Here is a 55,876-nt window from a genome sequence, read left to right as displayed (position 1 = left end):
GCAGGGCGGTACGACGTCCTACGTCCGGGGTGTCGGGGCCGTCGCGATGCTCGCCCTGGCCGCGGGGATCGCCTTCCCGGTCAGCGGGGTGCTGGCCGGCGCGGACGCCGAGCGTGCCGTGGCTCGCAACTGGGTCGAGCCGCCCTTCGACATCGGCCGCTACCCCTCGCCGCTCGCCGGCTTCCGCAGGTACGTCAACCCCAAGGGGCAGGCCAACGGCGCCAACGTCTACGACAAGACGCTGCTGGAGGTCGAGGGCGACCTCCCCGCCAACACCCGGGTCCGGTTCGCCACGATGGACCGCTACGACGGCATGGTGTGGGGCGCGAGCGACAACGCGCTGCCCGGACCCGCCGACGACTCGTTCCAGCGCGTCTCCTCCACCATCGACAACCCGGTGGCCGACCCGGCCGACGGTGGCCGCGCGACCGAGGTGACGATCACCCTCGGCGAGGGCTGGTCGGGCGTGTGGCTGCCGACCGTCGGCGCGCTCCAGTCGATGCGCTTCGAGACCGCCGACGCGCGCGCCAAGGCCGAGGTCTTCCGCTACAACCTGGCGACCTCGACCGCGGTGGTCCCGTCCGGCCTCCAGCCCGGCGACCGCTACACGTTCACCGAGATCCAGCCCGACGACGTGCTCACGCCGGAGACGGTGGGCTCGGACGAGCTCACCAGCCTCCCGCCGAGCGCGTCCTTCATCCAGGCTCCGACCGAGAAGTGGACCGAGGGCGCCGGGACCGACCCGATGGACCGCGTCCTCGCCGCGGCCGAGCACCTGCGGTCGCAGGGCAAGTACTCCGACGGCGTCGGACGCACCGAGAAGATCTACGTCGGCGGCCACAGCGTCTGGCGGCTGTCGGACGAGTTCGTCAACGCGCCGCAGATCGTCGGCAACGACGAGCAGTACGCCGCCACGATGGCGCTGATCGCCAACGACATCGGCGTCCCGGCGCGGGTGGTCCTCGGTGCCGTCGTGCCCGAGGGCGGCGTGGTGACGGGCAGCGACGTGTCGGCGTGGGTCGAGCTCCGCGCCGCCGACGGCTCGTGGCGCACGCTGCCGACCGAGGCGTTCATGTCGCTGACGCCGCCGGCCGAGCAGATCCCCGAGACCAACACCCCGATGTCCGGGACGGTGATCCCGCCGCCCAACCCGATCCCGCCGCCCTCCGACGCGGGTGAGCAGAGCGACGCCGACCTCAAGGAGCGCAAGGCCTCGAAGAAGGACGCCGCCGAGGACGAGGGCCTGGTCGCCGGGCTCCCGTCGTGGATCGGCGTGGTGCTGACCTACGTCGGTGGGCCGCTGCTCCTCCTCGCGCTGCTCCTCGGCGCGATCGTGGGGATCAAGGCGTGGCGCCGGCACCGGCGGCGCAGCGCGGACTCGGCGTCGGCCCGTTTCGTCGGCGCGTGGCGCGAGCTCGTCGACCACGCCCGCGACCTGGGGCAGGTGGTGCCCCTGGGGCCCACGGTCACCCGTCGCGAGCAGTCGGTGGGCATCGTGTCCGGTCAGGCCGGGGCACTGGCCCGGCGCGCCGACAGCTTCGTCTTCGGCCCGAGCGTGCCCGTCGAGTCCGCCGCGGCGACCTACTGGGAGTCCGTGGACGCCGAGCGCCGGGCGATGTCGCAGGAGGTGGGCACGTGGCAGCGGCTGCGGGCCGCCATCAGCCTGCGCTCGTTGCGTCGAGGCCGGTCCGCACCCGCGACCGACCCCGCCGGGGCGGACCACCGGGACGAGGCGTCGACGGGGGAGCCGGCGACCGGACGCCTGGCCCGGCTGCGCTCGCTCGCTGATTGGCGTTCTCGGCGCACGCCTGACTAAACTGGTGCGTCGGCCCAACGTGGGCTGCGTTTCGTGGTGCCTCGCGGCTGCCCGGAATCTCGTGCGATCGTCGCAGACGACCGCGCGTGTGTCCGGGAAGAGGCTCCCAGGAACCGCACACGAGGTCCACCGGCCACCTGCGGGTGCCGGGCGGTTCCCGGGCCACGGTAGACAACGAGACAACAGATTGTGGAGGACATGCCGAAGAAAGAAGGCGTGATCGAGATCGAGGGCACCGTCGTGGAGGCCCTTCCCAACGCCATGTTCCGCGTGGAGCTGGCCAACGGGCACAAGGTGCTCGCGCACATCAGCGGCAAGATGCGACAGCACTACATCCGGATCCTCCCCGAGGACCGGGTCGTGGTGGAGCTCTCGCCGTACGACCTCACCCGGGGTCGGATCGTCTACCGCTACAAGTAACCGAGCAGCCGAGTAGCAAGGAATCCGTTGACATGAAGGTCAACCCGAGCGTCAAGCCCATCTGTGACAAGTGCAAGGTCATCCGCCGTCACGGCCGGGTCATGGTCATCTGCGAGAACCCCCGCCACAAGCAGCGGCAGGGCTGAGGGTGAGTGATCTCGCTCCGGCTCCGCCGGACGAGATCACGAGTCGCGCAGCCGCTTGCGGCTAGCGAGCCTGAACCTCAGCAGGGACCAAGCAACAGCAACTCAATACAACGTGATCGCTAGGTCCGCGCAAGCGGGCTGAACCACCTCCGGAGCACCGGCCGGAGCCTGAATGAGGACGGTTGGATCGACGAAGTCGAGACAACCACCACAAAGAGCGCACAGCGAGCTTGCTCGCAAGCGGCACTCATGGGACGCGACACGACCTGAAACCGATGCGAGAACAGACAAGGAAACCGCCACATGGCACGCCTCGTTGGTGTTGACCTCCCGCGCGACAAGCGCATCGAGATCGCACTCACCTACATCTACGGCATCGGCCGTACCCGCGCCCAGCAGCTCCTGGCCGCCACCGGCGTCGACCCGAACGCTCGGGTCCACACGCTCGGTGACGAGGAGCTGGTCAAGCTTCGTGACGAGATCGAAGCCAACTTCAAGATCGAGGGTGACCTCCGACGCGAGGTCCAGGCGGACATCCGCCGCAAGATCGAGATCGGCAGCTACCAGGGTCGCCGCCACCGCATGGGCCTCCCGGTCCGCGGTCAGCGCACCAAGACCAACGCGCGCACCCGCAAGGGTCCGAAGCGCACGGTTGCCGGCAAGAAGAAGGCGAAGTGATCGGCGCCCTGCGCTGATCACCCTCGTCCCACACGCTTCCAGACCAGACCTCATCAGGAGTTAGTGAATGCCTCCCAAGAGCCGCGCGACCAAGGTCCGCCGCAAGGAGAAGAAGAACATCGCTCAGGGCGAAGCCCACATCAAGAGCACGTTCAACAACACCATCGTCACGATCACCGACCCGACCGGTGCGGTGATCTCGTGGGCCTCTGCCGGCACCGTCGGCTTCAAGGGCTCGCGCAAGTCCACCCCCTTCGCCGCCCAGATGGCTGCCGAGGCCGCTGGCCGTCGCGCCATGGACCACGGCATGAAGAAGATCGACGTCTTCGTCAAGGGTCCGGGCTCGGGTCGTGAGACCGCCATCCGTTCGCTGGGTGCCATCGGCCTCGAGGTCGGCACCATCCAGGACGTCACGCCCACCCCTCACAACGGATGCCGGCCGCCCAAGCGCCGTCGCGTCTGACCCGAGACTGAGAAAGAGAGACTGAAACATGGCCCGCTACACCGGTCCCATGACCCGCAAGTCGCGCCGTCTCGGTGTCGACCTCGTCGGCGGCGACGCTGCCTTCGAGAAGCGTCCCTACGCCCCCGGCCAGCACGGCCGCGGTCGCATCAAGGAGTCCGAGTACCTGCTGCAGCTCCGTGAGAAGCAGAAGGCTCGTTTCACCTACGGCGTGATGGAGAAGCAGTTCGTCCGCTACTACAAGGAGGCCAGCCGCCGCCAGGGCAAGACCGGCGACAACCTCCTGCAGCTCCTCGAGTGCCGCCTCGACAACGTGGTCTACCGCGCCGGCTTCGCCCGTACGCGCCGCCAGGCCCGCCAGCTCGTCGTGCACGGCCACTTCCTGGTCAACGGCAAGAAGGTCGACATCCCGTCCTTCCAGGTCACCGACCACGACATCATCGACGTGCGCGAGAAGTCGCTCGAGCTCACGCCGTTGATCGTCGCCCGCGAGACCCACGGCGAGCGCGTCACCCCCGCGTGGATGGAGGTCATCCCGTCGCGGATGCGCGTCCTGATCCACCAGGTCCCGGTCCGCGCGCAGATCGACGTGCCGGTCCAGGAGCAGCTCATCGTGGAGTACTACTCCAAGAAGTGAACCACCGTCGGTGGCCGCCTCCGGGCGGCCGCCGACGCCCCTCTTCCAGCTCGTCATTTCCGCCAACCTCATGTTCGGATCCCTCAAATAGCGGTCGGATCCGGAAAGGAAGAACTCCGTGCTCATTGCTCAGCGCCCGACCCTCACGGAAGAGACCGTCGACGAGTTCCGCTCGCGGTTCGTCATCGAGCCCCTCGAGCCCGGCTTCGGCTACACGCTCGGCAACTCGCTGCGTCGTACGCTCCTCAGCTCGATCCCGGGTGCGTCGGTCACCAGCATCAAGGTCGACTCCGTCCTCCACGAGTTCTCGACCATCGAGGGCGTCACCGAGGACATGACCGAGATCATCCTCAACCTCAAGGGCATCGTCGTCTCCTCGGAGCACGACGAGCCCGTCGTGATGTACCTCCGCAAGTCCGGTGCCGGTGACGTCACCGCCGCCGACATCACGCCGCCCGCCGGCGTGGAGGTCCACAACCCCGAGCTCAAGATCGCCACGCTGTCCGACAAGGGCAAGCTGGAGATGGAGCTCGTCGTCGAGCGTGGCCGCGGCTACGTCTCGTCGGTCCAGAACAAGGGCGCGGACAACGAGATCGGCCGCATGCCGGTCGACTCGATCTACAGCCCGGTCATGAAGGTGACCTACAAGGTCGAGGCCACCCGAGTCGAGCAGCGCACCGACTTCGACAAGCTCGTCATCGACGTCGAGACCAAGCAGTCGATCCGTCCCCGCGACGCGATCGCCTCGGCCGGCAAGACGCTCGTCGAGCTGTTCGGCCTGGCCCGTGAGCTCAACGTCGAGGCCGAGGGCATCGACATCGGCCCGTCGCCCGTCGACGAGCAGCTCGCTGCCGACCTGGCCCTTCCGGTCGAGGACCTGCAGCTCACGGTCCGCTCCTACAACTGCCTCAAGCGCGAGGGCATCCACACCGTGGGTGAGCTCATCTCGCGCTCGGAGCAGGACCTGCTCGACATCCGCAACTTCGGCGCCAAGTCCATCGACGAGGTGAAGGCCAAGCTCGTCGAGATGGGCCTCTCGCTCAAGGACAGCGCGCCCGGCTTCGACCCGCACGCCGCCCTCGCCGCCTACGGCGACGATGACGACGACGCGTTCATCGAGGACGAGCAGCTCTGAACTGACCTCACGGTCTACTCCAAACCGACCGGCTCCCCGTCGGTCGTCTACCCGGGTACCTGACACGGCCCGAGAGAAAGAAGGCACACCATGCCCAAGCCCAAGAAGGGCCCCCGCCTCGGCGGTAGCCCGGCCCACCAGCGCCTGATGCTGTCGAACCTGGCCACGGCCCTGTTCGAGCACGGCCGGATCACCACCACCGAGACCCGTGCGCGCCTGCTGCGCCCGGTCGCGGAGAAGCTGATCACCAAGGCCAAGCGCGGCGACCTGCACAACCGTCGTGAGGTCCTCAAGACCATCCACGACAAGTCGGTCGTGCACACGCTGTTCACCGAGATCGCCCCGACCTTCTCGGAGCGCCCCGGTGGCTACACCCGCATCACCAAGGTCGGTCCCCGCAAGGGCGACAACGCCCCCATGGCGGTCATCGAGCTGGTGACCGAGGCCTACAGCCCGAAGGCTCCGTCGACCAAGAAGACCGAGAAGGCCGCTGCTCCGGCGCCGGCTGCCCCGGTCGAGGCCGAGGAGACCGAGGACGCCACGGCCGAGACGGCTGCCGAGGAGCACGAGGCCGCCGCCGCCGAGCACGAGGCCGCTGCCGCCGAGCACGAGGCTGCTGCCGAGGAGCACGAGGCTGCTGCCGAGGAGCACGAGGCTGCCGCTGAGGCTGCTGACGCCGAGGAGACCGAGGACGAGGCCAAGGCCTGATCCACGCCTTCACGCAGAGGCCCGTCACCCCGCTGGGGTGGCGGGCCTCTGGCGTTCCCCGCCGGCCCATCTCGGCGCTCGAAGGTGGCTCCGCCACCGCTGGAGGGTCAGAGGGAGGCGAGGACCGGGGCGGCGTCGAGGCTGCGAGGGGCGGCGCCGGCGTACGCCAGCGAGCGGGTGGCGGCGACGACGGCCTCGTTGACGGGCGTGGGTACGCCGTGGAGGCGGCCCAGCAGGACGATCTCGCCGGCGAGGTAGTCGATCTCCGAGTCGCCCGTGCCGCGCGCCAGGCTCTGCCAGGTCGAGCCGCCACCGCGCTCGAGGTCGGGACGCCGCTGCAGGATGTCGCCGCGCCGGGCCCGGTCGTCCTCCGCGCTGACGTAGGAGAGGCCGGCGATGGTCAGCGCCTGCTCGCCCTCGGCCTGCGCACGCTCGGCGAGTGCGTCGGCGGCCTCGCCCCGGGCGAAGGAGGCGTCGACGCCGTTGCCGAGGTTCATCAGGAGCTTGCGTCGCTTCCACGCCATGATGTCGTCGCGCTCGACCGAGGCGATGCCCGCGACGGCGAGGTCGGCTGCCACCGCGGCCGTGGTCGCGTCGGTCCCGCCGGGGATCCGCCCGATGTCGAGGATCGCCGGGGTGGGGTGGCAGCCGGCGATGACGACGCCGGGCTCGAGGTGCGTCGACGGCAGCATCACGCAGACGGCATAGGTCCGCGCGAAGAGGCGCAGCGCCGCGATCTCGGTCGCGACGCCGTTGGTCGCGCAGACGATCGCGGTGCCGGCGGGCGCGTGCTCGCGCAGGTCGGCGAGCGCGACCGCGGCCTGGTGGGACTTCACCGCGAGGATCACGACGGTGTCGTCGGACCACTCGACGTCGGCTGCCGTGTCGGTCGCGGGGGCGTCGATCGTGTGGCGGCCGTCGCCGGCGTCGAGGACCAGCCCGCGGGAGCGGATCGCGGCGAGGTGTGCGCCTCGGGCGACGAGGGTCACGGGGAGCCCCGCGAGGTGGAGGCGACCACCGATGACCCCACCGACAGCCCCGGCGCCGTAGACCACGTACTTCATGCTGCGACCCTAGGTCACCTGCGCACGCGGAAACGGAGGTGCAGCACCCGGTCGCCCTGGATGACGACGTGGGGGTCGTCGAGCAGCACCTCGGTGTCGTGGGGTCCGAAGAAGCGCTTGCCGGCGCCGAGCACGACCGGCGCCACGTCCATCGCCACCTCGTCGACGAGGCCGAGGCTGAGCGCCTGGCCCCCGACGTCGCCGGCCGCCAGCGCGACCACCCGGTCGCCGGCGAGCTCGCGAGCCTTCGCGATCGCGGCGGCGACGTCGTCGACGAAGTGGTAGGACGCCTCCGGGTGCCAGCCCTCGGGCCTGGGCCGGTGGGACACCACCACCACGTGGTCGCCGGTCGGTGGCCGGCCCTCCCACCCGTTGGTGAGGTCGAAGAGGCGGCGACCGATCACCATGCACCCGATCGCGTCCCACACCGGTCGCACGTAGTCGTACGACGTCTGCGAGACCCGCAGCCCGCCCGGCTCGGGATCGGCCATGTCCTGCGCGGAGAGGGACCGGTCGCCGTTGAAGTACCAGTCGAAGATTGGGCCGGGGTCGTCGTCGGGGCGGGCGACGAACCCGTCGAGCGACACGACGTTGTGCAGCACCACGGTGCTCATCGGGGACCGCCGGGCCGCCACGCGGGGTCGCGGCCGACGAACCCCATCAGCCGGTCGACCACGGGTGCGTCGTCGGAGACCGGGACGGCGGGTCCGTACTGTCCCGAGTCGCGCAGCATCTGCTCGATCGGCTGCATGCCGGCGAGCATCTGGCCCGCGAACTCCTCGTCGAGCCGTGGCGACTGGCCGGTGGCGCGGGCCAGGTCCCAGGAGTGCATGAAGACGTCGGAGATGTAGAACTGGTCGACCGCGCGGGCGAGCGGGTGCGGACCGACGTAGGGGTGGACGAACTCCTCGTCACCGCGCTCGTCGAGCAGGGCCTGTACGCCGTCGGCGTGGTGCTGCCACGCGGCCTGCGGGTCGTCCGCGACCGACGGGCCGGGCGGGAGCTCGACGCCTCCGGCGGACAGGAAGCCGCGGAACCAGGAGACCAGGTGGTCGACGACGTCGCGGGCGGCCCAGCCCTCGACGGGTGCGGGGGCCGACCAGTCGGTCGTCTGCCCGACCAGCCGGGCGAACTCCCCGGCCACCACCTCGTGCCTGGCGGCCGGTGCCTCGGGGAGGGCCATCAGACGGTGCCCTCGCCGAGCATGCGGTCGAGCTTGGCGTAGCCCTCGTGGATCCCGACCTCCATGCCGCTGGCGAGCATGCCGTCACGCGCCTCGAAGGAGTCGCAGATCGAGAACCCGTGGAGGCGGGTACGGCCGTCGCCGAGGTCCTCGAGCGTCAGGGTCTCCAGGGCCACGGCCTCCGGCATGCCCTCCCACGTGAAGGTCTGGATGATCTTGTCCTCGCCGACGTAGGGGAAGGTGCCGCGGAAGGCGTACTCCTCCTCGCCGCGCCGCGAGACGTAGCGGTAGGCGCCGTTGGTGCGGCACGACCACTCGTCGATGCTGGTGGTGAGCGAGTCGGGGCCGATCCACTGCGCGAAGAGGTCGGCGTCGGTGTGCGCGCGCATCACCTGGGCCACGGTCGCCTCGAAGTCACGCCAGATGTGGACCGCCGGCACGTGCTCGTCGGCGAGGATCGCGGCCTCGGGGAAGCGGGTGCTGGTGTCGGGGCTCTGCATGGTGGTCATGATGCGGTTCCTTCCTGCTGCTGGGTCGTTGCGGTCGGGGCGGTGCTGTCGTCGTCCTGCATCCGCGCGAGCACGGCGTCGAGACGCGCGAAGCGCTCCTCGGCCTGTCGGCGGTAGCGCTCGATCCACTTGGTCATCAGGTCGAACACCTCGGCTTCCAGGTGCACCGGTCGGCGCTGCGCCTCGCGGGTCCTGCTCACCAGGCCGGCGTCCTCGAGCACCTTGAGGTGCTTCGAGACGGCCTGGAGGCTCACGTCGTAGGGCGCGGCCAGGTCGTTGACGGTGTGGTCGGCCTCGGTGAGGCGCGCCACCATGTCGCGACGGGTCGGGTCCGCCAACGCGGCGAAGACTCGGGAGAGCTGGTCGGCCATCTGACACCTTCTTCAACTGATTGGTTGAATGAAGGTACGACGGCCCGACCCAGTTGTCAACCAACTGGTTGAACAGTGGCTCAGCCCCGCGGCGCGAGCACTCTCCGCGACTCGGCCTTGCCGCACTCGGCGACGCCCGAGGAGTACGACAGCGGCACCGTGGCGTAGTACGTGGCCCCGCGGGCGACCTTGACCCGCAGCCGACCGCCGAAGCTCGTGCTGCCGCCGAAGACCTTGAAGTCCTTGTTGGGGCGCACCCGGAACAGCGCGATGCGCGCACGTTGCGCACAGGGTCCGACCGGGGAGCTGACCTGCACCTGGAGCCGCTGCTTGCCGGCCAGCCACTTCAGGGCGACCTTGCGGGACGCGACCGGGCAGCCCGTCGAGGTGCTGGCCGCGACCGTCGGACAGCCGTCCCGGGTGTCGTCGAGCCCGTCGCCGTCGGTGTCGACCAGCGCGGTGCGCAGGGTCGCCGGCAGGGTCGTCGGCTCGGTCGTCGGCTGGGCCGCGGATGCCGTCACGGGTGGCGCGACGACGTACGCCGCCGGCAGCAGTGCGGCTGCGACAGCCAGCGCGAGCGCTCGAGCGATGGTCGACATGACCACACAAGGGTAGGCCCGGACGGGCCTTCTGCACACGTGTCCGAGAGATCGCCCTTCGCCGCGGGTGCGAAGGGCCACTTCGCGGACACGTGTCCGAGCACGTGGAATGGACCGCGCCCTAGGATCGCTGCGTGCGCCTGCGGATCGACTGTGCCTACGACGGCGCCGACTTCTCCGGGTGGGCGGCGCAGCCCACGCTGCGCACCGTGCAGGGGACGCTCGAGGACGCCCTCGCCACTGCCCTGCGGATCCCTCGGGTGCGGGTGACCGTCGCAGGTCGCACCGACTCGGGCGTCCACGCCCGCGGGCAGGTCGCGCACGTCGACGTCGAGCCCGAGGTGGTGACGTCGTCGGCCGGTCGCTCGAGCGACCCGCCGCTCGACGCGCTGGCCCGTCGGGTCGACGGGATCCTGCCGCCCGACCTGCGCGTACGCCGGATCAGCGAGGCGCCCGAAGGGTTCGACGCCCGCTTCTCCGCGATCTGGCGGCGCTACGCCTACCGGATCGCCGACGCGCAGGAGCTCGCCGACCCGCTCGTGCGCGGGCACGTGCTGACGTGGCCGCGCCGGCTCGACCTCGACGCGATGAACGCCGCGTCGGCGCCGCTCGTGGGGCTTCAGGACTTCGCCGCGTTCTGCAAGCAGCGCGAGGGGGCGACGACGGTGCGCACCCTGCTCGACCTCACGTGGACCCGCGACGAGGCCGGGCTGGTCGTCGGGTCCGTTCGTGCCGACGCCTTCTGCCACAACATGGTGCGGGCGCTCGTCGGCAGCCTGATCGCCGTCGGCGAGGGGCGGCAGCCGACCACCTGGCCCGCCGAGGTGATGGCCGGACGCCGCCGCGACGCCGGCGTGCGCGTCGTACACGCGCACGGGCTGACCCTCGAGGAGGTCGGCTACCCCGACGACGCCGAGCTGGCCGCGCAGTCCGAGCGGGCACGAGCGAAGAGAGAGGCGATCGATGCCTGAGCCCACCGAGCACTACTTCTCCGCCGACCCGAGCGTGCCGTTCGAGCGGGAGCGCTTCACCGCCGAGCTGTGGGGCCACGAGCTGGCCTTCGACACCGGCTCCGGCGTCTTCAGCCGCGGGCACCTCGACCACGCGACAGCCGTGCTGTTCCGCGAGCTCGAGCCGCCGGTGCAGGGGCAGTTCCTCGACCTCGGCTGCGGGTACGGCGTCATCGGGCTCGCGCTCGCCGCGGCCGTGCCGCTCGCCAACGTCACCGGGGTCGAGGTGAACGAACGCGCGATCCTGCTCGCCAACGACAACGCCCGCGCCGCAGGGCTCGACGGGCGCTTCGTGGCCTGCCTGCCGGAACAGGTGCCGAGCAACCAGGTCTTCGACGAGATCTGGTCGAACCCGCCGATCCGCATCGGCAAGGAGGCGCTGCACGACCTCTTACTCACCTGGCTCCCGCGCCTCGCCACGGGCGGCCGGATGGTGATGGTGGTCGGCAAGAACCTCGGCGCCGACTCCCTCCAGCGCTGGCTCGGCGAGCAGGGCTGGCCGACGCAGCGGCTCGCGAGCCACAAGGGCTTCCGGGTGCTGGAGACCCGCCGCGCCTAGGGCTTCCCGTCGAGGAACATCTTCAGCCGTACGTGGGTGCGGTCGGGCTCCTGCGGGAGCGCGCCGTTGATCGCGCGGCAGACCCAGCCGAGGCGCATCGCGATCGCGGCCGCCTCGCGCAGGTGGGCGACGGTGGTGCCGCAGTGGGCGGCGTACGGCGTGAGGTAGGCCGTCAGGTGGGGGCCGAGGTCCTCGGAGTCCTCGACGTCGTCGAGGCCCCAGGAGATGACGCCCTCCAGCGTGACGGCGAGGGTGAAGAACGGGTGCGAGACGCAGGCGTCGCCCCAGTCGAGGACCTGGTGGACGCCGTCGCCGAGGAACACCTGGCCGTCGTGGAGGTCGTCGTGCTGCACCGTCTCCCGGATGCCGTACGACGCCAGCCGGGCGCACAGCTCCTCGATGTCCGACGCCGGGGGCAGGCGCCGATCGGCGTCGGGGAGCGCCGCCACCAGGTCGGCGTACGCACCGGGGAGCGTCGCCAGCCGGCAGTCCGGCAGGCCGAGCGCGAGGAGCTCGTCGACGATGTCCTCGCAGGCGATCTGGACGCGGGCGTAGGCACCGAGCACGTCGTGCCAGCGCTCCAGGCTGAGCTCCTCCTCGACCACCTCCCGCAGCCGACGGCCGCCGTCGGCGAGCAGCATCCAGCCCGTGGCGGGGTCGCGCACCAGTGGCGCGGGGACGCGACCGGCCGAGCGCGCGGCGACGAGGTCGAGCACGGCGGCCTCGTGGACCATCGTGTCGTCGTTGGCCTTGAACCACACCGTCCCGGCGTCGGTCGGGACCCGCATCACGGTCGACCAGTCGGTGACGTGCGGCTGCTCCACCTCGCCGGTGCGCGTGCGGCCGAGCCCGGCGAGCCGGTCGTCGATCCACGCGTGGCTGCGCTCGACGAAGTCCGGCTCGGTCCACCTGTCCTGCATGGCGCGCATCCAACCCCGCGGCGGGTCGCGCGGGCAACCGGGAATCAGGCGGGGCGGGTGGCGACGAGCACGCCGATCTTGTCGATGCGGTGCTCGGGGTTGTCGAACTCGTCGGACCAGTAGTTGCCGTTGGCGTGGTCCTCGAGCGTCGCGCACGTCGACAGCGTGATCATCGGCTCGGTCGCCTCCTCGCCGATGCGGCCCGGCACCGGCGCCCGCTGGGCGCGCAGGGACTGCGGCTGACGGAAGGACGTCCAGCGGGTGCGCCGGACCTCGTAGACGAAGACCGTGTCGCCGCTGCGCACCAGGATCCGGTCGCCGTTGCGCAGGGACGGCGAGCTGCGCAGGGGAGCGGTGCCGGTGAGCCGGTGCCCGGTGACGATGTAGTTGCCGACCTCGCCCGGCCCGACGCCACCCCGAGCACCGCGCGGGGAGGCCATCTCGCCGGCGTTCTGGAGCGCGGTGCCGGGTGCGTCGTCCGGCGAGCCGGGGTAGCGCACGACCGGGAAGTCCTCCAGCCCGATCGCCGGGATGGTGACGAACGAGCGCTTGGGCTCGGGGGACGGCTCGGGGGTGGGCGTCTGCGTCTCGGTGGGCGTGGGCGTGGGCGCGGGGGTGGGCGTCGGCGTTGCCGTGGTCGTCGTACGCCGTTCGGCGGGGGACGGCGACGAGGTGGAGCGCCGCGGGTCGTCCGCCGCGCAGGCGGACGTCAGCGCGACTGCTGCCGCGGCGAGGACGAGCGACCGGCGTACCACCCGTTCGAGCGTACGTCCGTCATCCCAGCCGGACCGGGAGCGCCTCGACGCCGTGGACGATGGCGAGCTCGGTGAACCGCAGGTCCGCCGGGTCGCCCGCGAGGGACAGGTCGGGGAAGCGCTGCGCGAGCCCGACGAGCGCCGTGCGCAGCTCCATCCGGGCCAGCTCGGCCCCGACGCAGCGGTGCAGCCCGTGCCCGAAGGCGAGGATGCCGGCCGCCGCGGTGGTGGGGTCGAAGTGGGCGGCGTCGACGTGGCGGGCGGGGTCGCGCCCGGCGCCGGTGAGGGACACCACGACGACGTCGCCGGCCCGGACGGCCTGGTCGCCGACGACGAGGTCGCGCCGGGCGACGCGGGGGAAGGCGACCTGCACCGGGCAGACGAAGCGGAGCAGCTCCTCGACGACCTGGTCGACCTCGACGGGCTCGCCTCGCTGGAGGGTCTTCCAGGCCGACGGGTGCCGGAGCAGCACCCACGTGCCGAGCGACAGCATGCTCGCGCTCGTCTCGTAGCCGCCGAGGAAGACGCCGTCGGCGAGGCCGCCGAGCTCGACGTCGTCGAAGTCGTCGCCGTGCTCGGCGACCATCCGTGCCATCAGGCCGTCGGGCAGGCGCGGCGACCGGCGCTCGGACGCCACCAGATCGATGAGGAACTGCCGGGTCCCGGCCGCGGTGTCGAAGATGCCGGCACTGCCGTCCTTCAGGTCGAAGCGAGCGGCCCCGCGCTGCCGGAACTCGAGCCGGTCGACCTCCGGCATGCCGAGCAGGTCGCAGATCACGCCGAAGGGCACGGCGAAGCCGAACCTCTCCACCAGGTCGACCTCGGGTCCGTGCGCCTCCATGTCGTCGAGCGCGGCCGCCACGACCCGGTCGACGTCGGCCTGGAGGTCGCTCAGGCGACGGCGGGTGAAGTACGGCGTCAGCACCCGGCGCAGCCGTTCGTGGTCGGGCGGATCGGTCATCCCGAGTCCGCCGATGCGCTCGGCCGGGGCCCGGTCCTGCCGCCCGATCAGGTGGCGCACGTCGTTGGCGAAGGAGTCCGCGTCGGCCAGCACGGCCCGGGCGACGTCGTACCCCGTGACGAGCCAGACGCGGGTCCCGAACAGGTTGAGGAGGCGTACGACGTCGCCGCGCGCGCGGCTCTCCTCGAGCCGTCGCACCGGGTCGACGCCGTCGCGCTGGAGGGGGAAGCGGAGGTGTGCCGGCAGGCGCCGTGACGCGGTCGAGACCGCCAGCTTGAGGGCCGTGCCGCGCAGGGACATGCTCCCAGTGCACTCCTCGGGGCCGGGATTCGCCATCAGGTATGGCCCTCACCCGTCCCGGGGACACCCCCGAGGGCGACCTGCGGTGCGGGCGCAGGCGGCAGGATGGGGCCATGGCCTACGAAGCAGCGTCCAGCAGGTACGACGACTCGACCGGGATGACCTACCGCTACACGGGGCGGAGCGGGCTGAAGCTGCCCGCGCTCTCGCTCGGGCTGTGGCAGAACTTCGGCACCGACCGGCCCGAGGAGACGCAGCGTGCGATCCTGCGCCGCGCCTTCGACCGGGGTGTCACGCACTTCGACCTCGCCAACAACTACGGGCCGCCCTACGGCCGCGCCGAGGAGAACTTCGGGCGCTACCTCGCCGACGACTTCTTGCCCTACCGCGACGAGCTGGTGATCTCGACCAAGGCCGGCTACGACATGTGGCCCGGGCCCTACGGCCAGGGTGGCGGGTCGCGGAAGTACGTCCTCGCCTCGCTCGACCAGTCGCTGGCGCGGATGGGGCTCGACTACGTCGACATCTTCTACAGCCACCGCTTCGACGCCGAGACGCCGGTCGAGGAGACGATGATGGCGCTCGACACGGCCGTCCGGTCCGGTCGCGCGCTCTACGTCGGCATCTCGTCGTACTCCGCGGCGAAGACGAGGGAGGCGGCCGAGATCGCCCGCGACCTCGGCACGCCGCTGCTGATCCACCAGCCGTCCTACAACCTGCTCAACCGCTGGATCGAGGAGCCGCAGGACGGCGGCCCGAGCCTGCTCGACGAGCTCGAGGCGCAGGGGATGGGCTGCATCGTCTTCACCGCGCTCGCCCAGGGGCTGCTGACCGACCGCTACCTCGACGGGGTGCCGGCGGACTCGCGGGCGGCACGCGACGGCTCCACGATCGCCGGGCTGGAGGACGACGTGCTCGCGCGCGTGCGGGCCCTCAACGGCGTCGCCGAGCGACGCGGGCAGAAGCTCGCCCAGCTCGCGCTCCAGTGGGTGCTGCGCGACGAACGGGTGACCAGTGCCGTGATCGGGGCCTCGAGCGTCGAGCAGCTCGACACGAACCTCGACGCCCTCTCCGGCCCGCAGCTCACCGACGACGAGCTCGCCGAGATCGAGCGCTACGCCACCGAGTCCGACGTCAACCTCTGGGCGAAGCAGACCGAGGAGTGAAGGTCGTCGTCGTCGGGGCCGACGCCGCCGGCATGTCGGCCGCCCACCAGGCGCTGCGGACGGCGAGGCGCACGGGCCGCGAGCTCGCGATCACCGTCCTCGACAAGGGCACGCACACCTCCTACAGCGCGTGCGGCATCCCCTACCTGATGGCGGGCGACGTCGACTCCGCCGACGACCTGGTCGCGCGCTCGGCCGACGCCCACCGCGAGTCGGGCATCGACCTGCGGATGTCGACCGAGGTGGTCTCCGCGGACCTCGCCGCCAGGACCGTCACGACGAGTGACGGGGAGGCGGTGGAGTACGACGAGCTGGTGGTCGCCACCGGCGCCCCGGCCGTCGTGCCCGAATGGGCGCTGCGATCCGACGGAACGACGTACGACGGCGTGGGTGCGGTGAAGACGCTCGACGACGCGGCTGAGTGGATCTCCCGCTTCGAGGGCGCTCCCGAGGGCGCGCACGTGGTCGTCGTCGGGGCCGGCTACGTCGGGGTCGAGGTCGCAGAAGCCGCACTGCGCCAGGGTTTCGGCGTCACCGTGCTCACCCGCACCCGCGGGATGTCCGTGCTCGAGGAGGAGATGTCGGAGCGGGTCAACGTCGGCCTCGTCGAGGCCGGCGTCGAGATGGTGCTCGGCGCGGAGGTCACCGGCCTGGAGCTCGACGGCGAGCGGGTGACCGGCGTGCACTGGGACGGTGGCACGCGGGACGCCGACCTCGTCGTGGTCGCGATCGGCGTCCGTCCGGCCACGGGTTTCCTGGAGGGGACCGGCCTCGAGCTGACCGAGGGCGGCGCGCTGCGCCCCGATCCGCACGGTCGCGTGGCCGACCACGTGTGGGCCGCGGGGGACTGCTGCGAGGTGCGTCGGCGGCTCGACCACGAGTGGGTCTTCCGGCCCCTCGGCACGCACGCCAACAAGCACGGCCGCGCGCTCGGCGACAGCCTGGCCGGCGGCTCGCTGGCCTTCGACGGGATGACCGACACCTCGATCACCCGCTTCTCCTACGGCGACGTGCACCTCGAGATCGCGCGCACCGGGCTGTCCCGCGCGGAGGCCGGGGCGGCGGGCCACGACCCCGTCGCGCTGGTCACCGAGGGCTCGACGGCCAGCGGCTACATGCCCGAGGCCGAGCCGATCGCCCTGTGGGTGATGGCCGACCGCACGACCCGGCGGCTGCTCGGCGTGCAGGTCGTGGGCGGCCACGGCGCCGGCAAGCGCATCGACGCGGCCGCGGCCGTGCTCTGGGCCGGCGGCACGGTCGACGACCTGGCGTGGATGGACCTCGCCTACGCCCCGCCCTTCGCGACGGCGTGGGAGATCCTCCAGGTCGCCGCGCGGCGGGTGGCCGAGCGGCTCTGAAATCGGTTGCTCGCGCGAGGACGATGAGAGGCATGGACCTCGAGATCGTCACCCTCGCCGAGCGACCGCAGCCGTGGGACGTCTTCTGGGACATGGAGACGTCCTGGCCGGAGTTCATGAAGCACGACCCGATCGGCAACTCCTACTACTCCTGCCTCGAGGAGTACTTCATGGAGTGCGTGCTGATCGCCCTCGACCCGACCGGCCGCATCGTCGCGAAGGCGTTCTCCGCGCCCTTCACCCTCCCCGACGGCGACCTGCCCGACGCCGGCTGGGACTTCGCGATGCGCAGCGCCCTCCTGACGCGGATCTGGGGCGACACCCCCAACGCGATCACCGCGGCCGAGATAGCGATCGAGCCGGCCCGGCAGGGCACCCGTCTCTCCAGCGTGATGCTCGCCGCGCTGCGCGACAACGCGGGCCGGCTCGGCTACTCCGAGCTGCTCGCGCCCGTGCGGCCCAACGGCAAGACGGACCCGCACGAGCCGATGGCGGCGTACGCCTTCCGCACCCGCGACGACGGCCTGCCCGTCGACCCGTGGCTGCGCGTGCACGTGCGCGCCGGCGGCACGATCGACCGGGTCGCACACCGGTCGATGTGCATCCCCGGCACCGTCGAGGAGTGGCGCGAGTGGACCGGGCTGCCCTTCGACACGACCGGCCCCGTCGTCGTACCGGGGGCGCTGTCGCCGGTGATGTGCGACGCCGAGCACGGCACGGCGACCTACGTCGAGCCCAACGTCTGGATCCGGCACCCCACGGGAATCTGACACTGTCTGCAACGCGACGCCTCCGACCGGCGTTGGTAGTGCATGACGACGATGGCCGAGGCCGGGAGGACCCGCGTGCAGGTGCCCGACTTCGACAGCTGGGTGGCGGCCCGGGGGCCGTCTCTGCTGCGGCTGGCGTACGTCCTCACCGGCAACGCCGTCGACGCCGAGGACGTCGTGCAGGACGCGCTCTCGCGGGCGCTGCCGCGTTGGTCGCGGATCTCGACGGTCGACGACCCCGACGCCTACGTCCGCCGCATGGTCGTCAACGCGCACATCTCGGGATGGCGACGCTTCCGGCGGCGCGAGGTGCCGGTGGAGGTCGTCCGCGACCGTGCCGCTGCGCCGGGCACGGCCACGGAGGAGCGGGACCGGCTCTGGCGTGTGTGCCAGTCGCTGCCGCCGGACCAACGGACCGCGGTGGTGCTGCGGTTCTACGAAGACCTGGACTACGCCGAGATCGCCGCCCTCACCGGCGTCCGTGAGGGGAGCGTGCGCTCGCGCGTGTCCCGCGGGATCGCGGCCATGCGACACGAGCTGGGAGACGACGATGAGTGACCTCGAGACGCGACTGCGCGACACCCTCACCGAGCGTGCCGGCGCGGCGCCGGACGCCATCGGTCTCGCGGCCGGCGCACGCCGGCGGCTGCGGCGACGTCGTACGACCTGGGCCGTGGTGACTGCTGCGGTCGTGGCCGCGGCGGTGCCGCTCGGCCTCACTCAGCTCGCGCCCTCGCCGGACCGCACGGATCGCGTCGCCGACACCCCGACCGCGACCTCCGGCCTGCCGGACAGCGTGATCGAGACGGGCTACCGAGCCGAGTCGTGGCACGACGTCACCTTCGAGGTGCCGGTGGACTGGGGCTACGGGAGCCCCATGGCGTGGTGCGCCGGTGACGCAAACACTCCGCAGCCGGTGCTCCAGCGCCCGGGCACCTTGTCGCCCACCATCGCGTGCACGCCGACGAGCGGCTATGGCGTCACCTTCGGGTCACTGATCGCTGCCTCGTTCAACCCGTCGCATTCGAGCGGGGCCGTGTGGGAGTACGACGGCGCGGGCGGCGACGCCGCGACGTACCCGGAGGGTGCGTGGCTCGGGGTGTGGTTCGACGACGACGTCATCGTCACGGTCGCGACGCCGGACCGGGCCGCGACGCGTCGGATCGTCGACTCTATCGAGACCTTTACCGGAGCCGACCCCAACCGCTGCCCGGCCACGCTCGGCGAGGCCGAGGCCGCACGTGGGAGCGAGCCCTTCGACACCTTCTCCATCTGCCGCTACGGCCCCGACGAGCAGCTGGAGGCGAGTCGGAAGCTCATCGGTGTCGAGGGCCGTGCCGCCCAGGACACGATCTTCTCCTCACCACGGCGTACGGGCGACTACGACTGCCCGACGGAGGACGACCTGTCGCGCACCGCGCTGCTGTCCGGCGGGGGATACGTCGCCACTGCCGTCACCGGGGCGTCGTGCCCGGGGTGGAACGGGCTGTTCATGTCCGGTGTCGTCCGTGACCTCACCCCAGAGGCCCAGCGGCACCTCGACCTGTCGCAGCGCCCGGTCGAGGAGTGATCAGGCGCCCGCGACGGCCTTGCGCACCTCGTTGACGCAGAGGGCGAGGAAGGCCAGCGCGCAGAGCACCATCAGCACGTTGGAGTGGAGCTTGTTGCGCCACTCGGCCGGGGTGCGGTCGGTGTTGAGCAGCCAGAGCAGGGTGACGGCCAGGAACGGCATGAAGAACGCGCCGAGCACGCCGTAGGCGAGGATCAGCCAGACCGGCTTGCCGAGGAACAGCATCGCCATCGGCGGGAAGGTCAGCCAGAGGATGTAGGCGCGGTACCACGTGCCACCCGCGCGGGCCTCGTCGTCGTCGCTGTGGCCGCCGCGGACGTTGGTCATGAAGTCGGCGAACATCAGGCTGACGCCGTTCCAGACGCCGACCAGCGAGGACATCGCGGCCGCCCAGAAGCCGAGCAGGAAGAGCTTGCCGGCCCACTGCCCGTAGCGGTCCTGGAGCACGACGCCGAGGTCGAGCAGTCCCGCGTCGCCGCTCTCGATCGCGACGCTCGTGGAGTAGAGCAGCTCGGCGCCGACGACCAGCGTGGCGAGCACGAAGATGCCGGTGACGACGTAGGCGACGGTGTTGTCGATGCGCATCACGCGCATGTAGGCGGGCGTGCTCCAGCCCTTCTCGCGCAGCCAGTAGCCGTACGCCGCGAGGGTGATGGTGCCGCCCACGCCGCCCGCGAGGGCGAGGGTGTTGACCAGGCCGCCGTCGGGGATCCGCGGGGCGAGGCCGGTGAGGAGCTCGCCCAGGTTGGGCAGGGTGAGCAGGGCCGCGCCGACCATGGTGACGAACATGATGCCGACGAGGGCCGCGAGCACCTTCTCGAAGACCGAGTAGCGCCCCGTCCACACCAGGACCAGGCCGATCAGGCCGGACGCGATGCCCCACCAGGTGGTGGAGAGGCCGCCGAACAGGCCTTGCAGGGCGAGCCCGGTGCCGGCCATCGCGGCGGCGCCGTAGACGAAGCCCCAGATCACGATGTAGGGCGCGAAGTACCACGTGGTCCACGCGCCCAGGGAGCGCCAGCCCTCGAAGATGGTCTTCCCGGTGGAGAGCGAGTAGCGACCGGCGCCCTCGACGAGCACGATCTTCATGATGCAGCCGACGACCACGCACCACAGCAGCGTGTAGCCGAACTTCTGGCCCGCGATGAGCGTCGCGACGAGGTCGGCCGCACCCACACCGGTGGCCGCGACGACGAGTCCGGGCCCGATGATCTTCCAGCGCGGGACGGTGGTCTGCTCTGCCGAGGTGGAGGTCGCCATGCCCGTCACCCTAGGCATGGACTAGACCAGTTGTCGCGCTCCGGTCTCAGCGGCGGCGGGTGAGGAACGTCAGCCAGTGGCTCTCCTCGGAGTCCTCCGCGGCGTGGCGCCACTCGAGGCCGAGGCCGACGTCCTCGAGCAGGTCGCAGAGGTCCGGCTCGCGCCACAGGACGGTGAAGTAGGGGTTGCCGGAGTCGCCGACCTCCCACTGCTCGCCGTCGCCCACGCGGACGGAGAACAGGAACGCGCCGCCGGGCCGCAGGGCTCGCGCGACCCGACCCAGCAGGGCGGGCAGCTGCTCGCGCTCGACGTGCTGGAGCACGGCCAGCGCCAGCACGGCGTCGTACGGACCACCGAGGTCGTCGGTGGTGACGTCGAGCCGCTCGACCACCTTGCCCCGTGCGGCCTGGAGGTCGATGAACGCCTGGGTGACGTCGGTCCGGCGGACGGTGACGCCCTGCGTCTCGAGGAAGTCGGCGTCCCACCCGGGCCCGGAGCCCACCTCGAGCGCCGTGCCGCCGGCGGGGATCTCGGCGGCCAGGAGCCGCAGCGACTCGCCGCTGAAGTCGCCGGGGCCGTCGGGACCGGGTGCGGTGTCGTCGGCGTAGTCCCGGGCGATGCGCTCGTAGGAGCCGACCGTGCGCTGGTTGGCGGAGGTCGTGGCGTCGCCGGGCTCGGGGATCGCCTGGCGCGGAGTCATGGTCCGACCCTAGCCAGCGCGGTCGGCGCGCAATTGAGGTGACGCCCCCGTCGGCGGCAGTGGACAATCCTCTCTCGTGGGTCACGTGGATGTCGCCGGAGTGCGTTACGAGCTGCCGGACGGGCGGGTGCTGCTCGACGACGTGAGCTTCCGCGTCGGCGACGGCCAGAAGGTCGCCCTCGTCGGCGCCAACGGGGCCGGCAAGACCACGCTCCTGCGCATCATCACCGGCGACCTCGCGCCGCACGCCGGCGTCGTGACCCGCTCCGGCGGCCTCGGCGTGATGCGGCAGTTCGTCGGCCACGGCGGTGGCGACGAGACGGTCCACGACCTGCTGCTCAGCGTCGCGCCGCCGCGGGTGCGGGAGGCCGCCGCGGCCGTCGACGCCGTCGAGCTCGAGCTGATGGACACCGACGACGAGCGCACCCAGATGGCCTACGCCTCCGCGCTGTCCGACTACGCCGACGCCGGCGGGTACGACGTCGAGGTCACGTGGGACGTGTGCACGACCGCGTCGATGGGGCTTCCCTTCGACCGCGCCCGGCACCGGCCGCTCAGCACGCTGTCGGGCGGCGAGCAGAAGCGGCTCGTGCTCGAGTACCTCCTGCGCGGGCCCGACCAGGTGCTGCTCCTCGACGAGCCGGACAACTACCTCGACGTCCCCGGCAAGATCTGGCTCGAGGGCCGGATCCGCGAGTCGGCCAAGACGATCCTCTTCATCAGCCACGACCGCGAGCTGCTCGACAACACCGCGACGCGCATCGTGACCGTCGAGCTCGGCAGCGCGGGCAACTTCGTGTGGACCCACGCGGGCGGCTTCGCGAGCTATCACGACGCCCGCGCCGACCGGTTCGAGCGCTTCGAGGAGATGCGACGCCGCTGGGACGAGGAGCACGCGAAGCTCAAGGCGCTGGTCCTGCGCTACAAGATCAAGGCGGAGTACAACGACGGCCTAGCCTCGCAGTACAAGGCCGCGCAGACCCGCCTCCGCAAGTTCGAGGAGGTCGGCCCGCCCGTCGAGCAGCCGCGCGACCAGCAGGTCACGATGCGGCTCAAGGGCGGTCGTACGGGCAAGCGCGCCGTCGTCTGCACCGACCTCGAGCTGAGCGGGCTGATGAAGCCCTTCGACCTCGAGGTCTGGTACGGCGAGCGCGTGGCCGTCCTCGGCTCCAACGGGTCCGGCAAGTCGCACTTCCTGCGGCTCCTCGCGGCCGGCGGCAGCGACCCCGACATCGAGCACCAGCCGGTCGGTGACACCCCTCCGAAGGCGGTGCCGCACACCGGCAAGGCCAAGCTCGGCGCACGCGTGCGGCCCGGCTGGTTCGTCCAGACCCACGAGCACCCCGAGCTCCGCGGCCGGACCCTGCTGGAGATCCTGCACCGCGGGGACGACCACCGCGACGGCATGGGGCGCGAGGCGGCGAGCCGGGTGCTCGACCGCTACGAGCTCGCGCACGCCGGCGAGCAGAAGTTCGAGTCGCTGAGCGGCGGCCAGCAGGCGCGGTTCCAGATCCTGCTGCTGGAGCTGTCCGGCGCGACGCTGCTGCTCCTCGACGAGCCGACCGACAACCTCGACGTGCAGTCCGCCGAGGCGCTGGAGGCCGGGCTCGAGGCGTTCGAGGGCACGGTGCTCGCGGTCACCCACGACCGCTGGTTCGCCCGCGGCTTCGACCGGTTCCTGGTCTACGGCGCCGACGGCGAGGTCTACGAGTCGGACGGACCCGTGTGGGACGAGGGCCGAGTGGTCCGGGCCCGATGAGTCGGGAGATCGTCGACCTCGATGCGTTCGACTCCGTCGCCTTCGAGGCGTGGCACCGCGCCTACCTCCGCGCGCAGGCCGCGCTCGGCGACGCGGCGACACCGTGGATGCTCGAGGAGCTGCGGGCGGTGATGCAGCACGGCGGGTCGACCGCCTGGTCGGGAGGCTGGTCGGCCGTCGAGGACGGCGTCACCGTCGGCGCCGGCTTCCTGCGTACGCCGCTCCTCGACAACCTCGAGCTCGCCGAGCTCGACGTCCACGTCGACCCCGACCACCAGCGGGGAGGGGTCGGCGCGGCCCTGCTCGCACGCCTCGAGGACGAGGCGCGGCGGCGCGGACGCACCGTGCTCACGGGGCTCGTCGGGTGGCGGTGGGACCACGGCCCGCTGGGTGACGGTGCGGCGGGGCCGCTCTTCGCCGCGGCGCACGGCTACTCCCTGGCACTCACCGAGGTGCAGCGCGAGCTCGCGCTGCCGGTCGACGAGGCCGTGCTGGCGCGGCTCGCCGACGAGGCGGCGCTCGCGCACGAGGGCTACGAGCTCAGGTCCTGGTCGGGCCCGGTGCCCGACGAGCTCCTGCAGGGGTGGGCCGAGCTGACCTCCGCTCTCGCGACCGAGGCACCGACCGGCGACCTCGAGCTCGAGCCGGAGGCGGTCGACCTCGGCGCCGTGCGCGAGCGGGAGGCCACGCTGGCCCGGCAGGGCCGCACGAAGTACAACACCGTCGCGCTGTCGCCGGACGGCGACGTCGTGGCCTACTCCGACCTCGCGACCACCGTCCACGACCCGGGCCGCGCCTACCAGTGGGGGACGCTCGTCCTCCGCGAGCACCGCGGCCACCGGCTCGGCGTGGCGGTGAAGGCCGCCAACCTCCGGCTGCTGCAGCGCGAGCGTCCCGACGTGCTGCGGCTGACGACCTACAACGCCGAGGTGAACTCCCACATGATCGCGGTCAACGAGGCCCTCGGCTTCCGCCCCGTCGCCTGGCTGGGCGACTTCCAGAAGAAGGTGTCGTGATGTCCGCGCCCGAGCTGGTCCGCGTCGGTCCCGACGAGTGGGAGACCTTCCGCGACGTGCGCCTGGCCTCGCTCGCCGACGCGCCCGGCGCCTTCGGGGCGCTCCACGCCGACTGGGTGGACGCGTCCGAGCAGCGCTGGCGCTCGCGGCTGACCGACGTGCCCTTCACGATCGTCGCGACGAGTGACGGCCGCGGCGTGGGCGTCGTCTCGGGTGCGCAGTCCGACGACCACGTGGAGCTGATCTCGATGTGGGTGGCTCCCGACCACCGCGGCACCGGCCTCGCGGGACGCCTCATCTCCTCGGTCGCGGACTGGGCGTCCACGCAGGGCCACGACACGTTCCTGATGGTGCGCGACGACAACGCCCGCGCGATCACGGCCTACGAGAAGGCAGGCTTCGTCGACCTCGGGGTGCCGGAGGACTGGCCCGTCGACGCGCTCCGCGAGCGGCGGATGCGGCGTTCTGGCAGAGACCGTCGGACGGACCCCCGTGTGTCAGGTGTCTCTTGACGGAGACGGCGGACCTTCTGCGATCTGAGCGCCTGTGTCGACAGCGACGAGCCACTTACCTTCAGGGGACCGAACGGTCAGTGTGACCGGCGTCACCTCCAGGAGATCCGCATGATCAAGCGCGCTACCGCATGTCTCGCCACGACAGTCGTCATCGTCCTCGGCCTCGCAGTCGTCGACTCGCCCGCCCAGGCCGCTCCGAAGGCCTCCAGCAACGGCGTCAACGCGAAGTCGTGCGGATCCAGCGACCCCAACGACGTCCAGGTCAACAAGAAGACCGACACGGTCACCGTCATCGGCGACACGAGCACGGCGGGGAACAACTTCTACTGCTACACCGACATCTCCGTCGTTGCCGGCGACACCGTCACCTTCGACTTCGTCGGCACCTGCGGCGGCGGCGCGCCCCGGGTCTACCTCCAGCTCGACGACAACAACTCCGCGGGCGAGAACACGTTCGACGCGGGCGCGTGCACGATGAACGCGGACGGCACCGGAGGTTCGGTCACCTACACGATCCAGAAGAGCGGCACCGTCACGGCGTTCGCCATGATCCACGACCGGGACAACGGTCAGACGACCTACCGCAACCTCGTCATCGCAGGTACTCGGATCAACTTCTGACCCCTAGGCACGACACGGGCCGACGGGACGTCATACGGACAGGGCAACCGTTTGCCCCGTCCGTATGACGTCCTGATTCCAGGCGGCATGATCGAGGCATGACCGCTCGCCGTGGACTCTTCCTCGCCCCCTTCGACGCCCTGGCCGACCCACGGGTGGTGGGCGACCTCGCCGCCGAGGCCGAGACGGCCGGGTGGGAGGGGTTCTTCGTGTGGGACCACCTCCAGTACGGCGACCGGGTGGCGGAGATCGCGGACGTCTGGACCTGCTGCGCGGCCGTCGCGATGCGGACCGAGCGGATGGTCTTCGGGCCGATGGTGACGCCGCTGGCCCGACGACGACCGCAGGTGCTCGCGCGGCAGGCGGCGAGCCTGGCGGTGCTGTCGGGGGAGCGGTTCGTGCTCGGGCTCGGCCTGGGCGACGACTGGGTCGGCGAGTTCAGCGACTACGGCGACGAGGCCGACCCGAAGGCGCGCGCCCGCCTGCTCGACGACGGGCTCGAGGCCCTGACCGGCTACCTCGGTGGCGGGTTCCAGCCGGCCCCGCGGGTGCCGATCTGGATGGCCGGCCGGTTCCCCAACCGGGCGCCGTTGCGCCGGGCGGCCCGCTACGACGGCTTCTTCGTCATCGGGCTCGACGGCCCCGACGACCTCGACCGGGTGCTCGGTGACCTCGCGACCCACGAGCCGGCGACGGGCTTCGACGTGGTCGTCGACCTCCAGCCGGGGCAGGACCCCGCACCCTGGCTCGACCGAGGCGCCTCGTGGGTGCTGACCCGCGTCGGTCCCTACGACCTCGACCTGGATGCCGTACGACGTCTGGTCGCCGCGGGTCCGACGCCCTAGGTCCGGCGCCCGACGACGCGTCGGGTCGTCCGCAGGACCAGCCAGAGGACGAACCACGCCACCAGTCCGGCGACCACCGCTGCGCCGATGCGCAGCGGCCACGGCCAGGGACCCCGGTCGACACCACCGGGATCGACCACCTCCAGCCGGCCTCCGGCGTCTGCGGCCAGCTGGAACCGCCCGACGCCGTAGGACCCGAGGTCGTCCAGCCGCATCAACGTGCGGGGTTCCGAGCCGTCGAGCGGCACGCTCGACAGCGTGGCCGCGTCCGAGGTCTCGTCGTCGAGCAGCATGACGACCTCGTCGTCGCCGTTCCAGGCGAGCACGCGGCCCGGGGCGGCCACGGGGAGGGGGAGCGGCTCGGGCGCGGCGTCCCCACCCGACACGTCGACGAACGCCAGCCCGGTCGGGGTGCCCGGGTCGTCCACCCCGGGCATCGCCGCCGACGCATCGACGGTGGTGATCGCCAGCAGCCGGCCGTCGGGGGACCAGGCCGTCGGGCCGGCGAGCACGCCGTCCGGGGTGAGCTCGTCCACGGTGCCCGCGGAGTCGACGACGGTGATGCCGGATCCGTCGCTCCCGACGTGCTCGACGGCGATGGAGCCGGTCGAGGAGAAGGCCACTGCGGTGGCGTCCTCCACCCTCATCGTCGCCGTGCGCCCGCGCGCCAGGTCCAGGACGCCGACCGTGCCGGTGATCCGCCCACCCGAGTAGGGGTTGGTCGGCTCGTCGGACAGCAGCATCGCGAGCGATCCGCTCCCGGCGTTGAACGCGACCGGTACGACGCTGCGGCCCAGCGGGAGGTCGTACGTCGTGGTGTCGCCGGTGGTCAGGTCGACGACCGCCACGTCGGGGTCGGCGATGTCGTGGTCACCGACGGCGACGTACCTCCCGTCCGGCGACAGCAGCATCGGCGCCGGGTCGCCCTGGGTCTCGGCGCCCGCGCGTCCCTCGGCTTCGTCGACGCGGCGGTAGCGGTCGCCGCCCGCGCCGAGCACGACCGCCTGGGGGAAGTCCATGAGCTCGACGCCGAAGCCGTGCTGGAACAGCGCGACCGCGGGACCGGGAGGCGACGACGAGACGCTGCCGGTGACGTAGGAGTAGTCGGCCAGCTCCGCCGGCACGGCGTACGTCCCCGCCTCCGGCGCCGGACGCTCGTGCCCGCTCCCCATCGTGAACGTGAGCCCGGCCGCGCAGAGGCCGAGGACCAGAGGCACCCCCGCTGGCATGCGCATGGCGTGACTCTAACGACGTTGTGCGGTGGCTGTGGTGCGGCTGGCGCGTCACAGCCACCGCACTGTCGTCGGAGTCCCCGCTCAGGCGGGGGCTCCGACAAGGACGGCGCCGACGAGTGGCTCAGCCGAAGGCGCTGATCCCCGTCTCGGCGCGGCCGATCAGCAGCTTCTGGATCTGCGAGGTGCCCTCGTAGAGCGTCATCACGCGGGCGTCGCGGAGGTACTTCGCGACCGGGAAGTCGTCGACGTAGCCCGACCCGCCGTGGACCTGGATCGCGTTGTTGGCGGCCCGCACCGCGGCCTCGGAGGCGAAGAGCTTGGCCTTGGACGCGGCCACGCCGTAGGGCTCGCCGCGGTCGATCAGGTCGGCGCACCGCCACGCCAGAAGCCGCGCGGCGTCGGCGTCGAGCGAGATGTCGGCGATCAGGTCCTGGACGAGCTGGAACGACGCGATCGGCTTGCCGAACTGCGTGCGCTCCGTGGCGTAGGCCACTGACGCCTCGAGGCAGCCCTGGACGATCCCGACGCACCCCGAGGCGACCGCGAGCCGGCCCTTGTCGAGGGTGCCCATCGCGATCTTGAAGCCCTGCCCGACCTCGCCGAGGCGCGCGCTGTCCGGCACGCGTACGCCGTCGAGGAACAGCTCGGCCGTCGCCTGGCCGCGCAGCCCGAGCTTGTGCTTGATCTCGCGTGCCTCGAAGCCGGGGGAGTCGGTCGGAACGAGGAACGCCGTCACCCCGCGCGGGCCGTCGTCGCTGGTGCGGGCGAAGACGAGCGCGACATCGGCCCAGGTGCCGTTGGTGATGAAGAGCTTGCGGCCGTCGATCACCCAGTCGGAGCCGTCGCGGACGGCCCGCGAGGTGAGGTTGCCGGCGTCGGACCCGGTGCCGGGCTCGGTGAGCCCGAAGCAGCCGAGCCTGGTCGCGGTGGCGAGTTGCGGAAGCCACTCCTGCTTCTGCTCGTCGGTGCCGTGGAAGAGGATCGACTTGCCGACCAGGCCGCTGCTGACCGACACGATCCCGCGCAGCGCGGAGTCGGCGCGGCCGAGCTCCTCCATGGCGAGGGAGTAGGTCACGTAGTCGCCGCCGACCCCGCCGTGCTCCTCGGGGATCGTCAGGCCGAAGAACCCGATCTCGGCCATCTTCGGCACGATCGCGAGGTCGACCGACTCGTCGTGGTCCCACTGCATCCGGTGGGGGACGGCCTCGCGCTCGAGGAAGTCGCGGGCGAGGTCGCGGAAGGCCTGCTGCTCCTCCGACAGGGAGAGGTCCATCAGACTGCTTCGACGAGCTCGTGGTCGGTGACCCGGGACGCGAGCCGGGTGAGGTGGTGGTGGGCGTTGCCGAGCCACTGGTCGAGGACCTCGAGGTGCGCGGTGCCGACGCCGACGGCGTACTCCGCCGTCATGCCGATGCCGCCGTGCAGCTGGATCGCCTCCTGGCCGATGTGCCGCCCCGCGCGCGCGATCGCCAGCCCCACGCGGTCGGCGGCGTCGGCCACCACCTCGCGGTCGCCGCCCGCGATCGTCATCGTCGCCCACTCGACCATGCTGTGCGCGAGCTCGAGCTCGACGTACATGTCGGCGGCCCGGAAGGTCAGCGCCTGGAAGGTGTTGAGGGTGACGCCGAACTGCTTGCGGCTCTTGAGGTAGTCCGTGGTCGCACGGACCTGGCTCTGCATCACCCCGAGTGCCTGGTTGGCGCCCATGATCCGGGTCAGGTCGCTGATCGTCGCGATGCTCTCCGACAGGTCGCGGCCCGGCTCGCCGAGCGGCGTCGCGGCACTGCCGTCGAAGGTGACGCTGGCCGCGCGGGTCAGGTCGGCAGCCGCGTAGCCGGTGCGGGTGACGGCGTCGGCGGAGACCACGAAGACGCCCGTGCCGCCCTCGTCCGGCAGCGCCGCGGTCACGACGACGTAGTCGGCGGCCTCGCCACCGACCACCGGGTCGGCCACGCCGTCGAGGGTCCATGCGTCGCCGTCGACGGAGGCGCGTACGCCGTCTGCGCGCGAGGCCCAGCGGCCACCGGGCGACGTGTCGGCCGCGGCCAGCACGATCTCGCCGGCGCTCAGCCGGCCCAGCAGGTCGGCCTTCTGCTCGGTCGTCCCGACCGCGGCGACGAGGCCGCCGGCGTGCACGACGCTCGCGAGGTAGGGCTCGGGCGCGAGCACCCGGCCGAGCTCCTGGCACACGATGCCGATCTCGACGGGGCCGGCGCCGACACCGCCGTCGTCCTCGCTGAAGGGCAGCCCGAGCACGCCCATCTCGGCCAGCCGGCCCCACAGGGCGCGGTCGAACCCGTCGTCGGACGCGACGGCCTGCCGGCGCGCCTCGTGGTCGCCGTACGCGTCCTTGAGGAGGCCGCGCACGGCCTCGCGCAGCGCCTGCTGCTCGTCGTCGTAGGTGAAGTCCATCGTCTGCTCCTCAGAGTCCCAGGATCGTGCGGCTGATGATCTGGCGCTGGATCTCGTTGGACCCGCCGTAGATCGACGCCTTGCGGAGGTTGAGGTAGGTCGGGGCAGATCGTCTCGCCCAGCCCTCCTGCGGCGACTCGTCGTCGGCGCGCGCGGCCAGCGACGCGGGTCCGGCGAGGTCGAGCGCCAGCTCGCTCACCGCCTGCTGCAGCACCGTGCCCTTGAGCTTGAGCACGGACGAGGCCGGGTGCGGCGCGCCGTCGGAGGAGTGCGCCGCCACGCGGAGCGCGGTGAGCTCGAGCGCCAGCAGGTCGTTCTCCAGCTCGGCGACGCGGGCGCGGACCAGCGGGTCGTCCATCAGGTCGCCGGCGGTGGCCTTCAGGGTCGCGAGGGCACGCTTCGTGGCCCCGACGGGGGCGACGCCGACGCGCTCGTTGCCGAGGAGGAACTTCGCGATCGTCCAGCCCTCACCGGGCTCGCCGACGAGCAGGTCGCCGGGCACCCGGACGTCGGAGAACCAGACCTCGTTGACCTCGTGACCGCCGTCGATCAGCTCGATCGGCCGCACCTCGACGCCCGGGGTGGTCATGTCGATGAGCAGCATCGAGATGCCAGCCTGCTTCTTCACCTCGGGGTCGGTGCGCACCAGCGTGAAGATCCAGTCGCCGTACTGCCCGAGCGTGGTCCAGGTCTTCTGGCCGTTGACGACCCAGTCGTCGCCGTCGCGCACCGCCGTCGTGCGCAGGCTGGCGAGGTCGGAGCCGGCGTCGGGCTCGGAGAACCCCTGCGACCACCAGATGTCGAGGTTGGCGGTGTCGGGCAGGAACCGCTTCTTCTGCTCCTCGGTGCCGAACTGCGCGAGCACCGGTCCGATCATCGAGGCGTTGAACGCCAGCGGGATCGGCACGCCGGCGCGCTGCATCTCCTCGTGCCACAGGTGGCGCTGCAGGTCGGTCCAGTCCTGGCCGCCCCACTCCGCCGGCCAGTGCGGCACGGCCAGGCCCTCGGCGTTGAGCGCCCGCTGGCTCTCGACGATCTGGTCGCGGGTCAGGTGTCGACCCTCCAGCACGGTGTCGCGGATCTCCTGCGGGACGAGGCGCTGGAAGGCCTCCCGCATGCGGTCGCGGAACTCCGCGTCGGCCGGGCTGAGCTCGAGCTGCATGTGACTCCTTCGCTTCTGGCCAGTGGCCGGCGGACACAGCAGGGCCGGCCGCCCCATCATGGCGCGGCCGGCCCAAGAACGGGCGCCGGGTCAGCTCGTGGCGTCGCTGTCGAGGACGAAGTCGCCGGTCTTCTGCTGGCCGTTGCTGGTCCAGGTGACGGTGACGTCGTCGCCGGGACGGTAGGAGCGGATCGTCGCGACGAGCGAGTCCGCGTCGGTGATCCGCTGGTCGTCGACCTTCGTGATCACGTCGCCCGCGGCCAGGCCGCCCTCGTTCGCGGTCGACCCGGCGGTCACCTCGCGGACCACCGCGCCGGCGTCGTCACCGGTCTGCGGGTTGCCGACCTGGAGGCCGAGCCGCGCGTGGGTCGGGGTCTCGCCCTTCGCCATCTGGTCGACGATCGGCATCACCTCGTCGATCGGGATGGCGAAGCCGAGGCCGATCGACCCGGACTGCTCCGAGGTCTGCGAGCTGGCGGTGCGGATGGACGAGTTGATGCCGACGACCGCGCCGGTCATGTCGGTCAGCGGACCACCGGAGTTGCCGGGGTTGATCGCCGCGTCGGTCTGGATCGCGGGGTACGTCGTCGAGTTGCCCTCCGCGTCCGAGCCGACGTTGACCGGACGGTTGAGCGCGCTCACGATGCCGCTGGTGACGGTCGCGTCGAGGCCGAAGGGCGAGCCGACCGCGACGACGCCCTCGCCGACGCCGAGGTTGGCCGACTTGCCGATGGTCGCGGGGGTCAGCCCGGAGACGTCCTGGGCCTGGATCACGGCGGTGTCGGTGAGCGGGTCGGTGCCGAGAACCTCGGCGTCCGCACTGGTGCCGTCGGAGAAGTCGACCTTGATCGTGCCGCCCTGGCCGGCCAGCTCGACGACGTGGTTGTTGGTGAGGATCATGCCGTCCTCGGTGAGGATGATCCCCGAGCCGGAGCCCGCCTCGCCGTTGCCGGAGACGTCGATCTTGACGACGCTCGGCAGCACCTTCTGGGCGACCGACTCGACCGAGCCGTCGGCCGGCGGGGTCTGCGTCTGGTTGGCCACCGTCGAGGTGCTCGGGGCGGCCGAGGCGCTCGGCGAGCTCGGGGAACCGTCGTGGGTGGCGTCCCACACGGCCGCGCCCCCCAGCCCGGCGCCGCCACCCACGAGGAGCGAGGTCGCGACGACGGCGGCAGCCAGGCCCGTACGCCGTCGCCGCGGCGGCTCCGGCCGGTGCTGCGGCGGGTGCTGGTACGGGTTCTGGTGGGGCTGGGGCTGCTGGAAGGGGCCGTAGCTGTCGCTCATGCTTCGAGCCTGCGTCGCGTGCCTGTGGATGCCCTGAGAAGCCGCTTTGAAGTGGAGAAGACGTGACGCGATGACGTGCTGGGCGGCCACGGTCCCGGGATTTCTTGCAGGCGTTGCAAGTTCTCCCCGGTGGCGCCTAGTGTGACCGACGCCACGTCGGCCGCGGCCGGCACCTGCTCTTCTCTCGGGAGTCACCGTGCGTCGTCCGTCGCCGTCCGTCCTCGCCCTCGGGCTCGTCACCCTCGCCGCCTCGCTGACGCCGCTCGCGCCCGCCGCGGCCGAGCACCGCGCCGCGCCACCCTCCAGCGTCACCCTCGTCGGCAACCTCCAGGACGAGCTCGGCTGTGCCGCGGACTGGGCTCCCGACTGCAGCGCGACCGGGCTGAGCCGGCAGGACGACGGCACGTGGGCATTCGTCGCCGACGTCCCCGCCGGTGGCTACGAGTACAAGGTCGCGATCGACGGCTCGTGGGACGAGAGCTACGGGGCCGGCGGCACGTCCGGGGGCGCCAACCTGCCGCTGGTGCTCGAGCACGACGCCCGGCTGCGCTTCACCTACGACGACGAGACCCACCGGATCGCGGTCGCGCCGGCCGAGCAGCCCGTGCCCACCCCGACGGCCGCCGACCGCGCGCTGGCCGGGACCTCGCTGCGCGGCCCGCTCACCCGCGAGAACTTCTACTTCGTCATGGCTGACCGCTTCGCCAACGGCGACCCGACCAACGACACCGGCGGCCTGTCCGGCGACCGGCTGCAGACCGGCTTCGACCCGACCGACAAGGGCTTCTTCCACGGCGGGGACATCAAGGGCCTGTCCGACAGGCTCGACTACGTCGCCGGGCTCGGCACCACGGCCATCTGGCTGACGCCGAGCTTCAAGAACCGGCCCGTTCAGGGCACGGGCGCGGACGCGAGCGCCGGCTACCACGGCTACTGGGTCACCGACTTCACGCAGATCGACCCGCACTTCGCGACCAACGCCGAGCTCGAGGCGTTCATCGCCGAAGCGCACGCCCGCGGCATCAAGGTCTTCTTCGACATCATCACCAACCACACCGCCGACGTCATCGACTACGAGGAGAAGCAGTACGGCTACGTCCCCAAGGCCGACGAGCCCTACCGCGACGCCGCGGGCAACGTGTTCGACGACCGCGACCACGTCGGCACGTCCGACTTCCCGGCCCTCGACGCGCGGACCTCGTTCCCCTACACGCCCACCTTCCGCTCCGAGGCGGACCGGACGGTGAAGGTCCCGGCCTGGCTCAACGACCCGACCAACTACCACAACCGCGGCGACTCGACCTTTGCCGGCGAGTCGTCGACCTACGGCGACTTCGTGGGCCTCGACGACCTCTTCACCGAGAAGCCGGAGGTCGTGGAGGGCATGACCGACGTCTACGAGACGTGGGTCGACCTCGGCATCGACGGCTTCCGCATCGACACCGCCAAGCACGTGAACATGGAGTTCTGGCAGCAGTTCGCCCCGGCCATCCGCGACCACGCGGCATCCATCGGCAACGACGACTTCTTCGCCTTCGGCGAGGTCTACGACGCCAACCCGACCTACCTGTCGACGTTCAGCACCGAGGGCCGCCTCGACGCGACGCTCGACTTCGGCTTCCAGGACGTCGGCACGGGCTTCGCGAAGGGCGGCGCGACGACGCGGCTGCGCGACTTCTACGCCGCCGACGACTGGTACACCGACACCGACTCGAACGCCTACGCCTCGCCGACCTTCCTCGGCAACCACGACATGGGTCGCATCGGGACGTTCCTCAAGGACAGCGACTCGGTCCTCCAGCGCGACCAGCTCGCCCATGCCCTGATGTACCTCACGCGAGGCCAGCCAGTCGTCTACTACGGCGACGAGCAGGGCTTCGTCGGCGACGGTGGCGACAAGGACGCCCGCGAGGACATGTTCGCGAGCGAGGTCGCGTCCTACAACGACAACGACCTCATCGGCACCGACGCCACGACCGCCGACGCCAACTACGACACCGGGCACCCGCTCTACCGCACGATCCGCGCGCTCGCGGCCCTGAGGAAGGCCTACCCGGCGCTCGCCGACGGCGCGCAGCTGCACCGCTACGCCAGCGACCAGGCGGGCGTCTACGCCTTCAGCCGGATCGACGCGACCGAGCGGCGCGAGTTCCTCGTCGCGGCCAACAACGCCACGACCGCGAAGACCGTCACCGTGGGGACCGAGATGCGACGCAGCTCCTTCACCCAGGTCTGGCCGGCCGCCCAGCGCTCGGAGAAGAAGTCCATGCGCACGGACGCGGAGGGGCGTACGACCATCACGGTGCCGCCGCTGTCGGCGGTGGTCTGGCGGGCCAACGGGACCCTCGCCCGTCGCGCCGCCGCGCCGGCCATCAACCTCGAGAAGCCGTCGGCCGGCGGCACCGTCGGCGGACGCGCGCCGATCACGGTCGCCGTGCCGGACGGCGGCTTCAACCAGGTGACCGTCGCCTGGCGTCCCGCCGGGGCGGGGGAGTGGACCGCCCTCGGCACCGACGACAACGCGCCCTACCGGGTCGTCCACGACGTCCGGTCGCTGGCGGCAGGCACCCTCGTCGAGTACCGCGCGGTCCTGCGCGACAGCAGCGGCAACCTGTCGGTCGCGTCGTCCTACGCCACCGTCGGCGACCCCGAGGCCGAGCCCACCCCCGGTGGCGGGGGAGGCGGTGGTCCGGTGACCCAGCCCGACGCCGTGTCGGTGCCCGGCAGCCACAACTCCGAGATGGGCTGCCCGGGCGACTGGCAGCCGGACTGCGCACAGGCGCAGATGTCGCTCGACGCCAAGGACCTCGTCTGGAAGAAGCAGGTCGTGCTCCCGGCCGGCGACTTCGCCTACAAGGCAGCGATCAACGGCACGTGGGACGAGAACTACGGCGCCGGCGCCGTGCGCGGCGGCGGCGACATCCCGCTCACCGTCCCGGCCGGCGGCCGGTCGGTGACCTTCTACTACGAGCACGGCTCGCACTGGATCACCAGCGACGCCGACGGGCCGATCATCACGCTGGCCGGGTCGATGCAGTCCGAGCTCGGCTGCCCGGGCGACTGGGACCCCTCCTGCATGCGCGGCTGGCTCAAGGACCCCGACGGCGACGGCACCTACACCTGGACCGGGACGCTGCCCGCCGGCAGCTACGCGACCAAGGTCGCCCACGGGCTGACGTGGGACGAGAACTACGGCCAGGACGGCGTGGCCGGCGGCGCCGACATCCCCTTCGACGTACCCGCAGGAGGAGTGGACGTGGTCTTCAGCTACGACGTGAGCACCCACCGGCTCCAGGTCTCGACCCGCAGCGCCGGGGCCGCACCCGACCTGACCAAGGCCAGGGCGCAGTGGCTGCGCCGCGACCTCGTCGCGTGGGACGTCCCCGACCCCGGGTCGCGCCGCTACCGCCTGCACTGGTCGCAGGCCGGTGACCTCGCCGTCGACGCCGAGGACGTCACCGGGGGCTCGAGCGTCCCGCTGACCTACGACCCTGCCGGCCTGCCCGCCGACGTGCTCGCCGACTTCCCGCAGCTCGAGGGCTACGAGGCGTTCCGCCTCGACCGCGCCGCTTCCAAGCGGGTGCCGGAGATCCTCACCGGCCAGCTCGCCGTGGCCTCGTACGACCGGAGCGGCGCGTTGCACGACGCCACGGGCGTGCAGGTGCCCGGGGTGCTCGACGACGTGTACGCCGCCGCGGCCGGCGCCGACCTCGGTGTGAGCTGGCGGGGCGGCAGGCCGACGCTCGCGCTCTGGGCGCCCACGGCACAGGACGTGTCGGCGACCGTCGCCGGGCGCCGGGTCGCGATGACCCGCAGGTCCGACGGCACCTGGACCGTGACCGGTCCGGCGTCGTGGAAGGGCGCCGCCTACACCTACGGCGTCACGGTCTTCTCGCCCGCCGCGGGCGAGGTCGCGACCAACGAGGTCACCGACCCCTACTCGGTCGCGCTCACCGCGAACTCGCAGAAGTCGCTGGTCGCCGACCTCGCCGACCCCGCCCTCGCCCCGCCGGGATGGTCGAGCACCCGCGCGCCGGTCATCGCGCAGCCCGAGGACCGCAACGTCTACGAGCTGCACGTGCGCGACTTCTCGATCGGCGACGAGACCGTGCCGGCGGCCGAGCGCGGGACCTACCTCGCGTTCACCCACGACGACTCGGCCGGCATGCGCCACCTGCGCCGGCTCGCATCCGCGGGTCTCAACACGGTGCACCTGCTCCCGGCCTTCGACATCGCCACGATCGAGGAGCGTCGCTCGGCGCAGGCCGTCCCGGACTGCGACCTCTCCTCGCTCCCGCGCGACTCCGAGCGCCAGCAGGAGTGCGTCGACGCGGTGCGCCCGCGCGACGGCTTCAACTGGGGCTACGACCCGCTGCACTACACGACGCCGGAGGGGTCCTACGCCACCGATCCCGAGGGCACCCGACGCACCGTCGAGTACCGCCGGATGGTGCAGGCCCTCAACCGCAACGGGATGCAGGTCGTGATGGACGTGGTCTACAACCACACCGCGGCCAGCGGCCAGGACCCGAAGTCCGTGCTCGACCGCGTGGTGCCCGGCTACTACCAGCGGCTGAGCGCGACCGGGGCGGTGGAGAACAGCACGTGCTGCTCCAACACCGCGACCGAGCACCGGATGATGGAGAAGCTGATGATCGACTCCGTGCTCACCTGGGCGCGGGACTACAAGGTCAACGGCTTCCGCTTCGACCTCATGGGCCACCACTCGCTGGAGAACATGACCCACCTCCGCGCCGCTCTCGACCGCCTGACGGTCAAGAAGGACGGCATCGACGGGAAGGGCATCTACCTCTACGGCGAGGGGTGGAACTTCGGCGAGGTCGCCGACGACGCCCGCTTCGTGCAGGCCACGCAGCGCAACCTCGCCGGCACCGGCATCGGCTCCTTCAGCGACCGGCTCCGCGACGCCGTACGCGGTGGCGGGCCCTTCGACGAGGACCCGCGGGTCCAGGGCTTCGGCTCCGGTCTCTGGACCGACCCCAACGGCTCGCCCGCCAACGGGACGCCCGACGAGCAGCTGGCCACGCTGCTCCACGACCAGGACCTGGTCAAGCTCGGTCTGGCCGGCAACCTCGCCGACTTCACCTTCCGCGACTCCAGCGGTGCGGAGGTCGTCGGCTCGGAGGTCGACTACAACGGGCAGCCCGCCGGCTATGCCGCGGACCCGTCGGAGACGGTCACCTACGTCGACGCGCACGACAACGAGACGCTCTACGACTCGCTGGCGTTCAAGCTGCCGCAGGGCACGTCGATGGCCGACCGCGTCCGGATGAACACGGTCTCGCTGTCCACGGTCGCCCTCTCGCAGGGGGTGGTCTTCTGGCACGCCGGCACGGACCTGCTCCGCTCGAAGAGCCTGGACCGCAACTCCTACGACTCCGGCGACTGGTTCAACCGGGTCGACTGGCAGCGTCGGGACAACACCTTCGGGTCGGGCCTGCCGCTGCGTGGCGACAACGAGGCGAAGTGGTCGTACATGAAGCCGCTGCTCGCCGACCCCGCGCTCGACCCGACCCCGGCGGCGATGGACGCCGCCCACGCGCAGGCCCAGGACCTGCTGCGCATCCGGATGTCGTCGCGGCTGTTCCGGCTCGGCACGCGTGAGGCGATCCAGGCGAAGGTGTCGTTCCTCGACGCCGAGCCGGGTGTGATCGCGATGCTGATCGACGACACGGCCGGTGCCGACGCCGACCCCCGGCGTGACGGGATCCTGGTCGTCTTCAATGCCTCACCGCAGGAGCAGACGGTGGGCGGGACCGGCGCCGGCTGGCGGCTGCACCAGGTGCAGGCCTCCGGAACCGACGCGGTCGTGAAGGGGAGCACGGTCGCGGCCGACGCGGTCACCGTCCCGGCCCGGACCACGGCGGTCTTCGAGCGCTGAGACGCGAGAACGCCCCCGGCCGCAGCGGCCGGGGGCGTTCGTCGTACGTCAGTGGCTCAAGCCCACCGCTCCGAGGCGGCGGTGAAGGTGAGCTCGCGGTCGCCGGTGTAGATCTGCTTGGGACGGGCGATCTTCTGGTCCTTGTCCTGCACCAGCTCGGCCCACTGCGCCAGCCAGCCCGGCGTACGGCCGATGGCGAAGAGCACCGTGAACATCTCCGGCGGGAACTGGAAGGCCTCGTAGATGAGGCCGGAGTAGAAGTCGACGTTGGGGTAGAGCTTGCGCTTGACGAAGTACTCGTCCTCGAGCGCGATCTTCTCCAGCTCCTTGGCGATCTCGAGGAGCGGGTTGACCCCGGTGACCTCGAAGACGTCGTCGCAGGCCTTCTTGATGATCGTGGCGCGCGGGTCGAAGTTCTTGTAGACCCGGTGGCCGAAGCCCATCAGGCGCTCGTTGCCGTTCTTCACGCCCTCGATGAAGGCGGGGATGTTCTCCTTCGACCCGATGCGCTTGAGCATCCGCAGGACGGCCTCGTTGGCGCCACCGTGCAGCGGGCCGTAGAGAGCGCCGACACCGGCCGCGACGGCCGAGTAGGGGTCGACCTGCGAGGAGCCGACGGAGCGGACCGCGTTGGTCGAGCAGTTCTGCTCGTGGTCGGCGTGCAGGATGAAGAGCACGTCGAGCGCCTTGACCAGGCGCGGGTCGGCCTCGAACTTCTGCTCGCTCATCTTGAAGAGCATCGAGAGGAAGTTGGCGGTGTAGCCGAGGTCGTTGTCGGGGTAGACGAACGGCTTGCCCTGGGCGTGGCGGAACGACCACGCGCCGAGGGTCGGCATCTTCGCGATCATGCGGACGATCTGCATGTGGCGGTTGTCCGCGTCGCTGATGTTGCGGGCGTCGGGGTAGAACGTCGACAGCGCGCCGACCGAGGCCATCAGCATGCCCATCGGGTGGGCGTCGTAGCGGAAGCCGTGCATGAAGCCCTTGACGTTCTCGTGCACGAACGTGTGGTAGGTGATCTCGTGCACCCAGGAGTCGTACTGCTCCTTGGTCGGCAGCGAGCCGTGCACCAGGAGGTAGGCGACCTCGAGGAAGTTGGACTTCTCCGCCAGCTGCTCGATCGGGTAGCCCCGGTACTCGAGGATGCCCTTGTCGCCGTCGATGAAGGTGACGGCCGACCGGCACGAGGCCGTGTTCACGAATCCGGGGTCGTAGGTGGCGAGACCGGGCTCGTCCTCGGTGAGGCGGATCTGTCCGAGGTCCTTCGCCGCGATCGTGTTGTCGTTGATCGCGATGTCGTACTGCTGACCGGTCCGGTTGTCAGTGACGGTCAGTGAATCCTTGGCCGCTACGTCGGTCACGTCGGCTCCTGTTCATACGTCTTGGGTTGTCGCTCCAACTTAGCCGCGGGTGTCGCGCGAGCGCGAACCCGGTGTCCAGTCAGCGACCGGCGACCCGGTTCGCGATGCGGGCGATCCGGCTCGTGCGGAGGAGCCCGGCGTCCTCGCGCCGGTCGGCGGCGCGGTAGAGCCGGTAGAGCGTGTGCACGCCGGCCCAGCGCAGCGGCTCGGGCTCCCAGCGGCGTACGTCGTGACCGGTCCACGGCAGCGCGGTGAGGTCGGTCGGGGCGCCGAGCACGAGGTCGCGCAGCGTGCGGCCGGCGAGGTTGGTCGCGGTCAGTCCGGAGCCGACGTAGCCGCCCGCGTGGCCGAGCCCGGTCGCCGGGTCGAAGCAGACGCTGGCGCTCCAGTCGCGCGGGACCCCGAGCACGCCGCACCACGCGTGGTCGATCGTGATCCCGGCCAGGGACGGGAAGAGCGAGGTGAGGGTCGAGCGCAGCGACTCCACCGTCCAGTTCTGCGTGCGCCCGTCGACGTCGGTGCGCGAGCCGAAGCGGTAGGGGATGCCGCGGCCGCCCATCGCGATCCGGCCGTCGGCGGTGCGCTGGGCGTAGCAGTAGGCGTGCGCCTCGTCGCCGAGCAGCTCCTCGCCGGCCCAGCCGATCTCCGCCCACTGGGCGTCGGTGAGCGGGGCGGTCGCGATGATCGCGGAGTTCATCGGGAGCCACTCGCGCCGGTGACCGGGGAGCCCTGCGGTGAAGCCCTCCAGGCACCGGAGGACCGTCGGCGCGCGGACCGTGCCGCGGTCGGTCACCACGGCACCCGGCTCGATCCGGAGGGCGCGCGTGCCCTCGTGGATGCGCACGCCGCGCGCCCGCACGGCCCGCGCGACGCCGCCCACCAGCTTGGCCGGGTGCACGCGCGCGCAGTCGGGGTCGACGTGGCCGGAGACCGCACCGGCGACGCGGATCCGCTCGGCGACCTGGGCCGCCGACAGCTCGCCGTCGAGCCGCTCGGCCTGCGCCTGCGAGCGCGCGACGTGCAGCACCCCGCTGAGCCGGATGTCGGCGTCGATGCCCTCGCCCTCGGCGACGGCCATCACCTCGTGCACCGAGCCGCGGACCGCCGTTCGCATCGACTCGAGGCCCGCCTCGCCCGCCGCGGCGGCGTACGCCCGCGGGCTGCCCGGCAGCTCGCTCGAGAGCCAGCCGCCGTTGCGGCCCGAGGCCCCGAAGCCCGCGAACTCCGCCTCGACGAGCCGGATGTCGAGCGTCGGGTCGGCCTCGTGGAGGTAGTACGCCGTCCAGAGCCCGGTCAGCCCGGCTCCCACGATCGCGACGTCGCAGGTGACGTCGCCGTCGAGCCGGTCGGTCGGGGTCGGCAGTCCGACCTGCTGCCACCAGAAGGACACGCCACCGTTGCGCACGCCGTCATTGTGGCCCCCTGGGGGTGTTCCGCCGCCGGGGCCGCGCTGGCAGCGTGCGGTCATGGGACTCTCGGCGGTCGGCACGACCACGATCTCGCTCCTCCTCGTGGGTGGCCTGCTGGGCGCTGCTCCGGCACCGGCCGCTGCGCCGGACGAACGGCCCGCGGCGGCGAAGCGCTACACGATGGTCTCGGTGGACGCGAAGGGTCGCCCGGCCGACAACGACGCCATCGGCGCCTCCGTGAGCCGGGACGGTCGGTGGGTCGCCTTCAGCTCCGGAGCCACCAATCTCGACCGGCGCACCAGCCCGGGCCAGCGACAGGTCTACGTGCGCGACAACCGGACCGGGAAGGTGCGGGCCGTCGGCGCCGACGGACGGGGCCGCCTCGCCGAGTTCGCCGAGACCGTCTCGCTCTCTCCCAACGGACGGTTCGTCGCCTACTGCAGCACCGACGAGCTCGTCGGCCCGGACTCCTCCGACTTCGACGACAACACCCCCCACACCGACGTGTTCGTGCGCGACCTGAGGACCGGGGCCGTGCGCCGCGCGTCGTCGGCGGCGGGCGGCGGCGAGGCCGACGAGTACTCGTGCGTGCCGCACGTCGCCGACACCGGGGACGTGGCGTTCTTCTCCCGCGCGACGAACCTGGTCGCCGGCGACACCAACGGTGTGCCCGACTACTTCCTCTACGACTGGGGCTCGCGCAAGGTCCGTCGCCTCGCGAGCGCCGAGATCGCGTCCGGGTCCGTCCGGATCTCTGGCGACGGACGCGTCGTCGCGGTGGTCACCACCGAGGTGCTGGCGAGCCGTGACAGCGGCACGCTCCCCGACGTGTACGTCCTCAGCCGGGGGCGCGGTCTGCGTGGCACCTGGTCGATGCCGCTGACCCAGGGGACCGGGCTCCCGACGGACACCGGCTGCGGGTGGACCGGGCTCAGCATCAGCGGGACCGGGCGCTACGTCACGGGGGCCTGCGCGGACGGCGGCATCGCCGCGACGCCGATCACGGACAAGCTGGTGCACCTGTGGTGGGCCGACCGCCGCACCGGCGACGTCCGGCTGGTCAACCGCACCGACGACGGCAACTCCGAGATCGACGTCGCGCAGGTCTCCGACGACGGCCGGCGGGTGTTCTTCGGCGGCGACGAGCGGGCCTACGCCCGGGCTGCCGGGGAACGGCGTGCGCCCTACCGGGGGATCTTCGTGTGGCAACGCGGCGACGGAGCACGGTCGCTCACCCCGGGAGACGCGTGGTGGGACGACTACGGCTTCGACGCCTCGGGTGACGGACGTACGGTGGTCTTCGCCTCCGACAGCGAGGCGATGGGTGCGCCGCCGCCCGAGCTGGACGACTCGGACCTCCAGCTCTTCTCGCGCCGGATCGGCCGCTGAGCCGGGCCACGCCGTTTTGACCGTCCTCGCGCGAGCGCCGTACTCTTGCTGGTCGCGACTCCTGCCGCGTCCGCCTCCTCTGGAAGCGGGTGCAGATCCGGACGTCATCCCCACTGGTGTGGGGAGCGATCCGGGCCGTGTTCGTCAGAAGCCGCAGCTCCATTCCGATCCCCGACCGGGGGTCGGGTCCAACGAACGAGAACGGGTACATCGCCGTGCGCACGTACAGCCCCAAGCCCGCTGACATCCAGCGTGAGTGGCACGTCATCGACGCCACCGACGTGGTCCTCGGACGCCTCGCCGTCCAGACCGCCAACCTCATCCGCGGCAAGCACAAGCCGACCTTTGCTCCTCACATGGACATGGGCGACTTCGTGATCATCGTGAACGCCTCCAAGGTGTCGCTGTCGGGAACCAAGAAGACCACCAAGATGGCCTACCGCCACTCCGGCTTCCCGGGCGGCCTCTCGGCCACCCCCTTCGGTGAGCTCCTCGAGAAGGACGCCCGCAAGGCCATCGAGAACGCCGTGTGGGGCATGCTCCCGAAGAACAAGCTCGGTCGCCAGATGCTGAAGAAGCTCAAGGTCTACGCCGGCCCCGACCACCCGCACCTGGCCCAGCAGGCCACTCCCTTCGAGATCACGCAGATCTCCCAGTGACGACCGAGGACGCACAGATGACTGAGAACAGCACCGAGGTCGAGGAGACCTTCGAGACCGACGCCGAGGGCGTTGCCTACACGTCCGAGAGCGACGCGTCGGCCGACACCCCGGCCCGCCCGGCGACCATCGCCCCCGGCGCGGCCACCGGCCGCCGCAAGGAGGCCGTCGCCCGCGTGCGCATCGTCCCCGGCACCGGCGAGTGGACCATCAACGGCCGCAGCCTCGACAACTACTTCCCCAACAAGCTGCACCAGCAGATCGCGAACGAGCCGTTCGCCGAGCTGCAGCTCGAGGGTCGCTTCGACGTGATCGCCCGCATCCACGGTGGCGGCACCGCCGGTCAGGCCGGCGCGCTGCGCCTCGGCGTGGCCCGCTCGCTCAACCAGATCGACGTCGAGGCCAACCGCCCGGCCCTCAAGAAGGCCGGTCTGCTGACCCGCGACGCCCGCGTCGTGGAGCGCAAGAAGGCCGGTCTCAAGAAGGCCCGCAAGGCCTCGCAGTTCTCGAAGCGCTGATCTCCTAGGGTCTCGTCCCATGACGCGACTCTTCGGCACGGACGGGGTCCGGGGCCTGGCAAACGCAGATCTCACTGCGGAGCTGGCCCTGGACCTGTCCGTGTGTGCAGCACACGTCCTGGCCGACCGCGGCGAGTTCGAGGGGCACCGTCCCCTCGCCGTGGTGGGTCGGGACACGCGCATCTCCGGGCAGTTCCTCGAGGCGGCGGTCGTCGCCGGGCTCGCGTCGGCGGGCGTCGACGTGCTCCTGCTGGGCGTGCTGCCCACCCCGGGCGTGGCCTACATGACCGAGCGGCTCGGCGCCGACCTCGGCGTGATGCTGTCGGCCTCGCACAACCCCATGCCCGACAACGGCATCAAGTTCCTCGCGCGCGGCGGGCACAAGCTCGACGACGCGATCGAGATCGCCATCGAGCGGCGCATGGGCGAGCCGTGGGAGCGGCCCACCGGCGGCCACGTCGGCCGGGTCACGACCTACGACTCCGCCGTCGAGGAGTACGCCGCCCACCTCGAGAGCACGATCACGCACCCGCTGGTGGGGCTCAAGGTCGTGCTCGACTGCGCCGAGGGCGCCGCCCACGCGGCCGGCCCACGCGCGCTGGAGGACGCCGGCGCGACGGTCATCGCGATCCACGCCGACCCCGACGGCCTCAACATCAACGACAACTGCGGCTCCACCCACCTGGAGTCGCTGCGCGCGGCCGTCGTCGAGCACGGGGCCCACGCCGGCTTCGCCCTCGACGGCGACGCCGACCGCTGCCTGGCCGTGGACGCCGACGGCAACGTCGTCGACGGCGACCAGCTCCTCGCGATCCTCGCCCTCTCGCTGCGCGACAAGGGCCGCCTGGTCAAGGACACCGTCGTCGCGACGGTGATGAGCAACCTGGGCTTCGTCCAGGCCATGCGCGCCAACGGAGTCGGCGTACGCCAGACGAAGGTCGGCGACCGCTACGTCCTCGAGGCGATGAAGATCTCCGGCTACAGCCTCGGCGGTGAGCAGTCCGGCCACGTCATCATGAGCGACCACGCCACCACCGGCGACGGCATCCTCACCACCCTCCACGTGATGGAGCGGATGGCCACCACCGGCACGTCGCTCGCCGAGCTGGCCGCCGTGATGACCCGGCTGCCGCAGGTGCTGCTCAACGTCCGCGACGTCGACAAGTCCCGCACCGACGAGGACGCCGTGCTGGCCGCCGCCGTCGCGGAGGAGGAAGCAGCGCTCGGCGACCGCGGCCGCATCCTGCTGCGTCCCTCGGGCACCGAGCCGATCGTGCGCGTGATGGTCGAGGCGCCCACCCACGACGAGGCCGAGGCCGTCGCCTCCCGGCTCGCGGACGTCGTACGCCACCAGCTGGCGCTGTCGTGACCGCGGACCCGCGCGGCGAGCTCGAGGGGGGCGCGCCCGAGGTCCCGGGCTGGCTGACGTGGCGCGACGTCGTCCTCGCCCTGTGCGTCGGCCTGGTGCTGGCGGCGGCGCTGGTCGTCCTGACCCCCGGCTCGCGCACCCACCTGTCCGGCGGCACCTCGCTGCGCGAGACGACGGTCGTCGCGGTGCGGGAGGGGGCGGTGCCGGACGAGGTCGACAAGCCGCGCACGACCTACGACCTGACCTGGTCGGCCGACGGCGCGACCCGGACCGCGACCTTCGACCGGGCGGGCGATCCCGACCACGCGGTCGGCGACACGTGGGACCTGTGGGTCTCGACGGACGGCTCGGTGGTGGAGACGACCTCGCCCCGGACGACGTGGCTGGCGCTGGGCATCGGCTGCCCGCTCTTCGTGCTGCTGATCGGCCTGATGGTGCGCTGGCGCAACCGCACGATGGCGAAGGCGGTCCTCGAGGAGGCCGACAAGATCGAGGCACACCGCACGTCGTCATAGTCGCGCACCTCGACCTCGCGTCATGAGATCTGCGGGTTCGCACCCGCAATCCTCATGACGCAAACTGCATGGCGCCCGAGACACCGCGCTGGTTAGCGTCACCGGGTGGTCGACATCGAGCAGATCAACCCGCGCAACCAGGCCGCGCTCCGCGCGTGGTGGGAGGTCGGCCACGCTGCGACCGCCGACCGCCCCGGCAACCCGTGGCCGGCGTGGGAGCAGACCCGCGTGTCGCTGCCGGCCGACAACCCCGAGGGTGCCGTCACCGTCCTCGCCGCGATCGACGGTCGGGAGATGGTCGGCGCCGGCCTGCTGATGCGGCCGCTCCGCGACAACCTCCACACCGCGACGGTCGACGCCTACGTCCGCCCCGACCGCACAGGCGAGGGCATCGGCCGGCGGATCGTCGAGGAGCTCGAGGTGGTGGCCGCCGGGGACGGGCGTCGCACGCTGCACGGCGAGGTCTTTGTGCCGCCGGGTGCGACGGGCACCGCACCCGAGGCGTTCGCCGCCGCGATGCGGTACGACGTCGCGAGCCGCGAGGCCATCCGTGAGCTCCGTGTCGACGACTACCTGTCGCGCCACGACCGTCTGGTGGAGGAGACGGCGCTCGGCGCGGCGTACCGCGTCGTCACCTTCGACACCGTGTGTCCCGAGGAGCACGTCGCGTCGTTCGGCCGGCTGCTCGGCACGCTGTTCGACGAGATCCCCCTCGGCGACCTCGAGCTCCGGGCGTCGGCCTGGACCCCCGAGCGCATCCGCGACGCCGAGCAACGACAGGTCGGCATCGGGCGGCACGTGCTGACGGCGCTGGCGATCGCTCCCGACGGCTCGGTCGCCGGGAGCTCGGACGTGCGGGTCAACGAGACCGACACTGCCCAGGGCCAGGTCGGCATCACGATCGTCGACCCGGCGCACCGCGGCAGGCGTCTCGGGCTGGCGCTCAAGCTCGCGACCCACGACCTGGCCCTGGCGACGTACCCCGTCCTGGAGCGGGTGGAGACCTCCAACGCCGAGGTGAACACCCACATGAACGCCGTCAACGACGCCTTGGGCTACCGCACGATCGAGACCCTGCTCGAGCTGCAGAAGAGGACGGCGTGAGCCGAGCCGGTGCGTCGTGACCGGCGTGAGCCCCTGACGTCCCGCCAGCAGCGACCTCAGAGCTTGCGGAGGCGGACGTACTTCACCGAGTGGTCGGCGTCCTTGCGGAGGACCAGGTTCGCGCGGGAGCGGGTGGGGGCGACGTTCTGGACGAGGTTGGGCTCGTTGATCGAGTCCCAGATGCGCGTCGCCTGGTCGACGGCCTCGTCGTGGGAGAGGGCGGCGTACTTGCGGAAGTACGACGCCGGGTCGCGGAAGGCGGTCTCGCGCAGGCGCAGGAAGCGGTCGACGTACCAGCGCTTGATGTCGGCGAGCGCGGCGTCGACGTAGACGGAGAAGTCGAAGAAGTCGCTCACCGCAAGGCCGGTGCGGCCGTCGTCGCGCACGCGGGCCGGCTGGAGGACGTTGAGGCCCTCGATGATCACGATGTCGGGGCGCTTCACGACGACCTTCTCCTCGGGGACCACGTCGTAGACGAGGTGGGAGTAGATCGGCGCCTCGACCTCGTCGCGCCCGGACTTGATGTCGATGACGAACTTGAGCAGCGCCTTGCGGTCGTAGGACTCCGGGAAGCCCTTGCGGTGCAGGATGCCCCGGCGCTCGAGCTCGGCGTTGGGCAGCAGGAAGCCGTCGGTCGTGACGAGCGCGACGTTGGGGTGCTCGGGCCAGTGGGCGAGCATCTGCTGGAGCACGCGGGCGGTGGTCGACTTGCCGACGGCGACCGATCCGGCGAGGCCGATCACGAACGGCGTACGCGGCGGGGTGACGCGGTGGAGGAACTCCTCCTGCTCGCGGTGGAGCCGCGAGTTGCCCGCGACGTAGAGGCTGAGCAGGCGTGAGAGCGGCAGGTAGACCTGCTCGATCTCGTGCAGGTCGAGCTGGTCGCCCAGGCCGCGCAGCCGGACGACCTCCTCGGGCGTGAGGGCGGTCTCGGCGGTGCCGGCGAGCTGGGCCCACGCGGCCCGCTCGAGCTCGACGTAGGGGGAGGTCTCGTTGACGGAGGAGGTGCCGTGGGAGGGCGACGGGACCTCGGGCATGGGTGCGATTGTGGCACCGCGGCGGGCCGCGGGGGCGCGGAGGCCTGCCGATAGACTCCGCGGCCATGTGCGGAATCGTGGGATACGTGGGTGCCAAGCCGGCCGAGGGCGTCGTGATCGAGGGCCTGAGGCGCCTCGAGTACCGCGGCTACGACTCCGCCGGGATCGCCCTGGTCGACGCCGGATCGATCGTCAGCGACAAGCGGGCGGGCAAGCTCGCCAACCTCGAGAAGGCCATCGCCGAGTCGCCGCTGCCGCAGGTCACGACCGGCATCGGGCACACCCGCTGGGCGACCCATGGTCCGCCGACCGACCGCAACGCGCACCCGCACCTGGGCCGTACGCGCCGGGTGGCCCTCGTGCACAACGGCATCATCGAGAACTTCGCCGAGCTCCGCGGTCGCCTCGAGTCCGAGGGCGTCGAGATGGCCTCCGACACCGACACCGAGGTCGCGGCCCACCTGCTCGAGGAGCAGCTGGAGACCGGCGTCGACCTGACCGTCGCGATGCAGAACGTCTGCCGTGGGCTCCACGGCGCCTTCACGCTCGTCGCCGTCGACGCCCAGGACCCGGACCGCGTCGTCGCGGCACGCCGCAACAGCCCGCTGGTGGTCGGCATCGGCGAGGGCGAGAACTTCCTCGGCTCCGACGTCGCGGCCTTCATCGAGCACACCCGCGAGGCGATGGAGCTCGACCAGGACCAGGTCGTCACGATCACCCGCGACGGCGTCAGCGTGTCGGGCTTCGACGGCACCCCTGCCGAGGGCCGCCGCTACCACGTCGACTGGGACCTCTCGGCCGCCGAGAAGGACGGCCACGACTGGTTCATGCGCAAGGAGATCTTCGAGCAGCCGCGTGCCGTCGCCGACTCGCTGCTCGGCCGCCGCGGCGCCGACGGCCTGCTCCAGCTCGACGAGATGCGGCTCTCCGACCAGGACCTGCGCGACATCGACAAGATCATCATCATCGCGGCCGGCACCTCCTTCTACGCCGGCATGGTGGCGAAGTACGCCATCGAGCACTGGTGCCGGATCCCGGTCGAGGTCGAGCTCGCCAGCGAGTTCCGCTACCGCGACCCGATCCTCACCTCGTCCACGCTGGTGGTTGCCATCAGCCAGTCCGGCGAGACCGCCGACACCCTCCAGGCGATCCGGCACGCGCGCGAGCAGCGCTCGAAGGTGCTCTCGATCTGCAACACCAACGGCTCGACGATCCCGCGCGAGTCCGACGGCGTCATCTACACCCACGCCGGTCCGGAGATCGGCGTCGCGTCGACCAAGGGCTTCCTCACCCAGCTGGTCGCCTGCTACCTCCTCGCGCTCTACCTCGCGCAGGTCAAGGGCACCCGCTACGGCGACGAGATCTCCCAGGTGATGGACCAGCTCGACCGGATGCCGGCGCACGTCCAGACCGTGCTCGACAAGTCCGAGGAGGTCTACGGCCTCGCCCGCGACCACGTGGGGAGCCGGTCGGTGCTGTTCCTCGGTCGTCACGCCGGCTATCCGGTCGCCCTCGAGGGTGCGCTCAAGCTCAAGGAGATCGCCTACCTCCACGCGGAGGGCTTCGCGGCCGGTGAGCTCAAGCACGGTCCGATCGCGCTGGTCGAGGACGGCCTGCCGATCCTGTGCATCGTGCCGCCCCGGGGGCGCGACCAGCTCCACGACAAGATGATCAGCGGCATCCAGGAGGTGCGCGCCCGCGGCGCCCGTACCCTCTGCCTGGCCGAGGAGGGCGACACCGCCATCGAGCCCTACGCCGACGTGCTGATCACGCTGCCCCGGGTGCCGGTGCTGCTGCAGCCACTCGTCGCGGTCGTGCCGCTGCAGCTCTTCGCGTGCGAGCTGGCCACCCAGCTCGGCCACGACGTCGACCAGCCGCGCAACCTCGCCAAGTCCGTCACGGTGGAGTAGAGGCATGCCGGTCATCGGCGTCGGCATCGACGTGGTCGACATCGACCGCTTCGTGCAGTCCCTCGAGCGCACGCCTGCCCTGCGGGAGCGGCTGTTCACCGACGCCGAGGCCTCGCGCCCGCCGGCCTCGTTGGCGGCCCGCTTCGCAGCGAAGGAGGCCATCGCCAAGGCGCTCGGCGCCCCGGTCGGGATGGCGTGGCACGACGCCGAGATCGTCTCGGAGGAGACCGGACGGCCGCGCTTCGAGATCCGCGGGACCGTCGCCGCCCAGGCGGAGGCGCTGGGCGTCGTCCACGTCCACGTCTCGCTGTCCCACGACGCCGGCATCGCCTCCGCCGTCGTGATCCTGGAGTCCTAGCCGATGCTGCGCGCCCACCTCATCGACGACGTACGCCGTGCGGAGGCCGCCGCGATGGCGCACCTGCCCGACGGGGCGCTCATGCAGCGCGCCGCCGCCGGCCTGGCCGCCGCCGTGCTCGACGTCCTGGGCCGTGCGTACGGCAGCCGCGTGCTGCTGCTGGTCGGGCCCGGCGACAACGGGGGTGACGCCCTCTGGGCAGGCGCCCGGCTCGCCGGTCGCGGGGTCGCGGTCGAGGCACTGCTCCTCGCCGATCGGGTCCACGAGGCAGGCCTCGCAGCCCTCCACGCGGCGGGCGGGAGGTCGACGCGCGACCTCGACGACCTCCACGACGCCCCCGACCTGCTCGTGGACGGCATCGTCGGCATCGGCGGGCGCCCCGGCCTGCGTCCGGAGGCGGTCGCCGCCCTCGAGGCGTACGCCGACGTGCCCGTCGTCGCGGTCGACGTGCCGTCCGGCGTCGACGTCGACACCGGCCGCCTCGAGGGCCCCCACGTGCGCGCCGCCCTCACCGTCACCTTCGGCACCCACAAGGTCGCCCACCTCGTGGACCCCGCCTCGACCGCCAGCGGCGCCCTCCACCTGGTCGACCTCGACCTCGACCTGATCGGCGGGCCGGCCGTCGAGGCGCTCCAGCCCGACGACGTACGCGGTCTGCTCCCGCGGCCGGGGCTCGACGCACAGAAGTACACCCGCGGGGTCGTCGGAGTGCGCGCCGGCTCGAGCACCTACCCGGGCGCGGCGCTCCTCGCGGTCTCCGGCGCCAACACCGGCCTGGTCGGGATGGTCCGCTACGTCGGTCCCGCGCATGTCGCCGACACCGTGCGTACGGCCCACCCGGAGGTCGTCGGCGCCGGTCGGGTGCAGGCGTGGGTCGTCGGCCCCGGCGGTGGCGACGACGCGGCGACGATGCTCGCCGAGGCACGTCGGGACGGCGTGCCCGTCGTCGTGGACGCCGACGCCCTCGGGCACCTGGACGAGGCGGCGGCGGACTGGGTCCTCACCCCGCACGCCGGTGAGCTCGCGGCGATGCTGGGCGCCGAGCGGGAGGCGGTCGAGGCCGCACCGCTCGAGCACGCCCGCGACGCGGCCCGTCGCTGGGGCTGCACGGTGCTGCTCAAGGGCCACCACACGCTGGTCGCCGCGCCCGACGGTCGGGTCCGGGTCACCACGACAGGGGTGCCGTGGCTGGCCACCGCAGGCGCCGGCGACGTGCTCGCGGGCCTGGTCGGCGCGTTGCTCGCCTCGGGCCTGGAGCCCCACGACGCCGCCTCCGTCGGGTCCTGGCTGCACGGCGCGGCCGCCACGCAGGCCGCCGCCGGCGGGCCGCTGACGGCGAGCCGGGTCGCGGTCCAGATCCCGCAGGTCGTGCGCGAGACGCTCGCAGGGCTGGGATGATCGGGTCCATGACCGGTCCCGCGTCCCCACGCGCCGAGATCGTGGTCGACCTCGCTGCCATCCGCCACAACGTGCGGGTCCTGCGCGACCTGGTGCAGGTCGATGCCCCGGTGCAGCTGATGGTCGTGGTGAAGGCCGACGGCTACGGCCACGGCATGGTCGAGGTCGCCGAGGCGGCGCGCGACGCGGGGGCGGACTGGCTCGGCGTGGCCACGATCGACGAGGCGCTCGCCCTGCGCGCGGCCGGCGACCGGGGCCACCTCCTCTGCTGGCTGAGCGCGCCGGGCGACGACTTCGCCGCTGCCGTCGCGGCGGGCGTCGAGGTGACGGCGTACACCGTCGCGGAGCTCGAGGAGATCGCCGCCGTCGGGGGAGGAGCCCGGGTCCAGCTCAAGGTGGACACGGGCCTGTCGCGGGGCGGCGCGCCGCGCGCGGACTGGCGCGACCTCTTCGCCGTCGCGAGCGAGCTCGAGCACGCGGGCCGGATCACCGTGACCGGCATCTGGTCGCACTTCGTGGCCAGCGACGAGCCGGCGCACCCCATGAACGACGCGCAGGAGGCTGCCTTTCGCGAGGCGCTCGACCTGGCCGCCGGCGCCGGGCTCGACCCCGAGGTCACCCACCTGGCCAACTCGGCGGCCGCGATCCTGCGCCCGTCGTCGCACTTCGACCTGGTCCGCTGCGGCATCGCGGCCTACGGCCTCGACCCGGCGCCCGGCGAGACCCCTCGCCTCGGCCTGCGTCCGGCGATGACCGCGCGGGCGCGGCTGGTGATGAGCAAGCCGATCACCGCGGGCGACGGCGTCTCCTACGGCCACACCTGGGTCGCCGACCACGACACGAGCGTCGGCCTCGTCCCCGCGGGGTACGGCGACGGCGTGCCCCGCGCCGCGGGCAACAGCGCGTCGGTGTGGGTCGACGACTCGCGCCGGCCGATCCGCGGCCGGGTCTGCATGGACCAGGTCGTCGTCGACCTCCACGGCGAGCTGCCGCCACCGGGCACCGAGGTCGTCCTCTTCGGCCCGGGCGACCGCGGCGAGCCGACCGCGCAGGACTGGGCGGAGGCCGTCGGCACCATCAGCTACGAGATCGTGACGCGGATCGGTGGCCGGTTCGAGCGCCGCCACACGGACAGCGAGACCAGCGAGGACGGGACGGAATGAGCATCAAGGGCCGGATCTTCGGCACCGTCGTCGGCGCGGCCGGCCTGGCCGCTGCCGCGGGCGCGGCCGGCATCGTGCGCCAGAGCCGCATCATCGGCCGCCGCGACGCGGGGGAGCGGGTGGCGTTCGGCGAGCTGCACAGCGCTCGCCGGGTCGTGGTGGCCGACGACGCGCTCGACCTTCACGTCGAGATCGACGAGCCGGCGGACTTCGGCGGGCAGCCGTCCACCGACGACGACCTCACCGTGGTCTTCGTGCACGGCTACTCCCTCAACCTCGACAGCTGGCACTTCCAGCGCGCGGCCTACCGCGGCCAGGTCCGCACCGTCTTCTACGACCAGCGCAGCCACGGGCGCTCGGCGCGGTCCGACGAGGACCACTGCACGATCGACCAGCTCGGCCAGGACCTGCGCCGCGTCATCGAGGACACCGTCCCCGGCCGCTGCGTGGTCGTGGGCCACTCGATGGGCGGCATGACGGTGATCTCGCTCGCCGAGCTGCACCCGGAGCTCTTCGGCGACAAGGTCGTCGGTGCGGTCCTGATGTCCACCACGGCCGGCGGCCTCGACCCGGGCCGGATCCTGTTCCCCATGCTCCCGCTGGGCCTCGGCGGCCGGTTCGTCGGGCGCGCCGTGCGCACGCTCGACCGGGGTCACCGCGTGGTCGACGTGGCCCGGGCGTGGGGGCACGCGGTGGCCGACGTGGTCACCGACCGCTACGCCTTCGGCACCGACGAGGTGCCCGTCTCGCACGTCGAGTTCGTCTACTCGATGCTCAACGCGACGCCGTTCGCCGTCGTCGCGGACTTCTACCCGGCCTTCGCGTCGCTCGACAAGTTCGCGCACCTCGAGGCGCTGGGCCGGGTGCCGACGGCGATCATCTGCGGCACCGAGGACAAGATCACCTCGGTCGGGCACAGCCGCAAGCTGCACAGCCGGATCCCGGGCTCGAGCCTGCTGGAGTGCGAGGGCGCCGGCCACATGGTGCTCCTCGAGCACCACAAGCAGGTCACTGCCGAGATCGACGACCTCCTCTCGCTGGCCCAGGCGAGGGCGGCGCAGTGAGCGTCGTCGTACGCCGGATCGGCGTCGAGGCGGCCGCCGAGGTGCTGGCGGTGGTCCGGGCGGCGTTCGGCGCGCGCCCGCCCCTCGACCCGCCAGCCGACGCGCTGGCCGAGGACGAGGGGTCGATCGCCCGGCTGCTGGCCCGGCGCGCAGGCTTCCTCGCGACCGTGGACGACGTGCCGGTGGGGTGTGTCGTGCTGGACCCGACGCCCGACGGGCTGGTGCTGCGTCGCTTCGGCGTCGTACCCGCTGCCCAGGGCTTGGGCGTCGCGACCGCCCTCGTCGAGGCCGCCGTCGACGCCGCCGCCGGCCGCGAGGCGGTGAAGGTCGTCGCGCGCGAGGAGCTGCCGGAGACCGTGAGCTTCTGGGAGCGGCACGACTTCGTGGTGACCGGTCGCCACAGCCCCTATGTCGAGCTCGCGCTCTGGCTGGGCACCACCGTCGACTGCCCCGACGCCGACTCGATGCGGCGCCTGGGCGAGCGGGTCGGCCGCAGCCTGGTGGCCGGTGACCTGGTCGTCCTCACCGGCGAGCTGGGGGCGGGAAAGACGACCTTCACCCAGGGTCTCGGCACCGGACTCGACGTGCGCGGAGGGGTGACCTCGCCGACCTTCGTGATCGCGCGCGTCCACCCGTCGCTGGTCGACGGCCCCGACCTGGTGCACGTCGACGCCTACCGTCTCGGCGGCCTCGACGAGCTCGACGACCTCGACCTCGACGCATCGCTCGACTCGGCGGTCACCGTGGTCGAGTGGGGCTCGGGGATCGCCGAGGGACTGGCCGAGTCGCACCTCGAGGTCGTGATCGAGCGCGCGGTGGGGCAGGCGCCCGACGACGAGCTCGACCCCCGCCGCGTTTCACTGCGCTGGGTCGTCGGACAGTAATCTCGTCGCCGTGCTCCTCGCCCTCGACACCGCGACCCCGCTGGTGACCGTCGCGCTCCACGACGGCGAGCGCGTGGTGGTCGAGCTCTCGTCCGAGCAGCCGATGAAGCACGGCGAGCACCTCGCTCCCCTCATCGCCCGCGCGATGGAGGACGCCGGCATCGTGCGGCAGGACCTCACCGCGATCGCAGTGGGCGTCGGACCGGGCCCGTTCACCGGCCTCCGGGTCGGGATCGTCACGGCCCGCACACTCGGCTTCGTGCTCGACCTCCCGGTCTACGGCGTCTGCTCGCTCGACGCGATCGCCCTCCAGGTCGTCGAGACGTCCGCGCCCACGGGCAGCTTCCTCGTGGCCACCGACGCCCGGCGCAAGGAGGTCTACCTCGCGTCCTACGACGCCGACGGGCGCCGCCTCGAGGGACCGGTCGTGGCGAAGCCGGCCGAGGTCGCCACCGACGCGCCCGTGGCGGGAGCCGGTCCGCTCCTCTACCCCGACCACTTCCCGCACGCCATCACCCCCGACAGGCCGGGTGCGGGGTGGATCGCCCACGGCGTCAGCGGTGAGCTCGTAGAATTGCTCGACCCCGAACCTCTCTACCTCCGGCGTCCCGACGCGGTCGCCGGAGCACCCAGAAAGCCGGTCTCGTGATCCGTCCCGCCGCCCTGGCCGACCTGCCGCGCCTGACCGCGCTCGAGCACGAGCTGTTCGGCGCCGACGCGTGGAACGAGTCGCTGGTGCGGCAGGAGATCGAGGGTCCCGGGCGCCGGTTCGTCGTGTCCGAGGACGCCTCCGGTGACCTCGACGGCTACGCCGTGACCATGTCCGCCGGCGACATCGTCGACCTGCTGCGCATCGCCGTACGCCCCGCGGCGCGGCGCGCGGGGCTCGCCTCGCAGCTGCTCGACGAGCTGCTGGTGGACACCGACGACGCCTCCCGGATGCTGCTCGAGGTCAGTGTGACCAACGTCGAGGCCCTCGGCTTCTACGTCGCTCGCCAGTTCAGCGTGATCGACGTAAGACCCCACTACTACCGCGACGGTTCCGAGGCGCTGGTCATGTGCCGCTGGCTCCCGGGCGCCGCCCGCGCGGAGACGGCGACGCTCCATGACTGACGAGCCACTCGTCCTGGGCATCGAGACGTCCTGCGACGAGACCGGTGTCGGCATCGTCCGCGGGCACACGCTCCTCGCCGACACCGTGGCGAGCAGCGTCGAGGAGCACGCCCGCTTCGGTGGCGTGGTGCCTGAGGTCGCCAGCCGCGCGCACCTCGAGGCGATGGTCCCCACGATCGAGCGAGCCGCCGAGACCGCCGGGATCGCGCTCAGCGACGTCGACGCGATCGCGGTGACGAGCGGCCCCGGTCTGGCCGGCGCGCTCCTCGTCGGCGTGGCCAGCGCGAAGGCGCTGGCGATCGGGCTCGGCAAGCCGATCTACGGCGTCAACCACCTCGCCGCCCACGTCGCCGTCGACCAGCTCGAGCACGGCCCGCTGCCCGAGCCCTGCCTCGCGATGCTCGTCTCCGGCGGCCACTCCAGCCTGCTCGAGGTCACCGACGTGACCGTCGGCGTCGAGCCGATGGGCTCGACGATCGACGACGCCGCCGGTGAGGCCTTCGACAAGGTCGCCCGACTGCTCGGACTGCCGTTCCCGGGCGGTCCGCACATCGACAAGGCGGCCCGCAGCGGCAACAGCGTCGCGATCGACTTCCCGCGTGGCCTGTCGAGCAAGCGCGACCTCGAACGGCACCGCTTCGACTTCTCGTTCTCCGGGCTGAAGACCGCGGTCGCGCGCTGGGTGGAGGCGCAGCAGCGCGACGGCGTGACGATCGACGTCGCCGACGTGGCCGCGTCGTTCCAGGAGGCCGTCTGCGACGTGCTCACCCGCAAGGCGATCGACGCGGCCACGAGCCGCGGGATCGAGGACATCCT

The 55,876-nt window shown here is 71.9% G+C and carries 55 protein-coding genes (2 of these 55 running past the window's edge); 36 read left to right on the top strand and 19 right to left on the bottom strand.

Annotated elements, in window-relative coordinates; translation table 11 throughout:
• The 8 genes from JI751_RS14730 to rplQ form a co-directional block, all read left to right on the top strand.
• On the top strand, positions 1-1,816 hold the 3' portion of the coding sequence (locus JI751_RS14730) for a transglutaminase-like domain-containing protein (protein WP_201938283.1). It extends 692 nt beyond the left edge of the window; only the last 1,816 of its 2,508 coding nucleotides appear in the window; its start codon lies off the left edge, out of view; its stop codon occupies positions 1,814-1,816.
• 198 nt (positions 1,817-2,014) lie between these two features.
• Complete coding sequence (gene infA / locus JI751_RS14725; RefSeq protein ID WP_056599768.1) at positions 2,015-2,236, top strand: translation initiation factor IF-1; 222 nt, start codon at positions 2,015-2,017, stop codon at positions 2,234-2,236.
• Positions 2,237-2,268: 32 nt separating this feature from the next.
• Positions 2,269-2,382 carry a 50S ribosomal protein L36 gene (gene rpmJ, locus JI751_RS14720; RefSeq protein WP_004008316.1) on the top strand — a complete coding sequence of 38 codons (114 nt, stop codon included), beginning with the start codon at positions 2,269-2,271 and terminating at the stop codon, positions 2,380-2,382.
• Positions 2,383-2,685: 303 nt separating this feature from the next.
• Entirely contained in the window at positions 2,686-3,060 is a 375-nt protein-coding gene (gene rpsM, locus JI751_RS14715) for a 30S ribosomal protein S13 (protein ID WP_056599771.1), read from the top strand.
• Positions 3,061-3,127: 67 nt separating this feature from the next.
• Complete coding sequence (rpsK, locus tag JI751_RS14710; RefSeq protein ID WP_010831742.1) at positions 3,128-3,523, top strand: 30S ribosomal protein S11; 396 nt, start codon at positions 3,128-3,130, stop codon at positions 3,521-3,523.
• A gap of 28 nt (positions 3,524-3,551) precedes the next feature.
• Positions 3,552-4,160 carry a 30S ribosomal protein S4 gene (gene rpsD, locus JI751_RS14705; protein ID WP_201938281.1) on the top strand — a complete coding sequence of 203 codons (609 nt, stop codon included), beginning with the start codon at positions 3,552-3,554 and terminating at the stop codon, positions 4,158-4,160.
• A 118-nt stretch (positions 4,161-4,278) separates the two neighbouring features.
• Positions 4,279-5,295, top strand: coding sequence for a DNA-directed RNA polymerase subunit alpha (locus JI751_RS14700; RefSeq protein WP_129474471.1), 1,017 nt, complete (start codon positions 4,279-4,281; stop codon positions 5,293-5,295).
• Positions 5,296-5,385: 90 nt separating this feature from the next.
• Complete coding sequence (gene rplQ / locus JI751_RS14695; RefSeq protein ID WP_201938272.1) at positions 5,386-6,003, top strand: 50S ribosomal protein L17; 618 nt, start codon at positions 5,386-5,388, stop codon at positions 6,001-6,003.
• 107 nt (positions 6,004-6,110) lie between these two features.
• Here the strand turns inward: rplQ and JI751_RS14690 are convergent, their stop codons facing one another.
• The 6 genes from JI751_RS14690 to JI751_RS14665 all read right to left on the bottom strand — a co-directional run bounded on the left by JI751_RS14690 (position 6,111) and on the right by JI751_RS14665 (position 9,729).
• Complete coding sequence (locus JI751_RS14690) at positions 6,111-7,067, bottom strand: ketopantoate reductase family protein (RefSeq protein ID WP_201938270.1); 957 nt, start codon at positions 7,065-7,067, stop codon at positions 6,111-6,113.
• A 14-nt stretch (positions 7,068-7,081) separates the two neighbouring features.
• The gene (locus JI751_RS14685; protein WP_201938268.1) at positions 7,082-7,681 is read right to left on the bottom strand and encodes a dihydrofolate reductase family protein; all 600 of its coding nucleotides are present in this window, start codon (positions 7,679-7,681) and stop codon (positions 7,082-7,084) included.
• Complete coding sequence (locus tag JI751_RS14680; RefSeq protein WP_201938266.1) at positions 7,678-8,250, bottom strand: TIGR03086 family metal-binding protein; 573 nt, start codon at positions 8,248-8,250, stop codon at positions 7,678-7,680. Before JI751_RS14680 ends, JI751_RS14685 begins: the two co-directional genes overlap by 4 nt.
• Entirely contained in the window at positions 8,250-8,759 is a 510-nt protein-coding gene (locus tag JI751_RS14675; RefSeq protein WP_236666267.1) for an SRPBCC domain-containing protein, read from the bottom strand. The genes JI751_RS14680 and JI751_RS14675 overlap by 1 nt, the downstream gene beginning before the upstream one ends.
• Positions 8,756-9,130, bottom strand: coding sequence for an ArsR/SmtB family transcription factor (locus tag JI751_RS14670; RefSeq protein WP_201938265.1), 375 nt, complete (start codon positions 9,128-9,130; stop codon positions 8,756-8,758). Before JI751_RS14670 ends, JI751_RS14675 begins: the two co-directional genes overlap by 4 nt.
• A gap of 80 nt (positions 9,131-9,210) precedes the next feature.
• The gene (locus JI751_RS14665; protein WP_201938263.1) at positions 9,211-9,729 is read right to left on the bottom strand and encodes a hypothetical protein; all 519 of its coding nucleotides are present in this window, start codon (positions 9,727-9,729) and stop codon (positions 9,211-9,213) included.
• 134 nt (positions 9,730-9,863) lie between these two features.
• Between JI751_RS14665 and truA the strand changes: the two genes are divergently transcribed.
• Positions 9,864-10,700, top strand: coding sequence for a tRNA pseudouridine(38-40) synthase TruA (gene truA / locus JI751_RS14660; protein WP_201938261.1), 837 nt, complete (start codon positions 9,864-9,866; stop codon positions 10,698-10,700).
• Positions 10,693-11,298, top strand: a complete 606-nt coding sequence (locus JI751_RS14655; protein WP_201938259.1) for a class I SAM-dependent methyltransferase — start codon at positions 10,693-10,695, stop codon at positions 11,296-11,298. Before truA ends, JI751_RS14655 begins: the two co-directional genes overlap by 8 nt.
• Here the strand turns inward: JI751_RS14655 and JI751_RS14650 are convergent.
• Genes JI751_RS14650 through JI751_RS14640 form a run of 3 tightly spaced genes read right to left on the bottom strand, consistent with a single transcriptional unit; the run spans position 11,295 to position 14,234 of the window.
• Complete coding sequence (locus JI751_RS14650; RefSeq protein ID WP_201938257.1) at positions 11,295-12,218, bottom strand: phosphotransferase; 924 nt, start codon at positions 12,216-12,218, stop codon at positions 11,295-11,297. The two genes, JI751_RS14655 and JI751_RS14650, sit on opposite strands and share 4 nt — an antisense overlap.
• A gap of 44 nt (positions 12,219-12,262) precedes the next feature.
• Positions 12,263-12,973: a class E sortase gene (locus JI751_RS14645; protein ID WP_307814257.1), complete on the bottom strand. Its 711-nt coding sequence runs from the start codon at positions 12,971-12,973 to the stop codon at positions 12,263-12,265.
• Between the two features lie 19 nt (positions 12,974-12,992).
• Entirely contained in the window at positions 12,993-14,234 is a 1,242-nt protein-coding gene (locus tag JI751_RS14640) for a cytochrome P450 (protein WP_201938250.1), read from the bottom strand.
• 113 nt (positions 14,235-14,347) lie between these two features.
• Between JI751_RS14640 and mgrA the strand changes: the two genes are divergently transcribed.
• Genes mgrA through JI751_RS14615 form a run of 5 tightly spaced genes read left to right on the top strand, consistent with a single transcriptional unit; the run spans position 14,348 to position 19,098 of the window.
• The gene (mgrA, locus tag JI751_RS14635) at positions 14,348-15,400 is read left to right on the top strand and encodes an L-glyceraldehyde 3-phosphate reductase (protein ID WP_201938248.1); all 1,053 of its coding nucleotides are present in this window, start codon (positions 14,348-14,350) and stop codon (positions 15,398-15,400) included.
• On the top strand, positions 15,397-16,758 hold the full coding sequence (locus JI751_RS14630; RefSeq protein ID WP_201938246.1) for an FAD-dependent oxidoreductase: 1,362 nt from the start codon (positions 15,397-15,399) through the stop codon (positions 16,756-16,758). The genes mgrA and JI751_RS14630 overlap by 4 nt, the downstream gene beginning before the upstream one ends.
• Before the next feature lie 32 nt (positions 16,759-16,790).
• Entirely contained in the window at positions 16,791-17,528 is a 738-nt protein-coding gene (locus JI751_RS14625; RefSeq protein ID WP_201938245.1) for an N-acetyltransferase, read from the top strand.
• Positions 17,529-17,570: 42 nt separating this feature from the next.
• Positions 17,571-18,086, top strand: coding sequence for a SigE family RNA polymerase sigma factor (locus JI751_RS14620; RefSeq protein ID WP_201938243.1), 516 nt, complete (start codon positions 17,571-17,573; stop codon positions 18,084-18,086).
• On the top strand, positions 18,079-19,098 hold the full coding sequence (locus tag JI751_RS14615; RefSeq protein ID WP_201938241.1) for a hypothetical protein: 1,020 nt from the start codon (positions 18,079-18,081) through the stop codon (positions 19,096-19,098). The genes JI751_RS14620 and JI751_RS14615 overlap by 8 nt, the downstream gene beginning before the upstream one ends.
• On the opposite strand, the gene JI751_RS14610 is transcribed toward JI751_RS14615, so the two are convergent.
• Both JI751_RS14610 and JI751_RS14605 read right to left on the bottom strand, forming a co-directional pair.
• Positions 19,099-20,358 (bottom strand): Nramp family divalent metal transporter, encoded by a 1,260-nt coding sequence (locus JI751_RS14610; protein ID WP_201938239.1) that lies wholly within the window; start codon positions 20,356-20,358, stop codon positions 19,099-19,101. It lies immediately after the preceding gene.
• A 46-nt stretch (positions 20,359-20,404) separates the two neighbouring features.
• Positions 20,405-21,058 carry a class I SAM-dependent methyltransferase gene (locus JI751_RS14605; RefSeq protein WP_201938237.1) on the bottom strand — a complete coding sequence of 218 codons (654 nt, stop codon included), beginning with the start codon at positions 21,056-21,058 and terminating at the stop codon, positions 20,405-20,407.
• Between the two features lie 76 nt (positions 21,059-21,134).
• On the opposite strand from JI751_RS14605, the gene JI751_RS14600 reads away from it, so the two are divergent.
• The 5 genes from JI751_RS14600 (at position 21,135) to JI751_RS14580 (ending at position 25,814) form a co-directional block, all read left to right on the top strand.
• The gene (locus JI751_RS14600) at positions 21,135-22,817 is read left to right on the top strand and encodes an ABC-F family ATP-binding cassette domain-containing protein (RefSeq protein WP_201938236.1); all 1,683 of its coding nucleotides are present in this window, start codon (positions 21,135-21,137) and stop codon (positions 22,815-22,817) included.
• The gene (locus JI751_RS14595) at positions 22,814-23,833 is read left to right on the top strand and encodes a GNAT family N-acetyltransferase (protein ID WP_201938234.1); all 1,020 of its coding nucleotides are present in this window, start codon (positions 22,814-22,816) and stop codon (positions 23,831-23,833) included. Before JI751_RS14600 ends, JI751_RS14595 begins: the two co-directional genes overlap by 4 nt.
• Positions 23,833-24,345, top strand: coding sequence for a GNAT family N-acetyltransferase (locus tag JI751_RS14590; protein ID WP_201938232.1), 513 nt, complete (start codon positions 23,833-23,835; stop codon positions 24,343-24,345). The genes JI751_RS14595 and JI751_RS14590 overlap by 1 nt, the downstream gene beginning before the upstream one ends.
• 111 nt (positions 24,346-24,456) lie before the next feature.
• Positions 24,457-24,969 carry a hypothetical protein gene (locus tag JI751_RS14585; protein ID WP_201938230.1) on the top strand — a complete coding sequence of 171 codons (513 nt, stop codon included), beginning with the start codon at positions 24,457-24,459 and terminating at the stop codon, positions 24,967-24,969.
• A 98-nt stretch (positions 24,970-25,067) separates the two neighbouring features.
• Complete coding sequence (locus JI751_RS14580; RefSeq protein ID WP_201938228.1) at positions 25,068-25,814, top strand: LLM class flavin-dependent oxidoreductase; 747 nt, start codon at positions 25,068-25,070, stop codon at positions 25,812-25,814.
• On the opposite strand, the gene JI751_RS14575 is transcribed toward JI751_RS14580, so the two are convergent.
• The 5 genes from JI751_RS14575 to JI751_RS14555 all read right to left on the bottom strand — a co-directional run bounded on the left by JI751_RS14575 (position 25,811) and on the right by JI751_RS14555 (position 31,907).
• Complete coding sequence (locus JI751_RS14575; RefSeq protein WP_201938226.1) at positions 25,811-27,049, bottom strand: WD40 repeat domain-containing protein; 1,239 nt, start codon at positions 27,047-27,049, stop codon at positions 25,811-25,813. The two genes, JI751_RS14580 and JI751_RS14575, sit on opposite strands and share 4 nt — an antisense overlap.
• 121 nt (positions 27,050-27,170) lie before the next feature.
• Positions 27,171-28,322 carry an acyl-CoA dehydrogenase family protein gene (locus JI751_RS14570; RefSeq protein ID WP_201938224.1) on the bottom strand — a complete coding sequence of 384 codons (1,152 nt, stop codon included), beginning with the start codon at positions 28,320-28,322 and terminating at the stop codon, positions 27,171-27,173.
• The gene (locus tag JI751_RS14565) at positions 28,322-29,461 is read right to left on the bottom strand and encodes an acyl-CoA dehydrogenase family protein (protein WP_201938216.1); all 1,140 of its coding nucleotides are present in this window, start codon (positions 29,459-29,461) and stop codon (positions 28,322-28,324) included. Before JI751_RS14565 ends, JI751_RS14570 begins: the two co-directional genes overlap by 1 nt.
• A 10-nt stretch (positions 29,462-29,471) precedes the next feature.
• On the bottom strand, positions 29,472-30,623 hold the full coding sequence (locus JI751_RS14560) for an acyl-CoA dehydrogenase family protein (protein ID WP_201938206.1): 1,152 nt from the start codon (positions 30,621-30,623) through the stop codon (positions 29,472-29,474).
• Positions 30,624-30,713: 90 nt separating this feature from the next.
• Entirely contained in the window at positions 30,714-31,907 is a 1,194-nt protein-coding gene (locus tag JI751_RS14555; RefSeq protein WP_201938198.1) for a S1C family serine protease, read from the bottom strand.
• Positions 31,908-32,103: 196 nt separating this feature from the next.
• On the opposite strand from JI751_RS14555, the gene pulA reads away from it, so the two are divergent.
• Positions 32,104-37,809, top strand: a complete 5,706-nt coding sequence (pulA, locus tag JI751_RS14550; protein ID WP_201938195.1) for a pullulanase-type alpha-1,6-glucosidase — start codon at positions 32,104-32,106, stop codon at positions 37,807-37,809.
• Positions 37,810-37,865: 56 nt separating this feature from the next.
• Here the strand turns inward: pulA and JI751_RS14545 are convergent, their stop codons facing one another.
• Together JI751_RS14545 and JI751_RS14540 are read right to left on the bottom strand one after the other, a co-directional pair.
• The gene (locus JI751_RS14545) at positions 37,866-39,170 is read right to left on the bottom strand and encodes a citrate synthase (protein ID WP_201938193.1); all 1,305 of its coding nucleotides are present in this window, start codon (positions 39,168-39,170) and stop codon (positions 37,866-37,868) included.
• Positions 39,171-39,249: 79 nt separating this feature from the next.
• On the bottom strand, positions 39,250-40,575 hold the full coding sequence (locus tag JI751_RS14540) for an NAD(P)/FAD-dependent oxidoreductase (RefSeq protein ID WP_307814256.1): 1,326 nt from the start codon (positions 40,573-40,575) through the stop codon (positions 39,250-39,252).
• Between the two features lie 61 nt (positions 40,576-40,636).
• Here JI751_RS14540 and JI751_RS14535 point away from each other — a divergent pair, with 61 nt between their 5' ends.
• From JI751_RS14535 to JI751_RS14510, 6 genes are all read left to right on the top strand, one after another.
• On the top strand, positions 40,637-41,968 hold the full coding sequence (locus JI751_RS14535; protein WP_201938182.1) for a TolB-like translocation protein: 1,332 nt from the start codon (positions 40,637-40,639) through the stop codon (positions 41,966-41,968).
• Positions 41,969-42,183: 215 nt separating this feature from the next.
• Positions 42,184-42,627 (top strand): 50S ribosomal protein L13, encoded by a 444-nt coding sequence (rplM, locus tag JI751_RS14530; RefSeq protein ID WP_201938180.1) that lies wholly within the window; start codon positions 42,184-42,186, stop codon positions 42,625-42,627.
• Between the two features lie 17 nt (positions 42,628-42,644).
• Positions 42,645-43,145 carry a 30S ribosomal protein S9 gene (gene rpsI / locus JI751_RS14525; protein WP_201938178.1) on the top strand — a complete coding sequence of 167 codons (501 nt, stop codon included), beginning with the start codon at positions 42,645-42,647 and terminating at the stop codon, positions 43,143-43,145.
• A gap of 19 nt (positions 43,146-43,164) precedes the next feature.
• On the top strand, positions 43,165-44,514 hold the full coding sequence (gene glmM / locus JI751_RS14520) for a phosphoglucosamine mutase (protein ID WP_201938176.1): 1,350 nt from the start codon (positions 43,165-43,167) through the stop codon (positions 44,512-44,514).
• Entirely contained in the window at positions 44,511-45,029 is a 519-nt protein-coding gene (locus JI751_RS14515; RefSeq protein WP_201938174.1) for a hypothetical protein, read from the top strand. The genes glmM and JI751_RS14515 overlap by 4 nt, the downstream gene beginning before the upstream one ends.
• Positions 45,030-45,134: 105 nt before the next feature.
• Positions 45,135-46,133, top strand: coding sequence for a GNAT family N-acetyltransferase (locus JI751_RS14510; RefSeq protein ID WP_201938172.1), 999 nt, complete (start codon positions 45,135-45,137; stop codon positions 46,131-46,133).
• A 56-nt stretch (positions 46,134-46,189) separates the two neighbouring features.
• Here JI751_RS14510 and coaA read toward each other — a convergent pair whose 3' ends face one another.
• The gene (coaA, locus tag JI751_RS14505; RefSeq protein WP_201938170.1) at positions 46,190-47,170 is read right to left on the bottom strand and encodes a type I pantothenate kinase; all 981 of its coding nucleotides are present in this window, start codon (positions 47,168-47,170) and stop codon (positions 46,190-46,192) included.
• Positions 47,171-47,235: 65 nt separating this feature from the next.
• On the opposite strand from coaA, the gene glmS reads away from it, so the two are divergent.
• The 9 genes in view from glmS to tsaD are tightly spaced (at most 10 nt apart) and all read left to right on the top strand, a layout consistent with a single transcriptional unit that may run on beyond the window.
• Complete coding sequence (gene glmS, locus JI751_RS14500; protein WP_201938168.1) at positions 47,236-49,080, top strand: glutamine--fructose-6-phosphate transaminase (isomerizing); 1,845 nt, start codon at positions 47,236-47,238, stop codon at positions 49,078-49,080.
• 4 nt (positions 49,081-49,084) lie between these two features.
• A complete protein-coding gene (locus JI751_RS14495) occupies positions 49,085-49,438 on the top strand; it encodes a holo-ACP synthase (RefSeq protein WP_201938166.1) in 354 nt (117 codons plus the stop codon).
• A gap of 3 nt (positions 49,439-49,441) precedes the next feature.
• On the top strand, positions 49,442-50,836 hold the full coding sequence (locus JI751_RS14490; protein ID WP_201938164.1) for a bifunctional ADP-dependent NAD(P)H-hydrate dehydratase/NAD(P)H-hydrate epimerase: 1,395 nt from the start codon (positions 49,442-49,444) through the stop codon (positions 50,834-50,836).
• A gap of 8 nt (positions 50,837-50,844) precedes the next feature.
• Positions 50,845-51,999, top strand: a complete 1,155-nt coding sequence (alr, locus tag JI751_RS14485; RefSeq protein WP_201938162.1) for an alanine racemase — start codon at positions 50,845-50,847, stop codon at positions 51,997-51,999.
• The gene (locus JI751_RS14480) at positions 51,996-53,063 is read left to right on the top strand and encodes an alpha/beta fold hydrolase (RefSeq protein ID WP_201938160.1); all 1,068 of its coding nucleotides are present in this window, start codon (positions 51,996-51,998) and stop codon (positions 53,061-53,063) included. The genes alr and JI751_RS14480 overlap by 4 nt, the downstream gene beginning before the upstream one ends.
• The gene (gene tsaE / locus JI751_RS14475; RefSeq protein WP_201938158.1) at positions 53,060-53,947 is read left to right on the top strand and encodes a tRNA (adenosine(37)-N6)-threonylcarbamoyltransferase complex ATPase subunit type 1 TsaE; all 888 of its coding nucleotides are present in this window, start codon (positions 53,060-53,062) and stop codon (positions 53,945-53,947) included. The genes JI751_RS14480 and tsaE overlap by 4 nt, the downstream gene beginning before the upstream one ends.
• Positions 53,948-53,957: 10 nt before the next feature.
• Entirely contained in the window at positions 53,958-54,596 is a 639-nt protein-coding gene (tsaB, locus tag JI751_RS14470) for a tRNA (adenosine(37)-N6)-threonylcarbamoyltransferase complex dimerization subunit type 1 TsaB (protein ID WP_201938149.1), read from the top strand.
• Positions 54,593-55,060 (top strand): GNAT family N-acetyltransferase, encoded by a 468-nt coding sequence (locus JI751_RS14465; RefSeq protein ID WP_201938140.1) that lies wholly within the window; start codon positions 54,593-54,595, stop codon positions 55,058-55,060. The genes tsaB and JI751_RS14465 overlap by 4 nt, the downstream gene beginning before the upstream one ends.
• Positions 55,053-55,876, top strand: partial view of a tRNA (adenosine(37)-N6)-threonylcarbamoyltransferase complex transferase subunit TsaD gene (gene tsaD, locus JI751_RS14460; RefSeq protein WP_201938131.1) — the 5' portion only. The gene runs 223 nt beyond the window's last position; 824 of the gene's 1,047 nt are visible here — the first part of the coding sequence; the start codon lies at positions 55,053-55,055; its stop codon lies off the right edge, out of view. The genes JI751_RS14465 and tsaD overlap by 8 nt, the downstream gene beginning before the upstream one ends.

The organism is Nocardioides baculatus (genome assembly GCF_016735675.1).
Taxonomy (GTDB): Bacteria; Actinomycetota; Actinomycetes; order Propionibacteriales; family Nocardioidaceae; genus Nocardioides; species Nocardioides baculatus.
The sequence above is the reverse complement of the archived record's forward strand: the minus strand, read 5'-3'. Positions and strand labels throughout refer to the sequence as shown.

What these genes read in the sequence shown, in the direction of transcription:
- infA (WP_056599768.1), top strand. Translation starts at nt 2,015, where the DNA reads ATGCCGAAGAAAGAAGGCGTGATCGAGATCGAGGGCACCGTCGTGGAG.
- rpmJ (WP_004008316.1), top strand. Translation starts at nt 2,269, where the DNA reads ATGAAGGTCAACCCGAGCGTCAAGCCCATCTGTGACAAGTGCAAGGTC.
- rpsM (WP_056599771.1), top strand. Translation starts at nt 2,686, where the DNA reads ATGGCACGCCTCGTTGGTGTTGACCTCCCGCGCGACAAGCGCATCGAG.
- rpsK (WP_010831742.1), top strand. Translation starts at nt 3,128, where the DNA reads ATGCCTCCCAAGAGCCGCGCGACCAAGGTCCGCCGCAAGGAGAAGAAG.
- rpsD (WP_201938281.1), top strand. Translation starts at nt 3,552, where the DNA reads ATGGCCCGCTACACCGGTCCCATGACCCGCAAGTCGCGCCGTCTCGGT.
- rplQ (WP_201938272.1), top strand. Translation starts at nt 5,386, where the DNA reads ATGCCCAAGCCCAAGAAGGGCCCCCGCCTCGGCGGTAGCCCGGCCCAC.
- JI751_RS14690 (WP_201938270.1), bottom strand. Translation starts at nt 7,067, where the DNA reads ATGAAGTACGTGGTCTACGGCGCCGGGGCTGTCGGTGGGGTCATCGGT.
- JI751_RS14685 (WP_201938268.1), bottom strand. Translation starts at nt 7,681, where the DNA reads ATGAGCACCGTGGTGCTGCACAACGTCGTGTCGCTCGACGGGTTCGTC.
- JI751_RS14680 (WP_201938266.1), bottom strand. Translation starts at nt 8,250, where the DNA reads ATGGCCCTCCCCGAGGCACCGGCCGCCAGGCACGAGGTGGTGGCCGGG.
- JI751_RS14675 (WP_236666267.1), bottom strand. Translation starts at nt 8,759, where the DNA reads ATGACCACCATGCAGAGCCCCGACACCAGCACCCGCTTCCCCGAGGCC.
- JI751_RS14670 (WP_201938265.1), bottom strand. Translation starts at nt 9,130, where the DNA reads ATGGCCGACCAGCTCTCCCGAGTCTTCGCCGCGTTGGCGGACCCGACC.
- JI751_RS14665 (WP_201938263.1), bottom strand. Translation starts at nt 9,729, where the DNA reads ATGTCGACCATCGCTCGAGCGCTCGCGCTGGCTGTCGCAGCCGCACTG.
- JI751_RS14655 (WP_201938259.1), top strand. Translation starts at nt 10,693, where the DNA reads ATGCCTGAGCCCACCGAGCACTACTTCTCCGCCGACCCGAGCGTGCCG.
- JI751_RS14650 (WP_201938257.1), bottom strand. Translation starts at nt 12,218, where the DNA reads ATGCAGGACAGGTGGACCGAGCCGGACTTCGTCGAGCGCAGCCACGCG.
- JI751_RS14640 (WP_201938250.1), bottom strand. Translation starts at nt 14,234, where the DNA reads ATGTCCCTGCGCGGCACGGCCCTCAAGCTGGCGGTCTCGACCGCGTCA.
- mgrA (WP_201938248.1), top strand. Translation starts at nt 14,348, where the DNA reads ATGGCCTACGAAGCAGCGTCCAGCAGGTACGACGACTCGACCGGGATG.
- JI751_RS14625 (WP_201938245.1), top strand. Translation starts at nt 16,791, where the DNA reads ATGGACCTCGAGATCGTCACCCTCGCCGAGCGACCGCAGCCGTGGGAC.
- JI751_RS14620 (WP_201938243.1), top strand. Translation starts at nt 17,571, where the DNA reads ATGACGACGATGGCCGAGGCCGGGAGGACCCGCGTGCAGGTGCCCGAC.
- JI751_RS14615 (WP_201938241.1), top strand. Translation starts at nt 18,079, where the DNA reads ATGAGTGACCTCGAGACGCGACTGCGCGACACCCTCACCGAGCGTGCC.
- JI751_RS14610 (WP_201938239.1), bottom strand. Translation starts at nt 20,358, where the DNA reads ATGGCGACCTCCACCTCGGCAGAGCAGACCACCGTCCCGCGCTGGAAG.
- JI751_RS14605 (WP_201938237.1), bottom strand. Translation starts at nt 21,058, where the DNA reads ATGACTCCGCGCCAGGCGATCCCCGAGCCCGGCGACGCCACGACCTCC.
- JI751_RS14595 (WP_201938234.1), top strand. Translation starts at nt 22,814, where the DNA reads ATGAGTCGGGAGATCGTCGACCTCGATGCGTTCGACTCCGTCGCCTTC.
- JI751_RS14590 (WP_201938232.1), top strand. Translation starts at nt 23,833, where the DNA reads ATGTCCGCGCCCGAGCTGGTCCGCGTCGGTCCCGACGAGTGGGAGACC.
- JI751_RS14585 (WP_201938230.1), top strand. Translation starts at nt 24,457, where the DNA reads ATGATCAAGCGCGCTACCGCATGTCTCGCCACGACAGTCGTCATCGTC.
- JI751_RS14580 (WP_201938228.1), top strand. Translation starts at nt 25,068, where the DNA reads ATGACCGCTCGCCGTGGACTCTTCCTCGCCCCCTTCGACGCCCTGGCC.
- JI751_RS14575 (WP_201938226.1), bottom strand. Translation starts at nt 27,049, where the DNA reads ATGCGCATGCCAGCGGGGGTGCCTCTGGTCCTCGGCCTCTGCGCGGCC.
- JI751_RS14570 (WP_201938224.1), bottom strand. Translation starts at nt 28,322, where the DNA reads ATGGACCTCTCCCTGTCGGAGGAGCAGCAGGCCTTCCGCGACCTCGCC.
- JI751_RS14565 (WP_201938216.1), bottom strand. Translation starts at nt 29,461, where the DNA reads ATGGACTTCACCTACGACGACGAGCAGCAGGCGCTGCGCGAGGCCGTG.
- JI751_RS14560 (WP_201938206.1), bottom strand. Translation starts at nt 30,623, where the DNA reads ATGCAGCTCGAGCTCAGCCCGGCCGACGCGGAGTTCCGCGACCGCATG.
- JI751_RS14555 (WP_201938198.1), bottom strand. Translation starts at nt 31,907, where the DNA reads ATGAGCGACAGCTACGGCCCCTTCCAGCAGCCCCAGCCCCACCAGAAC.
- JI751_RS14535 (WP_201938182.1), top strand. Translation starts at nt 40,637, where the DNA reads ATGGGACTCTCGGCGGTCGGCACGACCACGATCTCGCTCCTCCTCGTG.
- rpsI (WP_201938178.1), top strand. Translation starts at nt 42,645, where the DNA reads ATGACTGAGAACAGCACCGAGGTCGAGGAGACCTTCGAGACCGACGCC.
- glmM (WP_201938176.1), top strand. Translation starts at nt 43,165, where the DNA reads ATGACGCGACTCTTCGGCACGGACGGGGTCCGGGGCCTGGCAAACGCA.
- coaA (WP_201938170.1), bottom strand. Translation starts at nt 47,170, where the DNA reads ATGCCCGAGGTCCCGTCGCCCTCCCACGGCACCTCCTCCGTCAACGAG.
- glmS (WP_201938168.1), top strand. Translation starts at nt 47,236, where the DNA reads ATGTGCGGAATCGTGGGATACGTGGGTGCCAAGCCGGCCGAGGGCGTC.
- JI751_RS14495 (WP_201938166.1), top strand. Translation starts at nt 49,085, where the DNA reads ATGCCGGTCATCGGCGTCGGCATCGACGTGGTCGACATCGACCGCTTC.
- JI751_RS14490 (WP_201938164.1), top strand. Translation starts at nt 49,442, where the DNA reads ATGCTGCGCGCCCACCTCATCGACGACGTACGCCGTGCGGAGGCCGCC.
- alr (WP_201938162.1), top strand. Translation starts at nt 50,845, where the DNA reads ATGACCGGTCCCGCGTCCCCACGCGCCGAGATCGTGGTCGACCTCGCT.
- JI751_RS14480 (WP_201938160.1), top strand. Translation starts at nt 51,996, where the DNA reads ATGAGCATCAAGGGCCGGATCTTCGGCACCGTCGTCGGCGCGGCCGGC.